This window comes from Limimaricola sp. G21655-S1 (assembly GCF_027213785.1).
In the GTDB taxonomy this organism is placed as follows: domain Bacteria; phylum Pseudomonadota; class Alphaproteobacteria; order Rhodobacterales; family Rhodobacteraceae; genus Limimaricola.
The window spans coordinates 1-57,671 of the sequence record NZ_JAPWGO010000017.1 but is presented as its reverse complement, the minus strand read 5'-3'; the positions used below and the strand labels follow the sequence as shown (position 1 = coordinate 57,671).

Sequence of the window (57,671 nt, the reverse complement as noted above, 5' to 3'; positions counted from 1 at the left end):
GGGGATGCCGGCGAAGAGCAGCGTCGCCAGCACCGAGCCGGTGACGTAGTCGGCATTCGCCAGAAGGCTCGCCGGGATCAGCTGCGGCGCACCCCGCCGCGCCTGCCGCCGCTGCCATGCGACGAAGCCCGCGCCGGTCGGCATGGCGGCGACCATCATCGCGAAAACCCAGACGGGCCAGCCGAGCTGGCGCCCCTCGATCAGCGGAAACAGCAGCAGCATCAGCCCGGTGCCCGCCAGCGCCATGCCGACGAGGTCGAGCCTGAGCGCCGCGTCGCCCGGCACCTTGGGCACGAAGCGCAGCGCCCCGAGCACCGCCACCGCGCCGACCGGGATATTGACGAGAAAGATCGGCCGCCAGTCGAGCCCCATGATATCGGCCCCGATCAGCACCCCGCCCAAGAGCGGGCCGGCGACGCTGGCGAGCCCGGCCGAAAGCCCGAACAGCGCGAAGGCGGCACCGCGTTCGCGCGGCGGGAATAGCGCCGGCACCAGCGCCAGCGTCTGCGGCGTCATCATCGCGCCGCCTAAGCCCTGCAGCACCCGTGCGGCCACGAGGCTGCCGATGCCGGGCGCGAGGCCGCATAGCGCCGAGGCGATGGTGAAGACCGTGACCCCGATCACGAACATCCGCCGCCGCCCGACCACGTCGCCGAGACGACCGGCGGGCAGCAGAAACAGCGCGAAGCTCAGGATATAGGCCGCGACGACCCATTCGATCTGGCTGTCGCTGGCTTGAAAGGCGCCCTGCAGCGAGGGGATGGCGACGTTGACGATGGTGACGTCGATCAGGTTCATGAAACCCGCCACCAACAGCGCCGCCATGGCGATCCAGCGGCCCCTGAGCGGGGTGTCCTCTTCGGTCATGGCGATCCCTGGCGCGCGCCGCCGCTCAGATCGGATGCACCGGCCAATACCCCGCCAGCCGGTCGAGCCCGTGCCGGATCAGCTCCGCCAGCGCGCCGCGATCCACGTCGGCGAGCTTGTTGATGTAAAGGCACGACTTGCCCATCCGGTGCTTGCCCAGCCGGGTAAGGATCGGGTTGGCCTCGTCGTATCCCGGCATGATGTAGAGCACGAGATTGGCCTTTCGAGGCGAAAACCCGGTGGCGAGGAAGCGTCCGGCATGGCCGCTTTCGTAGACGTAGTCGTAGGAGCCATAGCCCACGATCGACGGCCCCCACATCTGCGGCACGAAACCGGTCACTTCCCGGAACAGCGCATCCAGTGCCAGGGCGTCCTCGCGTCGGCGGTCCGGGGTCACGGCCTCGAGGAACGCCTCGACGCTGGCGCCGGTGGGCAGGGTCTTGTTCTCGGACATGGCGCCTCCCGGCGGGGTTGGGGATCGGGCCGAGATTAGTTACCCGGCGGCGTGGCGCAAGCGCGGCGTTGCCGAAGGGCCGCGGGCGTCTAGACTACTGCGCATGAGCCCTGTCCGCCGCATCCGTGTCGCCGCCAATGGCGGCATTCCGAACCACCCGCGCTGGCCGGCGCTGCTCCATGCGCGCGCCTTCGCGCCCGAGGCGGCGGAAGCTTTGCTGCGCCGCCATGGCTGGGGCGGTATCTGGCGCTGGGGCGTCTTCGATTATCACCATTTCCACCCCGACGCGCATGAGGCGCTGCTTTGCGTCGCCGGCAGCGCCCGGCTGCGGATCGGCGGCGAGGCGGGCGAGGATCTCGACGTCGCGCCCGGCGACGCGCTGGTGCTGCCGGCGGGGTTCGGTCACCGCTGCCTCGAGCGCCGGCCGGGTTTCGCGGTACTCGGGGCCTATCCGCCGCGCCAGGAAGCGCCATCGGTCGAGCGTGCGGCCGTGGATGCCAGGCACCGCTTCGGCGCCCAAATCGCCGCCCTGCCCTGCCCGGAGCGCGATCCGGTCACCGGCGGCCCGATGTCGGACACGTGGCCCGATACCGTGGCCGATCCGCCGCGCAAGTGACTGAGGTGCCGGGGCTGTTGTCTTGAGCGGGGGCCGTCGTTACTCTGCACCAAAGCGGAAACTTGGACCGGTCGCACCGGGTCCAGCGATCGGGGGCAATCGGTCATGTCGGCAGGAGCCAAGCGCGCGTTCACACTCGCGGCGGCGATGATGCTCGCGCAGGCGCCCGGCGCGCAGGCGCAGGAAGCCACCATCAAGCAATACGAGGACGGGGGCGTCTACGAGGGCACCTTCCTCAACGGGCGCCAGCACGGGCGCGGCAGTTACCGACTGCCCAATGGCTACGAGTATGTCGGCGAATGGTTCGAGGGCGAGATCCGCGGCGAGGGTCAGGCCACCTTCCCGAACGGTTCGGTCTATGAGGGCCAGTTCGCGCGCGGCAAGCCCGAAGGGGTGGGTCGGATCACCTTCGCCGATGGCGGCAATTACGAGGGCGAGTGGGAAGACGGCAAGATCACCGGCCGCGGCACCGCCGAATACGCCAACGGCACCCGCTACGAAGGCGAATTCCGCAACGCCATGCATCACGGCACCGGCCGGCTGAGCAGCCCCGACGGCTATGTCTATGACGGCCAGTGGGTCAACGGCGTCAAGGAAGGCGAAGGCAAGATCACCTATCCCGACGGCTCGACCTACGAGGGCACGCTCAAGGCCGGCGAGCGCGACGGGCAAGGCACGCTCACCATGCCCGACGGGCTGGTCTATGAAGGTAATTGGGTCGACGGCCAGATCGAAGGCGAGGGCCGGCTCGAACAGCCCAATGGCGACGTCTATATCGGCCAGTTCGCGGCGGGCAAGCGCGAGGGCACGGGCCGGGTCCAATACGCCAATGGCGACGTCTACGAAGGCGCGTTCAAGGATGATCGCCGCCATGGTCAGGGCACCTTCACCGGCACCGACGGCTATCGCTATGTCGGTGAATGGGTCGAGGGGCGGATCGAGGGTCAGGGCGAGGTCACCTATCCCGACGGGTCGGTGTATGTCGGCCAGTTCGAGAACGACCTCGCGCATGGCACCGGCAAGATCACCTATCCCGACGGCTCGACCTATGAGGGCGACTGGAGCGAGGGCGTGATCGAGGGCACCGGCACCGCCACCTACGCCAACGGCCTCGTCTACGAGGGCGAGTTCCTCGACGCGCGCAATCACGGGCGCGGCAAGATGACCTATGCCGACGGCTACAGCTACGAAGGCGATTGGGTCGAGGGCCAGCGCGAGGGCCAGGGCCTGGCGATCTATGCCGACGGCACCCGCTACGAGGGCGGCTTCGAGGACGGCCAGCGCCATGGCCAGGGCCGGATCACCATGCCCGACGGCTTTACCTATGAAGGCCAGTGGGTCGATGGCGAGATCGAGGGCGAAGGCGTCGCGACCTATGCCAATGGCGACATCTATGAGGGCCAGTTCCGCGACGGTCGCCGCCAAGGGCGCGGCGTGATGCGCTATGCCACGGGCGAGACCGAGGAAGGCGGCTGGCGCGACGGCGCCTTTGTCGGCGACGCGCCGGTCGAGCCCCCGGAGGCAGAGGAGGACGCGACCGGCACCGATGCCGATGCCGATGCCGATGCCGTCGAAGAGGACACGGCCGGCACGCCACCGAAAGAGCCTGTCGAGACGGAGGCCCCGGACACGCCCGAAACCCCGGATACCCCTGAAACCTCGGAAGACGGCATCGAGGGAGATGAGCCCGCCCAAGCCCCTGCGGAGGATGATGCCGACGGCGACGGGACCGAGGAGGTCGGGGAGGAGAGCTGAGCGTCTAGACCCGCTCGCCCTGGTTCATCCGATCAAGGAAGCCGCCGCCTCGCGCAACACGGCGCGGCGCTTGTCGGCCCCTTTCCGGTCCCGCCTCCGGTACATCTGCGAACCTGCGCATGGCAGGAAACAGAAAGGCGTCTTCCCGGGGTGATGCGGGACGTCGCCGACCTCGGCCATCACCACCATCTCGCGGCCCTTGTCGGCCTTGCGCAGCGCCGAGAGAGACGGGGTGCGTGACCGCCGAAAGTGAGGACCGGCCTCACCACGGCACCTCCTCTCCGCGCCAGTCGTAAAAGCCCCCCGATTGCGCCGGATCGAGATTGTCCATGACCTGCAACAGGTTCTTCGCCGCCTCCTCGGCCGAAACCATCTTGTGGCGTCCGGCATAGGGGGCGGTGAACTCGGTCTCGACCGTGCCGGGATGCAGGGCCACGAGCACCGCGCCCTTGTCCTGTCGTTTCAACTCCAGCGCCGCGCCATGCAGGATCTGGTTCAGCGCCGCCTTCGAGGCGCGGTAGGAATACCAGCCGCCCATGGCGTTGTCGCCGATGGAGCCGACTCGCGCCGAGAGCACGCCGCAGCGCCCGCCCGGCTCGATCAGCCGGGACAGCTGCCGCAGCACCAGCGCCGGGCCGATGGCGTTGACCGCGATGACCCGGGCCATGTGATCGGCCTCGATCGCGTCGAGCGCCTTTTCCGGCCCCTGCCCTTCGGGCGCGAGAATGCCGATGGCGACGAGGATCAGCGCGAAGGGCCTCTCGACAGCGCCAAGGACCCTTTCGACCGAGGCCGGATCGGTGACGTCGAGCCCGTCATCCCGGCGCGACAGCCGGGTGACGGCCGTGCCGCGCCGCTCCAGTTCGGTGGCGAGCGCCGCGCCGATGCCGCCCGACGCGCCGATCACGAGGGCGGTCGCAGGAACGGTCGCCGGGATGGCGGCGTCAGTCGGCATAGATCATCTTCCGGGTCATGCCCCCGTCGAGCAGGATGCTCTCGCCGGTCATGAACCCCGCCCCGGCGAGCCAGAGCACTGCCTCGGCCACGTCCTCGGGGCGGCCCGCACGGCCCGCCGGATGCTGCGCATGGTCGATCTCGCGCAGCTCGTCCCAGCCGGTCGTCACGATCCAGCCGGGCGCGATGGCGTTCACGCGGATCTCGGGTCCGAGCGAGATGGCGAGCGCGTGGGTCAGCGCCGTCAGCCCGCCCTTGGCGGCAGCGTAGGGTTCGGTCTGCGGCTCGGACTGGTGGGCGCGCGACGAGGTGATGTTGACGATCGCGCCGCGCCGTGCGCGCAACAGCGGCACGCAGTGCTTGGTCATCAGGAAGGCACCGGTGAGATTGGTGCCGATCCATTTCTGCCAATCGGCCAGCGCCAGCTCCTCGATCGGTCCCGCCTCCGGGCTCGCCAGCCCGGCATTGTTGACCAGCAGGTCGAGCCCGTCCCAGCCGGTGGCGGCGATGGCGGCCCGGACCGAGGCCTCGTCCGAGACGTCGCCCTCGATCGCCCGCGCGCCCTCGGGCAGCCCCTGCAACGCCCCGGCGTCGCGGTCCATCGCCGCGACCTCCCAGCCCTCCTGCGCCAGCCGCTCCACGAGGCCGCGCCCGATACCCTTGGCGCCGCCGGTGACGAGCGCCCGCTTCATGTGCTGTGTCATGCGCCGCGAGCTAGAAGGATGCGTTCGCCGGTCAATCCGTGACGGCGCGGCCCCGGCGTGGCATGATGTCCGTCGGAGAGGAGGATCGTCCATGACCCGACCGACCATCTACCATATCCCGGTCTGCCCGTTCTCGCAGCGGGTCGAGATCCTGCTGGCGCTCAAGGGGCTGAGGGATGCGGTCGATTTCCATGTCATAGACATCACCGAACCGCGCCCCGACTGGCTGCTGGAAAAGACCGGCGGCACCACGGCATTGCCGGTACTGGAGACCGAGGACGGCGGCATCCTCAAGGAGAGCCTGGTGATCCTGCGCTATGTCGAGGAACGCTGGGCCGAGCCGCGCATCGCCCGCGCCGACCCGTTCGAGCGCGGCATCGAGCGGCTGTTCATCACCCGCGAGGGGCCGTTCGGCATGTCCGGTTATCTCTACGTGATGAACACCGATCCCGCGAAGCGAGACGACAAGCGCGCGGCGCTGCTCGGGCATTACCGCTGGCTGGGCGAGATGCTGGAGCGGCACAACCCCCAGGGCACATGGCTGTTCGACCGCTACGGGCTGGCCGAGATCGTCTACACGCCGCTGATGATGCGGTTCTGGTTTCTCGAGCATTACGAGGGATTCGATCTGCCCGAGACCCCCGAATTCGATCGCGTGCGTCGCTGGCGCGACGCCTGTCTCGGCTTCGAGGCGGCGCAGCAGGTGCGCTACGAACAGATCGTCAAGCTCTACTACGATTACGCCGTGGGGTCGGGCAACGGCGCGCTGCCAGACGGGCGGCGGCGCTCGAGCTTCGTGTTCGAGCCCGACTGGCGCGACCGGCCGATGCCGCCCCGCGACAAGTACGACCGCGTCGCCTCGGATACCGAGTTGGGACTTCTGTCGGCTTAGGGGTTTTCATCCCGCGAACGGGCGATATAGTCCCGCCCATGAGCCGGAACCTCACCCTCTCGTCCCCCGCGGCCCTGCCCGCGCTTCGGACCCTCCTTCTCCTTACTCGCCTCTGAGCGTGCCCGTCGGCGCGACCGCTCAGAGGGGACAATCGCGCCGGATAACGCACCCGGACCCGAGAGGAATTGAGAGATGACCACCACCCCCGACACCCGCCCCGAAAACCGCGTCCTGATCTTCGACACGACGCTGCGCGACGGCGAGCAATCGCCCGGCGCCACCATGACCCATGCCGAAAAGCTGGAGATCGCCGAGCTGCTCGACGAGATGGGCGTCGACATCATCGAGGCCGGCTTCCCGATCGCCTCGGAGGGCGACTTCAAGGCGGTGAGCGAGATCGCCCGCCAGTCGAAGAACGCCACGATCTGCGGCCTCGCCCGCGCCAACTACAAGGACATCGACCGCTGCTGGGAGGCGGTGAAGCACGCCCGCTCGCCGCGCATCCACACCTTCATCGGCACCTCGCCGCTGCACCGCGCCATTCCGAACCTGACGCAGGACGAGATGGCCCAGCGCATCCACGACACCGTGACCCACGCGCGCAACCTGTGCGACAACGTGCAGTGGTCGCCGATGGATGCGACCCGGACCGAGTGGGACTACCTCGCCCGCGTGGTCGAGATCGCGATCAAGGCGGGCGCGACGACGATCAACATCCCCGACACGGTGGGCTATACCGCGCCGATGGAAAGCGCCGACCTGATCCGCCGGCTGATCGCCGAGGTGCCGGGCGCCGACGAGATCATCTTCGCGACCCATTGCCACAACGATCTGGGCATGGCGACGGCGAACGCGCTGGCCGCGGTCGAGGGCGGCGCGCGGCAGATCGAATGCACGATCAACGGCCTCGGCGAGCGCGCCGGCAACACCGCGCTGGAGGAAGTGGTGATGGCGCTGAAGGTGCGCCACGACATCCTGCCCTGGGACACCGGCATCGACACCCGCAAGATCATGAACATCTCGCGTCGCGTCGCCACCGTCTCGGGCTTCCCGGTGCAGTTCAACAAGGCGATCGTCGGCAAGAACGCCTTCGCGCATGAGAGCGGCATCCACCAGGACGGGATGCTGAAGAACGCCGAGACCTTCGAGATCATGCGCCCCGAGGATGTCGGCCTCAACGCCACCAACATCGTGCTGGGCAAGCATTCCGGCCGCGCCGCGCTGCGCTCCAAGCTGAAGGAGCTGGGCTTCGAGCTGGCCGACAATCAGCTCAACGACGTCTTCGTGCGGTTCAAGGAACTGGCCGACCGCAAGAAGGAGGTCTACGACGACGACCTGATCGCGCTGGTGCGCCAGAACGAGGCGGTCTCGGACCGGCTGCGGCTCAAGTCGCTGAAGGTGGTCTGCGGCACCGAAGGGCCGCAGCACGCCGAGATGACCCTGACCATCGACGACGCGGAGAAGTCGGTCGACGCCACCGGCGACGGCCCCGTGGATGCCACTTTCAACGCGATCAAGGCGCTGTTCCCGCACGAGGCGCGGCTGCAACTCTACCAGGTGGCGGCCGTCACCGAAGGCACCGACGCGCAGGCGACCGTCTCGGTGCGGCTGGAGGAGGACGGGCGCATCGCGACCGGCCAATCCGCCGATACCGACACCGTGGTGGCGAGCGCCAAGGCCTATATCAACGCCGTGAACCGGCTGCTGGTGCGGCGCGAGAAGACCGCCCCGAATGCCGATGTGAAGGGCGTGGGTTATCTCGACGCCGGGGAATGACATCGCGCCGACGCGGCGCCCCGGCGCCGCGTCTTCCATGCAACGGTACGTGAAACGGCGAAAATGCGCTGACCGCAGGGGTTGCAGGCCTTTCCGCGCCGGGCCGTCATGCCTATAAGGCGCGAGGTCCGCAGGCCCTCGGAGTCGCGGAACATCACAGCACTGGGAACGGGATAGATCACGCCATGTTCGGATTGGGCAGCTTGTTTTCGTCTGACATGGCGATCGACCTCGGGACGGCGAACACGCTGGTCTACGTCAAGGGACGTGGCATCGTGCTGTCCGAACCCTCCGTCGTGGCCTACCACGTCAAGGACGGCGTCAAGAAGGTGCTCGCCGTGGGCGAGGACGCCAAGCTGATGCTGGGCCGGACCCCGGGCTCGATCGAGGCGATCCGGCCGATGCGCGAGGGCGTCATCGCCGATTTCGACGTCGCCGAGGAGATGATCAAGTATTTCATCCGCAAGGTGCACAAGCGGACGACCTTCTCGAAGCCCAAAATCATCGTCTGCGTGCCGCATGGCGCCACCCCGGTTGAAAAGCGGGCGATCCGGCAATCGGTCCTTTCGGCCGGCGCGCGGCGCGCAGGCCTGATCGCCGAGCCGATCGCGGCGGCGATCGGATCGGGCATGCCGATCACCGATCCCACCGGCAACATGGTGGTCGATATCGGCGGCGGCACCACCGAGGTGGCGGTGCTGTCGCTCGGCGACATCGTCTATGCCCGCTCGGTCCGCGTCGGCGGCGACCGGATGGACGAGGCGATCGTCAGCTACCTGCGGCGCCAGCACAATCTGCTGGTGGGCGAGGCCACGGCCGAGCGGATCAAGACCCAGATCGGCACCGCCCGGATGCCCGATGACGGCCGCGGCCAGTCGATGCATATCCGGGGCCGCGACCTCCTGAACGGCGTGCCGAAGGAAACCGAGATTTCCCAGGCGCAGATCGCCGAGGCGCTGGCCGAGCCGGTGCAGCAGATCTGCGAGGCGGTGATGACCGCGCTCGAGGCGACACCGCCGGATCTCGCCGCCGACATCGTCGACCGGGGCGTGATGCTCACGGGGGGCGGCGCGCTTCTGGGTCAGCTCGACCTCGCGCTGCGCGAGCAGACCGGGCTCGCCATCTCGGTCGCCGACGAGTCACTCAACTGTGTGGCGCTCGGCACCGGCAAGGCGCTGGAATACGAGAAGCAGCTGCGGCATGTGATAGACTACGACAGCTGAGACGACGCCCCCGCCGGGGACGTCCCGACCCTCCCTCGCGGAGGGTTCCTGCCAGATGACGAGGGGGTGCGCGCTCCTTGGCGAGACCGAGACATAGCGGCGAGGATTACGCCCGCCCGATCCGCAGGCTGCTGGTCGGGCTCTTGCTGCTCGCCCTTCTGGCGCTGTTCGCCCTGTGGCGCATCGACAGCCCCCGCGTGGAGCGGATGCGCGCCGAGGTAGTGGACCGGGTGCTGCCCAGCTTCGACTGGGCGCTGGCGCCCGTCACCGGCCTCGCGACCATGGCCGGCAATTTCCAGAGCTACGCGCATCTGCACGAGCAGAACCAGCAGCTCCGCCGCGAGCTGCAGCAGATGCGCGCGTGGCGCGAGGCGGCGTTGCAGCTCGAGCAGGAGAACGCGAAGCTTCTCGACCTCAACAACGTGCGGCTCGACCCGAGGCTCACCTACATCACCGGCGTGGTGATGGCCGATAGCGGCTCGCCGTTCCGGCAGTCGGTGCTGGTCAATGTCGGCGCCCGCGACGGCGTGCTCGACGGCTGGCCCGCGATGGACGGGATCGGGCTGGTCGGCCGGATCTCTGGCGTGGGGCATGCCTCGAGCCGGGTGCTGCTGCTCACCGATACCTCGTCGCGCATTCCCGTCACGATCCAGCCCTCGGGGCAGCGCGCGATCCTCGCCGGCGACAACACGATCTATCCGCCGATCGACTTCCTCGAGAACCCCGACCTCGTGCGCCCCGGCGACCGGGTCGTTTCCTCGGGCGATGGCGGCATGTTCCCGGCCGACCTGCTGGTGGGACAGGTGACGATGGGCTCGGACGGGCGGCTGCGGATCCGTCTTGCCGCCGACTACGAGCGGCTCGAATTCCTGCGGGTGCTGCGCAGCCATCAAGCCGAGACCGTCGACGAGACGGGCCGGCTGATCGTGCCCGAGCCGCGCGAGGTCTTCGGCCCGCCGGCACCGGCGCCCGAAAGCCTCGGGCTGGCCGAACCAGAACCGGACGAGGCCGCGGAGGCGCCCGATGGCTAGCCCCCGGCAGGCCCGGCTCTGGCTCGGCCGCGCGGGTTTCGCCGCGCTGGCCATGGGGCTGATCTTCCTGCGGCTGCTGCCGCTCGACACGCTGCCGCCGCGCTGGGCCGGGCCGGACCTCCTGCTGGTGGCGGTGCTGTTATGGGTGGTGCGGCGGCCCGGCTTCCTGCCGGTCTGGCTGGTGGCCGCGGTGGTGCTGCTGGCCGATTTCCTGTTCCAGCGGCCGCCGGGGCTGATGGCGGCACTGACGGTGATCGCGACCGAGATGCTCAGGCGACGGCACATGCGGCTGCGCGCCGGCGGCTTCGCCGCCGAATGGGCGGCGACGAGCCTCGCCGTGGCGGGGATCCTCGCGGCGACGCAGCTGGCGCTGCTGATCACCGTGGTGCCCGCACCACCGCTCGGCCTCGTGGCGAGCCAGGCCGTCACCACCGCGCTGGCCTACCCGCTCGCCGCCATCGCCGCGCGCTGGCTGTTCCGCATCGGCCACCGCCCCACCGATAGCCGTCGGAGGATTTCCGTATGAAACGACCGCCGAAGGAAACCGCCGAAAGCGCCCGTCGCATCGGGCGGCGCAGCCTCGTCATCGGTGCCTCGCAGCTTGCCATGATCGGCGTGCTGGGCTGGCGGATGCGGTCGATGCAGGTCGACGAGGGCGAGATCTACCGCTCTCTCGCCGAGGAGAACCGTATCAACATGCGGCTGATCCCGCCGGCGCGCGGGCTGATCTTCGACCGCAACGGCGTGCCGCTCGCGGTCAACGAACAGAACTACCGCGTCGTGATAACCCGCGAGGATGCGGGCGATGTCGACGACACGCTCGACCGGCTGGCGCGGCTGATCGACCTGCCGCCCGAGGCGATCGAAAGCGCCAAGGCCGAGATGGCCCGTCGCCCCGCCTTCGTTCCGGTCACCGTGGCCGAGCGGGTGCCGTGGGACGACGTGGCCAAGGTCACCGTCAACGCCCCTGCCCTGCCCGGCATCACCGCCGAGGTCGGCCTGTCGCGCCATTACCCGCGCGGCTCCGATACCGCGCATGTGGTGGGCTATGTGGGTCCGGTCTCCGATTACGACCTGTCGAAGATGGAGAACCCCGACCCGCTGATGCAGATCCCGCGCTTCCAGATCGGCAAGACCGGGGTCGAGGCCAAGTTCGAGGAAGAGCTGCGCGGCTCCGCCGGCACCAAGCGGATCGAGGTCAACGCCGCGGGCCGGGTGATGCGCGAGATCGACCGCGAGGAGGGCAAGTCCGGCGCCGACATCCAGCTCACCCTCGACAGCAAGCTGCAAAGCTACACCGAGGCGCGGCTCGAGGGCGAGAGCGCCTCGGTGGTGGTGATCGATCTGGAGACCGGCGACCTGCGCGCCGTGGCCTCGGCCCCGACCTTCGACCCGAACCTCTTCGTGCGCGGCATCTCGGGGTCCGACTGGCGCGCCCTGAACGAGAACAAGTACCGCCCGCTCTCGGCCAAGACCGTGCAGGGCGCCTACCCGCCCGGTTCGACCTTCAAGATGGTGGTCGCCATGGCGGCGCTGGAATCGGGGCTCGTCGGCCCCGAGGACACCGAGTACTGCCCCGGCTATTCCGAGGTCGGCGGCACCCGCTTCCATTGCTGGAAGCGCGGCGGCCATGGCAACGTCAACATGCATCGCAGCCTGCAGGAAAGCTGCGACGTCTATTACTACGAGATCAGCCAGAAGATCGGCATCGACCGCATCGCCGAGATGGCGCGCAGGCTCGGCGTCGGCGTGCCGCTCGACGTGCCGATGTCGGCGGTGAGCGAGGGGGTGGCCCCCGACACCCAGTGGAAGCGCGACCGCTACGGTGAGAGCTGGCGCATCGGCGATACCGTCAACGCCTCGATCGGCCAGGGCTACGTGCTGGCGACGCCGCTCCAGCTCGCGGTGATGTCGGCGCGGCTTGCCACCGGGCGCGATGTGCGGCCACGGCTGGTGCATTCGATCGGCGGCGAGATCCAGCCCTCGGGCGCCGGCGAGCCGATGGGTCTCAACGAGAATTACCTGCGCCGGGTGCGCTCCGCGATGAACGATGTCTCGAACGCCCCGCGCGGCACCGGCTACGGCGCGCGGATCGTGGCCGAGGGGATGCAGATGGCAGGCAAGTCCGGCACCAGCCAGGTGCGCCGCATCACCGCCGAGGAGCGGGCCCGCGGCGTTACCTCGAACGCCGACCTGCCGTGGGAACGGCGCGACCACGCGCTCTGGGTCAACTTCGCCCCCTACGATAACCCGCGCTTCGCCGTCTCGGTCGTGGTCGAGCATGGCGGCGGCGGCTCCTCGGTCGCCGCCCCGATCGCGCGCGACGTGACGCTGCAGGCGCTCTATGACGGGCCGCCGCCGCTCGAGGCCTATCCCTCGAACCTGCGCGACGCGATCGCCGAGCAGCAAAAGCGCATCGAGAACCACGTGGCGCGCGGCATGACCGCCTCCGACAGGGCCTGAGATGAGCTACCTCGAGACCAACGCCAAGTTCGTCCCCACGGGCTTTCGCAAGCTGCTTTACCTCAACTGGCCGGTGATCCTGCTGATCACCGCCGTCTGCAGCTTCGGCTTCCTGATGCTCTACTCGGTCGCCGGCGGTTCGCCCCGGCCCTGGATGGAGCCGCAGATGAAGCGTTTCGGCGTCGGCATGGTGGCGATGATCGTCGTCGCCATGGTGCCGATCTGGTTCTGGCGCAACATGGCGCTCGTGGCCTATGGCGGCTCTCTGGCATTGCTCGTGGCGGTGGACATGTTCGGCGAGGTCGGCATGGGCGCCCAGCGCTGGATCGACCTCGGGCCGATCCGGCTGCAGCCCTCGGAGCTGATGAAGGTCAGCCTCGTGATGTTCCTCGCCGCCTATTACGACTGGCTGCCGCTCAGGCGCACCTCGCACATCTTCTGGGTGCTGCTGCCGGTCGTCTTCATCTCGATCCCGACGCTGCTGACGCTGGCCCAGCCCGATCTCGGCACGGCGCTGCTCTTGCTGATCGGCGGCGCAACGGTGATGTTCGCGGCAGGCGTCCACTGGGCCTATTTCGCCACCGTGATCGCGGCAGGGGTCGGCACGGTCTATGCCGTCTTCGTGTCGCGGGGCACGCCATGGCAGCTTCTCAAGGATTACCAGTACCGCCGCATCGACACGTTTCTCGATCCCTCGAACGATCCCTTGGGCGCGGGCTACCACATCACTCAGGCCAAGATCGCACTGGGCTCGGGCGGCTGGACCGGGCGCGGCTTCATGCAGGGCACGCAGTCGCGGCTCAACTTCCTGCCCGAGAAGCACACCGACTTCATCTTCACCACGCTGGCCGAGGAGTTCGGCTTCGTCGGCGCCTCGACGCTGCTGGCGCTCTATGCGCTGATCATCTTCTTCTGCGTGGTGTCGGCGGTGAACAACCGCGACCGCTTCGCCTCGCTGCTCACGATCGGCATCACCATGACGTTCTTCCTGTTCTTCGCGGTGAACATGTCGATGGTGATGGGGCTCGCCCCGGTGGTCGGCGTGCCGCTGCCGCTGGTGAGCTATGGTGGCTCGGCGATGCTGGTGCTGCTGCTGGCTTTCGGGCTGGTGCAGAGCGCGCATGTCCACAAGCCGAGGTGACATGAGAATTCTGTTTTCCGCGCCCGACACGGACTGGGCCGATTATCGCGAATTGCTGCCCCGGGGGCTTACCGAGGCCGGCATCGAGGCGGAGCTGTCGCGGGACGCCGATCCGGAGACGGTCGATTACATCGTCTATGCGCCCAATGACGCGCTGCGCGACTTCACGCCATTCATCCGCGCCCGTGCCGTGCTCAGCCTCTGGGCCGGGGTGGAGCGGATCGTCGGCAACGCGACGTTGACCCAGCCGCTGACCCGGATGGTCGATGCGGGGCTCGAACGGGGCATGGTGGAATACGTGTCCGGTCACGTGCTGCGTCATCACCTCGGCATGGATGCGCATATCCTCAACCCGGAGCGCGCTTGGCATCCGACGCCGCCGCCTCTGGCCGCCGACCGTCCCGTGACCGTGCTGGGTCTTGGCGCGCTGGGGCGGGCCTGCGCCGAGACGCTTGCGGGGCTGGGTTTCCCGGTGACTGGTTGGAGCCGCACGCCGAAAGAGATCGAGGGGCTGCGTTGCCTGTCCGGTGAGGACGGCCTGACGCAGGCGCTGCGCGACGCGCAGATCGTGGTGACGCTGCTGCCGCTGACCCCCGAGACGGAGAACCTGCTTGATGACACGCGCCTTGCCCTGCCCGCGCGCGGCGCGGCGCTCATCAATCCCGGGCGCGGGCCGCTGATCGACGACGCGGCCTTGCTGGCGGCGTTGGACGAGGGGCGGATCGGCCATGCGACGCTCGACGTGTTCCGCATCGAGCCGCTGCCTGCGGACCATCGCTACTGGCGGCATCCGCAGGTCACGGTGACGCCGCATGTCGCCTCGGCCACCCGCCCCGCCACGGCGGCGCGGGTGATCGTCGAGAATATCCGGCGCTCGGAGGCGGGCGAGCCACTCTTGCACCTCGTGGACCGGGGACGCGGCTATTGAGACCGTCCGAACGGGGCTGGCGGCGTGTTTGCGTATTTCTGGAACAAAGTGGCCTGAAGGAGCCTAGTGCAGCCGCGGCGGTTTTTCCGGGTCCATGCCCGGGGCCTTGGGTCCCGGCGCGACATGCGGCTGCGGCAGCTTGAGACGCAGGCCGACGCGGGCGATGCGCCTCGCGGTTTCGCTGCCGCCCTTAAGGAAGGCCACGTCGAGCGCGCCCTCTTCCAGCCCCGAGAAGGTCAGCGCCTCGCCCACGGCAACGGCAAGGCCGCGCTCAGCCACCGGTGCCGGATCGATGAAGGCCAGAAGCGGTGCTTCGCGGCCATCGGCATATTCGACCCGCACCAGCCAAGCCTCTTGCGCCAGACCGCGCGCCGAAGCCAGCTTTTCGTCGAGCGCGGCCAGGAGCTTTTCCGAGAAATCCTTGGGCGGGTTCACCGCCACCGGCCGGTCGGCGGCCTGTTGCGGCGCATGGGTCAGCGTCTCGGCCAGCCAGACCAGCGCCTCCGGCGGCAGCAGCCGTGCCGAGGCCGCCACGCGCGGGTTGAGCGCGAGACCCAGACCCTGCGCACCGAGGATCTGCGCCAGCGCCCGCCCGGGCACCGCGGCGTGGAAGGCGGCCGCGCCCGCATAGTCCGACAGGCGCTCTTCGCGATCGAAGGCCACCGCATAGCTCTGCCCGGCCTCGTCGATGGTCACGGGGGTCACGTTCTCGTCGCCCGCCTCCTCGGCCAGCAGCAGGTACAACTCGGCATCGGCGAGACGCCCGTAATAGCGCAGCCGCGCCGCATCATCCTCGGGCGACGCATCCATCATGGCCGAGGCCACGTCGAGACCGGTTTCCATGTGTCAGTCCTCCATGACCTCTCGCACGCGGGCCTTCAGATCCGGGAGAACCTCCCCGCCGAACCACGGGTTGCGCTTGAGCCATGCGGTATTGCGCCACGACGGATGAGGCAAGGGAAACAGCTCGGGGCCGTATTCGCGCCAGCGTCGCACCCGTTCGGTCACGCCCGGCCCGCGACCCAGATGCCAGTTCATCGCCGCGCCGCCGATCAGCACGGTGAGCCGGATATCGCTCAGCTCGGACAGCACCCGGTCGCGCCAGACCTGCGCGCAGACCGGCGGCGGCGGCAGGTCCGAGCCCTTGGCGTCATATCCGGGAAAGCAGAAGGCCATCGGCACGATGGCCACGCGCGTTCGGTCGTAGAAGGCGTCCTCGTCGAGACCCAGCCAGTCGCGCAGACGGGTGCCGGAGCGATCCCAGAACGGGGTGCCGGCCTCGTGCACGCGAAGCCCCGGCGCCTGGCTCGCGATCAGGAGCCGGGCGCCGGGGCGAAACCAGACCACCGGACGCGGCGTGTGGCGCGTCGCGGTGGCGGCAAAGCGGTCGGCGCAGAGGCGGCAGGCGGAAAGATCGGAACGAAGCTGGTCCATCGCCGATCATCTATGTGCCCAAGGCCCCCGCGCAAGGGCCCGATCAGACCCGGCGGCCGCCGCGCAGGAACTTGCGTGCGAGTTTCCAGATCGCGAAATACTTGACGAACTTGCGCATGACGTCACTCCTTCACTAAGGGGGTTCGGCCACTAAACGCGCGGCCGAAGCCGAAGGTCCATGCGGTGGCGAAGGACGCGCAAGGCCCCGACGGGAAACAGTCCCCCAGTTTGGCGAGGATTTCGGCGCTCTTTCGCCTTAAAGCCCTTCTAGACAGGGCTTCAGGGCATCCGGTACCGGCCCTATGTGGTTGAACGGGGCGACGAGGGCAGAAACGGGGAGCCGATGCTCGAATTCGATGAGGTCAGCAAGTCCTTCTGGACCGGCAAACGCCGCAAGGTGATCCTCGACCGGGCCTCGTTCCGGGTCGAGCTCGGCCGTTCGCTCGGGATTCTGGCGCCGAACGGCACCGGCAAGACGACGCTGATCAACATGATGGCCGGGCTGGAAAAGCCCGATGAGGGGCGGATCATCCGCAGTTCCCGGATTTCCTTTCCGCTCGGCTTCATGGGGGGCGTGGTGCCGCGTCACAGCGCGCGGGAGAACGCGCGTTACATCGCCCGCCTCTACGGGCTCGATCCCGATTACGTCGAGGCCTTCTGCCGCTGGCTCTGCGGCATCGCCGAGTATTTCGATCGTCCCGTCGGCACCTACAGCCAAGGCATGCGCGCGCGTTTCGGCTTTTCGTTGATGCTGGCGCTCGATTTCGACATCTACCTGATCGACGAGGGCATGCCACAGACCACGGATGCCGAGTTCAACCGCAAGGCGGGCGAGATATTGCGCGAGCGGCTGGAAACGACGACGGTCGTGATCGTCTCGCACCAGCCGCAGACGCTGGAACGCTTTGCCCGGCAGGCCGCCGTGCTCCGCCACGGCCAGCTGCACATGTTCGACAGTCTCGAGGAGGCACGGGAGCTCTATGACTACCAAGCCTAGGGTGACCCGCTACCGCCTGCGCGCAGGCGCGCCGCTCGCTCCGCCCGCGCTCGAGGCGGCCCGGGGCGTCGCCGACGCCGACACCGAGGCCAGCACGGCCGAGGCCGAAGCCGGGCATAGGCAGGCCGGGACCGCCGTCGCGATGCGCCCGGTTCAGCAATGGCTGGCCGAGGACGAGGCCGGGCCGGCCAACGCTGCCCGACCCGCGACGCCGGCCTCCGCGTCCGGCGGAAGCTTCGCCAATGTCGAGGACGAGATCGACCGGATCCGCCAGGAGGGGCTGAGTGGCAGGCAGCTGCGCATGGCGCGGCGCGTGGCGCAGAAGCAGGGGCTGGAGGTGAGCTCTGATTACGACGCGGTGCGCCAGCTTCGCGCGCGCGGTGTCGATCCGTTCCAGCGCTCGAACATCATCGAGCTGGTCGTGCCACGGCAGCAGGACGATGAGACCGGGATGTCGCCCCGCGTGCAGCTTCCCTCCACCGTGCCCGATCCCGATCGCAGCCTGCCCTCGACCAAGCGGGCTGACCCCGGCGCCTCGGCCGAGCGCCGCGCCTCCGAGATCGGTCGGATCCAGCGCGACCTCGCGAAGCGCCGCCGCCGCCGCATGGCGCTCCTGTGCCTGCGGCTGGCGCTCTTCGTGCTGCTGCCGACGGTGCTGGCCGGCTACTACTTCTTCGCGGTCGCCACCCCGATGTACGCCACTCGCTCGGAATTCGTGATCCAGCAGGCCGAACCGCAGGCCGGCCCCGGTCTGGGCGGGCTGTTCCAGGGCACCTCCATGGCGACGCAGCAGGACAGCATCACCGTTCAGTCCTACCTGACCTCGCGTGCGGCCATGGTCCGGCTCGACGAGGAGGAGGACTTCAAGGAGGTGTTCTCCGACCCCGCCATCGACCCGTTGCAGCGCCTGCCCCGTCCCGCCACGAACGAGGCCGCCTACGATCTCTACCAGGATCACGTGAGGATTTCCTACGACCCCACCGAGGGCATCGTGAAGATGGAGGTGATCGCCCCCGACCCCGAAACCTCGCAGCGCTTTTCCGAGGCGCTTCTGGGTTATGCCGAGGAACAGGTCGACCAGCTCACCGCTCGGCTGCGCACCGACCAGATGCAGGGCGCGCGAGAGAGTTACGAGACAGCCGAGGCGCGCCGCGCCGAAGCCCTGGCCAACTGGCTCAGGATCCAGCAGGAGGTGCAGCAGATCGACCCGGTGGGCGAGACCGCGGCGCGCACGTCGCAGATCTCGGCGCTCGAGACCCAGCGCCAGCAATTGCAGCTGGAGTTGCAGACCCGTCTCGCGGTGCGCCGCCCGAACGAGGCGCAGGTGAACTCGCTCAGAAGCCAGATCGCGGGCATCGAGGCGCTGATCTCGGACCTGCGCCGCGAGATGACCGAAGCCTCGGAACAGGGCGCTTCGCTCGCCGCGCGCAATACCGAACTGCGGCTGGCCGAAGAGGATTACGGTTTCCAGACGCTTCTGGTGCAGCAGGCGCTGCAGCAGATGGAGGCGGCGCAGATCGAGGCCAACCGGCAGGTGCGCTACCTGTCGCTCGGGGTCGAACCTGTGGCCCCGGACGAGCCGACCTATCCCAAGGCGCTTGAGAACACGGCACTGGCCTTCCTGATCTTCTCGGGCATCTACCTGATGCTCTCGCTCACCGTTTCGATCCTGCGCGAGCAGGTGTCGGGCTGAGCGGCGGGGGGGGGGGGGGGGGGCGCCCCCCCCCCCCCCCGCCGCGCTAGACCGGGCCCCGACAGCATGCGAAAGGCCCCTGCCCCATGATCGACATCCAGATAGGCTCACTCACGGTCGGCAACGACCGCCCCCTCACCCTGATCGCCGGACCCTGCCAGCTCGAATCCTCGGACCACGCGCAGATGATCGCGGGCCAGATGGCCGAGGCCTGCGCCGCCCACGGCGCGCAATTCGTGTTCAAGGGCAGCTACGACAAGGCCAACCGCACCTCGATTTCGGGCAAGCGCGGCCTCGGCATGGAGGCCGGGCTGCGCGTGCTCGACGACGTGAAGCGTGCCATCGGCTGCCCGGTGTTGACCGACATCCATGGCGCCGATCACTGCGCGCCCGTGGCCGAGGTGGCCGACATCCTGCAGATTCCGGCCTTCCTGTGCCGCCAGACCGATCTGCTCCTGGCCGCTGGCGAGACCGGCGCTGCCATCAACGTCAAGAAGGGCCAGTTCCTGGCGCCATGGGACATGGCCAACGTCGCGGAGAAGATCGCCTCGACCGGCAACCGCCGTATCCTCCTGACCGAGCGCGGCGTCTCCTTCGGCTACAACACGCTGGTGGCCGACATGCGGTCGCTGCCCGAGATGATGAAGACCGGCTACCCGGTGGTGATGGACGCGACCCATTCGGTGCAGCAGCCCGGCGGCCTGGGCGGGGCTTCGGGCGGGCAGCGCGAATTCGCGCCGGTGATGGCGCGCGCGGCGGCGAGCCTCGGCATCGCGGCGGTGTTCATCGAGACCCACGAAGCGCCCGACACCGCACCTTCGGACGGGCCGAACATGGTGCCGCTGTCGCAGATGCCGAAGCTGGTCGCCACGCTCATGGGCTTCGACCGTCTCGCCAAGACCGACCCGATCCGCCTTTGATCCCCGCCGCGCGGGCCGCGTCCCGGTCCGCGCCACCCCGCCTTGGCGATGCGGAAAAATGCCCCGGCGGAAGCCGCAAAAATCCCGCATCTGGCTCTTGCAGCCGCCAGCCGACAAGGTTAGACAGCCGCCACACCTGCTGGGGTGTAGCCAAGTGGTAAGGCAGCGGTTTTTGGTACCGTGTACCGTAGGTTCGAATCCTACCACCCCAGCCATGTTTCCCCCAAAACCGCCAAAAGCCCAAGAATATAGGGTCGACAGATCGCTGTCGCAAAACGCCGTGTCACACCCGCCCGAGGGTATGACACAAACTATGACACAGCGCGTGTCACAGGCCCCGAGACTGCGGCGCATGGCTGCCCCCCCGCCGGGGCATAGATCGCCTCGTCCCCGCTCGGCCGGACCCTACCTCCAGCGGCGCGGGCGCATCTACTACTTCCGAAAACGCTTACCCAACGTCATCGCAATTCATGGTGGCAGATCCTTTCTGTGTTTGTCCCTTCGAACCGCTCTACTGTCCGAGGCGATGAGCCGGACGGCTCGTCTCCTCGCAATCGTAGAGCGCGAAGAGACAAGAATAATGACCGACTCCACCTACCAAGACATGCCGGCCGAAGAGATCACGGCGGTTCTGACGGAAGCGCTGCGGCAGGAGCTTGGCCGCATCCTCATCGAGCAAGATCAAGGCCCCCTCCTCGGCGACGAGGAGATCGACGCCCGCATTGAGCTTCTCGAGCAGGAAAACCTTACGCTCAAGCGCCGCGCCCGTCACAACGACTTTGCCCAGGTTGCAGAGCCGCTTCGAGCCGCCGCTCAGGTTCTCGGCATCACGCTGCCGGAGACGATCCCCAGCGACCTTGGCCGCCGCGCCGTCGACCTGTTCCGCGACTTGAAAGATATCGAAGGCAAGGCGCTCGATGGCGTGGATGCACGCACGGAGGCTGCCCCTCTCGTGGCCCGCTTCAGTGCGGCCCCGGTCGACACGTTCGTGTCCTGCGGCCCCGTCCTGCTCTCGGAGTGCTGGGAGCGCGCACTGAAGCTATACCCCACCAAGAGCATGAAGGGGAATATCGACGCGATCGCCAAGGTCGCGATCGAGTTCCTCGGCGACGTTCCGGTGACCATGATCACCAAGCGAAAACAGGAAGAGTTCTTTGCCTGGATGGCACGCCTGCCGAAAAGCCAAGGGCGGAGCCACGGCAAGAACCGGTTCACCGAAAAGGCCCGCAGTGAGGGCCGCCCCGTCAAAGAACGCCGGCAGCTCACGAAGCAGGACGAGATCGACATCGCCGACGCGGCGGACGAGGCCGCAACCGAAGAGATCCGTGCGCAGACGGACATCTGCGACCTCGAGAAGCGCGCGCTCCTCGTCGAAAAGCTGGTGCCTCGGCTGACCATGACTACGCTGCGCCGCAACCGCGACGGGCTCAACCGTCTCTTCAAGGCGGCCTCCGACCTCGGATGCAAGGAGGCACCCAGCGCCCTCTCCTACAAGGAAGTCGAGCGGACAATCCAGGCAGCGGCACCTGACGATCCCCTCTATATCCGCGTCACCAAGCCCAAGCTCCGCATGCCGTGGACCGAAGAGCGGCTTGCACAATTCCTCACTTGCCCAATTTACACGGGCTGCGCCTCGGAGCATCGCCGATGGAAGCCCGGGTCAGTCATCGTGCGCGACGCCTTCTACTGGGTGCCGCTCATTCTTCTCACGGTGGGTACCCGAATCGAGGAAGTCCTCCTGCTCAAGCGCAACAGCCTGCGGCTGCGGAACCAGGTGCACTGTCTTGCCCTTGGGTTCACCAGCGAGGCCCTCGGTAAGACGGAAGACGCCGAGCGGATCATCCCGATTCCGCAGCTTCTACTTGACCTTGGCTTCGTGGACTGGATCAAGTCACTCGATGACGTTCATGGCCCCCTTCTCTTCCCAGAAATCGCGCGCCGTACCGAAACTGGAAAGGTCACCGAGACCTTCGGCAAAGCACTGACGCGGACCCTTGGCCATCTTGAACTCGCGGATTTTGACGAGGACATTTATGCCGCGCGCAAGACGCTGAGCTCCATGCTGCGGAGCGCACATGTGGAAGACGGGCAGCGGCAAGCGCTCGCTGGTCACAAGTCCGGGTCGATCTTGAACCGCCATTATACCGCGCATCACACCAAGGACCTCAAAACCGCGGTCGACAAGGCAGATTTCAAGCTCGAGATCGCTCCCAGCCTGGAGCATGGCCACCCCGTCATCCGGGCTTGCGACCTGGCACCCCTGGAAAGCTTTTCGGTAGAGGTCGTTCTGGGAAAGGACGGCGAAGCGGACGCCATTCGGGTCCACGGCTCCGACAGTAGCGTAAGCCTTTTCAGCTTCGAGCGAGATAAGACGCCAAACGGCGTAGCGTCGAAGCGTGCCAAAGTATTGGCTGCCGCGAAGGAGTTTCGCGAAGTTGTCGGGACCCGCCCCCTCCGTCTGCCGCGCAGCCCGCTGAAGCGGTCCGCCATCGAGCACTTCCATGCATTGGGATGAGTCGACCGGAAAACCTTCTTTCGAGGGAACTTCAGACTTGGAAATCTCGCTGGACGGTCGGGTTTTGCCAGACTGCTGATGACCGGCTTCACCGAGAGACGCACCCTCATTATGCTCAGCCCTCAGGGGAGAAGTCTATTGAAGCCGGATTCGCGACATGTGGAACGGGTGATGGAAACCGCCGGGCACCCTACCGCGGCGGCGCGATCACGGCTTGCAGCATCTTGGCGTCGCTCGCTTGATCATCACGGGCTGGACCCCGGCCAGCGGGATGAAGTGCGGAGGATCACTGAAAGCGAGTTGTTCAGGCGGCGCGAGAAGGCGGAGGACATGCGCCGCATCGCGATGCCCAAGCTCGACAGCCTGTACCAGCTGGTCGGCAGCTCCGGCTGCGGCGTATTGCTGACGGACGCCGACGGCGTTGTGCTGGACCTACGTGCGTCCAAAGGCGACCAATCGGTGTTCGAGTGCTGGGGGCTGACTCCCGGTGCGGACTGGTCGGAAGCGTCGGAGGGCACCAACGGCATCGGGACCTGCATAGCCGAAAGCCGCCGCGTCATCATACACCGGGATGAGCATTTCCATGCACGGAACACGGGCATGAGTTGCATCGACGCACCCGTCTTCGGGCCGGAAGGCGAACTGATCGGAGCGCTCGATGTCTTGTCGGCCCGGGCCGACCAGACCGAGACGATCAACCGGCTGATTGCGGCGCAGGTGGCGCAAACTGCACGCCAGATCGAAATGGACTATTTCCGCGCCACGTTCCCGGATGCACGCATCATCGTCGCGGACGTCGACGATACCAACTCGGTCATGTTGCTGGCGGTAGATGGCGACGACCTTGTTCTCGGCGCCACGCGCGGAGCACGGATTGCATTCGGCCTTGGTGCCACTGGGCCGATCCGGTCGATCCCGGCAGCGGACCTCTTCGGGTGCGGGGACGGCCCAACTGGGTTCGAGAAAGCCGAACGCGCCGCGGTGAAACGAGCTCTGTCACGCGCCAACGGCAACGTGTCCGAGACCGCGCGGGCACTCGGTGTGGGCCGTGCGACGCTTTACCGGCGGATGAAACGACTTGGCTTGGGTGAGAGCCTGACCTGACCTGTCTCAGGGCTGAGACAAGGCCGGGTCAGGATTTGCGGTGCTCGGATGACAGATCACAGAGTAATGCGCAGCCTGCTTCCAGTCCCGGCGGAGGACCGGGATGGATGGAGGAGCTTTCATGAACGAGATGACGCAAGTCTCAGGCGAATACACCTCGCCGTTCAAAACGCGTTACGACAATTTCATCGGCGGCAAGTTCGTCGCACCAGTGAAGGGCCAGTATTTCGACAACATCACGCCGATTACGGGCGAAAAGGTCTGCGAGGTGGCGCGGTCTACGGCCGAAGACGTCGAACTGGCGCTCGATGCGGCCCATGCCGCGAGAGAGGCCTGGGGGAGGACCAGCGCCGCAGAACGTTCGAACATCCTTTTGACAATCGCCGACCGGGTCGAAGAAAACCTCGACCTGATCGCGACGGCCGAAACATGGGACAACGGCAAGCCCATCCGCGAGACGACCGCCGCCGACATTCCCCTGTCCGTCGATCACTTCCGCTACTTCGCCGGGGTGCTGCGCGCGCAAGAAGGGAACATGTCCGAGATCGACCACGACACCGTGGCCTATCACTTCCACGAGCCGCTGGGCGTGGTCGGCCAGATCATCCCGTGGAACTTCTCGGTGCTGATGGCGGCGTGGAAGCTGGCGCCGGCCCTCGCTGCGGGCAACTGCGTGGTGCTGAAACCGGCGGAGCAGACCCCGGCGGGAATAATGGTGTTGGCCGAGATCATCGCGGACCTGCTGCCGGACGGAGTCCTGAACATCGTCAACGGCATGGGACCCGAGGTGGGTGGTCCTTTGGCCGAGAGCCCGCGCATCGCCAAGATTGCCTTCACAGGGTCCACCGAGACGGGCCGCATCATCATGAAGGCCGCGACCAAAAACCTGATCCCCGTCACGCTCGAGCTGGGCGGCAAGTCACCGAACATCTTCTTCTCCGACGTGATGGCGGAGGACGATGCTTTCCTCGACAAGGCGGTCGAAGGCTTCGTGCTTTTCGCCTTCAATCAGGGCGAGGTCTGCACCTGCCCGTCCCGGGCCCTGATACAAGAAGACATCTACGAGGAGTTCATCAAGCGCTGCATCGCTCGCGTCGAGGCGATCAAGCAGGGTGACCCGCGCGAGATGGACACTATGGTCGGCGCCCAAGCCAGCCAGGAGCAGCAGGATAAGATCACGTCCTACCTGACCATCGGCGTCGAGGAAGGGGCCGAGGTTCTCACCGGCGGTGCCGCGGCCAAATTCAACGGCGACCTCGCGAACGGCTTCTACATCCAGCCGACGATCCTAAAGGGCCACAACAAGATGCGGGTCTTCCAGGAGGAGATTTTCGGCCCCGTGGTCTCGGTCACCACCTTCAAGGACGAGGCCGAGGCGCTCGCCATCGCCAATGACACAATGTACGGCCTCGGCGCCGGCGTTTGGACCCGCGACGGCACCCGCGCCTACCGGTTCGGCCGCAGCATCGAGGCCGGCCGTGTTTGGGTGAACAACTACCACGCCTACCCAGCGCACGCGGCATTCGGCGGTTACAAGCAGTCCGGCATCGGGCGCGAGACGCACAAGATGATGCTCGACCACTACCAGCAGACCAAGAACATGCTCGTCAGCTACAACCCTAACAAGCTCGGCTTCTTCTGATCCAACAGTCTCGGAATCTCGTTGTCGGCCGCACTTTGCGACCGACATTTGTCAGGGTGGTGTTCGCCGAGCACTGGACTTCCACTCTTCCGGCAGGCGGGCCTCGAAGGTTCGGCCGTTGAGGGCCCGATTACGGCCCTTTCCTGATATTGGTGGATGTCGCAGCGAATGTCAGCTTTGACTACGTCAATCTGGATCTAATCGGTAGGAGTCTCGGCTACTCCGAAGAAATCGAAGCCGAAATTGGTTGTGGCAGCGCCCACCCCGTGGTTCCCGCCGTAGTACTTCGCGCATTTCGGGCAGGTCGTTTAGATGAAGTAGCCCTTGCCCTCCATGGCGGCGTCCTGCCCTGCCAGCTGCTACATATCGTGATGCCAGTGCCTCGCATCTTGGTAAGGGCCCTCGAAGACCTTCGTGATGAAGTCACCCAAGAGGGTGGTGCCTTCCTCCTCGGGGACCGGATTCGAAAGCTAACACTCCACAGGGGAATGGACTGCAAGTGATCGAACGCGTGATCCGAGCTCAGTATCAGATTGATATCTGCTGGCCAATTTCTATGACCCTGTTTGATGGCAGACGATAAAAGCTTGTCGGACCGGCCGCGCTGCGCACCAGGTTCGCATAGAGCTTTGCCTGCCATAGCGGCATTTCCCGTTTCGAGCCGACTTGAAGGAACCTGCGGTGCAGAAAGAAAGACGTGGACATGATATCAAATCGAATGCCCGCTTGTCGTGCCATCTTGAGTATCTTGGGGACATCCGGCCGCTCGGCGTAACCGAATGTCATCTTGATCCTATAGAAACCGTTCTTCATTTCTTCGATCTGCATTCGATTGGCATCGGAAACATAAGGTCGAGCCTCGACCTGAACCGATATGATGACGTTCTGTTCATGCAAAACCGAGTTATGTTTGATATTGTGCAGCAAGGCGGATGGGGCCATTTCGCTGTCAGCACTCAAGAAAACTGCCGTTCCTGGAACCCGAACCAATCTCCCAGAGCGCCCCAGAGTTTCGATCAATGTTGATAGAGGCACACCAGTAAGCCGGAGCTTCTTCTGAATGATACGGGTACCTCTGACCCAGGTCCACATCATGATTACGATCAAGGCGGCAACGCCAACGGTCAGGTAGCCACCGTCAAGGAACTTGGTCAGGTTCGCCATCAAGAACGACAGCTCCACGACAAGCATTGGCCCTACGATCAAGCCGACAAGAGGCAAAGACCATTTCCAGCCGCGGCGAAACAGAATGATTGCAAGGATCGATGTGATAATCATATCGCCCGTCACGGCGATGCCGTATGCGCTCGCGAGTGCTTCGGAGGATTGGAATACGACGACCAGGGCAACGACACCAATATAGAGTAGCGTGTTTACCCGAGGCATGTAGATTTGGCCGATTTGCGTATCCGACGTATGCACGGAACGGAGCCGAGGCAACAAGCCCAGTTGAACGGCCTGATGCGCCAAGGAATAGGCTCCCGATATGACGGCCTGGCTTGCAATGATCGTGGCCAGTGTGGTCAAGATGACGAGAGGCAGAAGCGCCCAACCAGGCGCCATCAGAAAGAACGGGTCACTCGCCGCCTCTGGGTTAGTCATTACCAGTGCACCTTGGCCCAGATAGGTCAAAGCAAGCGCAGGAAGAATGAGCGTAGCCCACGCAATCCGTATCGGGCCGCGCCCGAAATGCCCCATATCTGCGTATAGAGCCTCGGCACCGGTAACAGCCAGAAAGACAGCAGCCATGACCGGGAGTGCCCCAGCACCTTGTTCGATAATGAATGCAATCCCGTGGGCCGGGTTCAGTGCCGCCAGGACGGCCGGAAAGGCTGCTACCTGAGCAAGACCGAGGCAGCCCAGGGCCAGGAACCAGATCAGCATGATAGGCCCAAAAAGGATCGATACCCGACCGGTGCCGAGTGATTGGGCCCAGAATAAGGCTGTTAGGATGACCAGGGCAATTGGGAGAGTGCTGCCCTCAAGTGATGGCTGGACGAGGATCATACCCTCGACTGCGGCCAATACCGATACCGCAGGGGTGATGATCGCGTCTCCGAAGAACAATGCGGTGCCAACCATGCCGAGCCCCAGAAGGAACATCGAGCGCCGACCGGTCGCCTGTTCGACGAGGGCGAACAACGACATGGTCCCCCCTTCGCCGCGGTTATCTGCCCGAAGGATGAGTACCACATACTTCAAAGTGACAATGAGTATCAGGGTCCATAGGAGCAGGCTGACCAGCCCGATGACGTCTCCTGATGGCCGAGTACCGGTAGCACTCGCTCGCAGCCCCTCGCGCAAGGCGTAGATCGGCGAGGTTCCGATGTCTCCGTAGACCACCCCGACAGAGCCGAGGATAAGTTTCCAGCGTGGTTCAGCATGGCCTTGTTGGAAGGAAGAAGATGATCGCTCTATTTGCGAGGACATTGTTTTTCTGCCATTTCATGACCCGTAACTTTGACGAGTTGCTGCTCAGCTTCTCTGGCGCATCTCACAAAACGAGCGGGCATCAAGATGGCACGTTTTGTCGTTCCGGCGAGCCCCTGAGAACGGTTAATTTAGCAATGCGCCTCTGCTGAGCAAACATAGCTCTTGCGGTGATGGGCCCGCGTACTCGCATCCCCATCACCAGTATGGTGCAAAGCAACAAACGACATGGGGAGATCTCTCAGCACCTGCTGGAGAAGGTGTGGGACATTACCTTGAACGGCTCCGGCCTTCCCGCCCGTTGTAACGTTGCGTCCGAGATCCTGCTCGAGGAAAAGATATCGCGAGCCTGATCTTGCAATGGGAGCGCCGCGCCCCGATCTTCCACTTCGCCCGTCGCAGGAGCGTTGGTGGTTCTCACCGGGCCGCGCCTCCACCCTGCGCTGGACATGAGGTCCTGCCCGGACAGTCGGGCTTTTGCGGAGCACATCTTGAAAATACCGGTCTGGCGCCTTGTGGCCTACGCCCTCGTGGTAGTGGCAGGGCTGTTGCTTGCCGTGCCCTCCTTCCTGTCACCCGCCATGCTCGGCCAAGTGCCGTCCTGGCTTCCTCACCAAGCGGTGGCGCTCGGTCTCGACCTGCGCGGGGGCGCATCGCTGACCCTTCAGGCCGATCAGGCCGCCCTCGAAGAGGCCATGCTCGACGACTACCGCGAACGGCTTGAGGCCGCGGCACAGGAGCGTGATCTTCCAGCGCCCGGGATCGCGCGCGACGGCAACGCGCTGCTGCTTGCGTCGGGTGATCGAGTTGAGAATGTCGACCTGCGCGGCCTCGCAGAGGCGGCGATGCCCCGGTTTCAGCGCAGCGGGCTCGGCCAGACCGAGCCCTCCTTCGACATCGCGGAAGCGCCCGAGGGACAGCTGCGGCTGACCTTGCGCGAAGCCGCGATCGAGGCGGCGCGGAGCGACGCCGTCGGTCGCAGCATCGAGGTCGTCCGCCAGCGGGTGGACGAGGCCGGCATCGCCGAGCCGTCGATCCAGCAGGTCGGTGGCGACCGCATCATGGTGCAGATGCCCGGTGTCAGCGACCCCTCGGCGCTGCGGGTGCTCTTGGGCAGCACGGCCAAGCTCGGTTTCCATCGGGTGCTTCTCGATCAGGGTACGGATCAATCTCTACCCGACGGCTACGAGCGGCTGCCGGCCGCGAATGGCGAGGGCGACTATGTCGTCGAGAGGCGGTCCGCGCTCGATGGCGAGCATCTGAGCGACGCGCAATCCGGCTTTCACCCGCAGACCGGTCAGCCGGTCGTGCAGTTCCGCTTCGACACCGAGGGCGCACTGGCCTTCGGTGAGCTGACCCAGGCCCTGGTTGGCCAGCCCTTCGCCATCGTTCTCGACGGCGAGGTGCTGAGCGCACCGGTGGTTCAGGAGGCGATCCTCGGCGGCTCGGGCGAGATCACGGGCAGTTTCACCGTCGATGAAACAACGACCCTCGCCGCGCTGCTGCGCGCGGGCGCGCTGCCGGTGCCGCTGGAGGTGATCGAGGAGCGCACGGTCGGTGCCGATCTGGGGCAGGACGCCATCAGTATAGGGCTGTGGACCGGCGTAGCCGGCTTCGGTCTCGTGGCCGCCATCATGATCGTCCTCTACGGAGCTTGGGGCGCGGTGGCGACCGGCGCGCTGCTGATCAACCTTGCGCTGACCATCGCCGCACTGACCCTGCTCGGCGGCACGCTCACCCTCCCGGGCATTGCCGGCCTTGTGCTTGGCATGGGCTTCGCAGTCGACGCTAACGTGCTCATCAACGAACGTATCCGGGAGGAGACGCAGCGCGGCAAGCGTGCGGCTTCGGCCGTGCAGGCGGGTTTCGACCGGGCCTATCGCGCCATCCTCGACTCCAACCTGACCACTCTGATCGCGACGACGCTGCTGTTCTGGCTGGGCTCGGGCCCGGTGCGCGGCTTCGCCATTACCATGGGCCTTGGCATCCTGATGTCGCTCTTTACCGCCGTGACGGTGGTGCGGGCGGTGATGGACGTCTACCTGCGCGTCCGAAAGCCGAAGGTCTTCGAGGTGCGTCCCCTGCTGCCGTGGCTGGCACGCGGCGGGGTTCCGGCCTTCCGCTTCATGCGCGCGCGCTATCTCGGCCTCGCGGTCTCCCTGGTGCTGTCCACCGCCTCGATCACTCTCTTCGTCTCACCGGGGCTGAACTACGGTGTCGATTTCCGAGGCGGCACGCTGATCGAGGCACAACTCGGCCAGACGACGACGCTCTCGGATGTCCGCGAACCGCTCGAAGCGCTCGGGCTGGGTGAGGTGACCCTGCAAGAAAGCGGCGATGATCGCGGCCTGCTGATCCGGGTCGAAAGCCAGCCCGGTGGCGAAGCCGCACAGACCCGCGCTGCCGAGACCGTGAAAGCTGCCGTGGCCGAGATCGCACCCGACACCGTGTTCCAGCGGGTTGAGGTGGTCGGACCGAAGGTGAGCGGCGAGCTGGCGCTGGCCGGCATCCTCGCAAGCGTCGCGGCGAGCCTGGCCATGCTGGTCTACATCTGGGCCCGCTTCGATTGGCCCTTCGCGGTCGGCGCGATCGCGACGCTGGTTCTCGACCTGACCAAGACCATCGGCTTCTTCGCGCTGACCGGTCTCGACTTCAACCTCACTGCCATCGCCGCCCTGCTGACGCTGATCGGCTACTCGGTCAACGACAAGGTCGTGGTCTATGACCGGATGCGCGAAAACATGGCCATGCACCCCCTGATGCCGCTGCGGCAGATCATCGACCTGTCGATCAACCAGACGCTGGGCCGATCGCTATACACCTCGATGACAGCGTTGGCGGCCATGCTGCCGATGGCGATCTGGGGTGGCGCCGCCGTGCAGAGCTTCGCCGTGCCGATGGTGTTCGGCATCGTGATCGCCGCGAGTTCCTCCGTGTTCATTGCCGCGCCGATCCTGCTGTTCCTCGGGGACTGGCGGACCCGCCGGGGGGCTGTGCCGGTGCCGCCGGAAGGCGTTCAACATGGGTGACGCCTTCTGGCAGATCGTCGTGGTGGGCTTCGCGGCCCAGATGGTCGATGGTGCGCTCGGCATGGCCTACGGACTGACCTCGACTTCGCTGCTGCTGACGCTGGGCTTCACCCCGGCGGCGGCGAGCGCGGCGGTGCATCTTGCCGAAACCGCCACCACCGGTGTCAGCGCGACCTCGCATCATCTGGCGCGCAACGTCGACTGGAAGCTGGTCTGGCCCCTGGCGATCTCGGGTGCGCTTGGGGGTATCGCCGGCGCCAGTCTGCTGGCCACGGGGCTGGGTGACATGCTCGCGCCGCTGGTCTCTGGCTATCTCGTGCTGATGGGCGGCGTGGTGCTTTGGAAGGCTTTCCTTGCCGTTCCCGGCATCCATCCGCCCCGGGGCGTGCGCCGGCTCGGTCTTGCGGGCGGCTTCGTCGACGCCGTGGGCGGCGGCGGCTGGGGCCCGGTGGTGTCGAGCACGCTGCTCGCCTCGGGTGGCTCGGCCCGACACATGATCGGCTCGTCAAACGCGGCAGAGTTCTTCGTCACCGCGGCGATCACCGTCACCTTTGCCGGTCATCTCGGCCTGTCCGAGTTCGGCATGACAGCGCTGGCGCTGGTGCTGGGCGGGCTGCCGGCCGCGCCCTTCGCCGCCATCGCCGTGCGCTACGCACCGCGGCGGCCGCTGATGATGATCGTCGGCCTGCTGATCATCGCGCTTGGCGTTCGGGGCGTGCTTCGGGCCTTCTCGGGCTGAACGGCCTCGACCCCCGGCAGGTCCTGCGGCAGGATCTGCCGGCATGGCCGCAGACCACGGCCCGGTCCTGCGTGCCGCTGTCCAGTCCGCGGAGCCGCCTGTTCCCGAAGCAGGCGGCTCCGCATCCTTTATGAGGTTCCCCATGCTGCTCGAAGCCGCGGTCATCCTGGCCCTGATCGTCCTGAACGGCGTCTTGGCGATGTCCGAGCTGGCCGTCGTCTCCTCGCGGCCCGCCCGGCTCCAGGCCCGCGCCAATCGCGGCGACCGAGGGGCCCGGGCGGCGCTCGCGTTGGCCGAAACGCCTGGCCGGTTCCTCTCCACGGTCCAGATCGGCATCACCCTCGTCGGCATCCTTTCCGGCGCGCTCTCCGGCGCGACGCTCGGCCTGCGCCTCGCCGCTGTCCTGCCGCAGATCGGCGTGCCGAAGCGGCTGGCCGAGGAGGTGGGCGTCGGCCTCGTGGTCATCGTGATCACCTACCTGTCGCTGATCATTGGCGAACTGGTCCCGAAGCGGATCGCGCTGTCAAACCCCGAGGCCATTGCCGCGCGCGTTGCACCTGCCATGGCCCTGCTGGCCCGCGGTGCGTTGCCGCTGGTCTGGCTGCTCGACCGCTCCGGCGGCCTCATTCTCGCGCTGCTCGGCCAGTCCGGCCGGCGCGAGGCGACGGTCAGCGACGAGGAGATCCGGATGCTGATTTCGGAGGCGGAGGGCGCGGGCGTCATCGAGAAGGCCGAGACCGAGATGATCGCCGGGGTCATGCGCGTCGCCGACCGGACGGCGCGCGGCCTGATGACGCCGCGCCAAGATGTCGAGATCGCGCTGACCGAGGAAAGCCGGGAGGAGATCCTCGCGCGCTTCGCGACTTCTGGACGCTCGCGCCTGCCGCTGCGCCAAGGCGGTCCCGATGAGATCATTGGTGTGCTGCACAGCCGCGATCTGCTCGCGGCGCCCGACGGCGCCTTCGAGCCAGCCGCCTTGGCGCAGCCGGCGCCCGTGATCCACGAGGCGCTTCCGGCCACGCAGGTGATCGAACGGCTGAAGGGCGCTCCGGCGCACATGCTGCTGGTCTACGACGAGTATGGCCATTTCGAGGGTATCATCACGCCGATGGACATCCTGGGCGCCATAGCCGGCGGCTTCGACGAGACCGAGCGGGACGAACCCAGGGTGGTGGAGCGCAAGGATGGCTCGCTGCTCGTCGCGGGCTGGATGCCGGTGGACGAGTTCGCGGCAAGGATCGACATCGAGCTCGAAGACAACCCTTCTTACGAGACGGTGAGCGGACTCGTCCTCGACCGCGCGGGAGAACTCCTTCAGGTGGGGCAACACGTCATCATTGACGACTGGCGCATCGAGGTCGTGGATCTGGATGGCCGACGGATCGACAAGCTGCTCGTTTCTAAACCCAAGGGTTCGTCTGTGCCGGGAAGCTGAAATAGCGCTTGTACCGACTCTGGGGAATGGCTCCGCCAAGTCGGCTCCCGGCCCCTAACGGACCTTCGGCGACCACGCGGCAAACGGCAGTCGCAAGCCCTTCGCGAACTCCTTCCTTCAAGCGTAAATAGAATACAGGCTGACCGCGAGCCGTTGCGACACCTTCCCTGCCCGGGTGACCCCGCTTGGCGATCTGCGCGACTGCATCGCGCATGATCTCGTCGCTAAACCTGTTGCCGCTCCTCGTGGTTAAATCGCCTCAAAATTTGCAAAGAAAGCGTCGTTCAAGACGCGGGGCTATTTGAGCGGATATCGCCGTCGGGGCTGACAGAGGAAGCGTACGGGCCCGGCATCACCATGCCGAGCCCTCCCTGCCACGTGGTCTGCGGACGGCGGCCAGTCAGCTCTCGGGTGTGACCGGTATCGCGACCGCCGGAGCCGTCGGTTTTTCCGCATGGACCGGCCGCTGCCGCCCGGTCTTCCACAGCGAGAACGCCATGCCAGCACCGAGGATCGCGAAGGTGATGCCGAGCGACCATGCCGGCGGGAACTTCTCCCAGCCCAGGGCCTCGGCCACGAAGACCTTGGAGCCGATGAACACCAGCAGCAGTGACAGCGCGTATTTCAGGTAAGCGAAGCGGTGCAGCAGCGCCGCCAGCGCGAAGTAGAGCGCCCGCAGGCCGAGGATCGCGAAGATGTTTGAAGTATAGACGATGTAGGGGTCGGTGGTGATCGTGAACACCGCCGGCACCGAGTCCACCGCGAAGACCAGATCGGCCACTTCGATCAGCATCAAGGCCAGCAGCAGCGGCGTAACGTAGCGCCTCATCTTGCCCGTCGCCGGGTCGGCGCGCTTCACGGTGAAGGCATGGCCGTGCAGTTCGTCAGTCACTGGCAGGCGGCGCTTGAGGAACTTCAGCAGCCTGTTGTCCGAAATGTCATGATCACCCTCCGTGACGAACAGCATCTTGATGCCGGTGACGATCAGGAAGGCGGCGAAGATGTAGAGCACCCAGTGATACTCTGCGACGATGGTGGCGCCGAGGCCGATCATCAGGCCGCGCAGCGCGATCACGCCGAGGATGCCCCAGAACAGCACCCGGTGCTGATACTGCCGCGGGATCGCGAAGAAGCCGAAGATCAGCGCGATGACGAAGATGTTGTCCATCGCCAGCGTTTTCTCGACGACGAAGGCGGTGAGATATTGCGCCGTCGCCTCGCCACCTATCTGCCACCAGATGAAGCCCGCGAAGGAGAGGCCAAACGTGATATACACGGCCGAGAGCTTCAGGCTTTCGGCGACGCCGATCTCGTGATCGTCGCTGTGCAGCACGCCCAGATCGAAGATCAGCAGAGCGGCGACCAGCGCCATGAAGACCAGCCACATCCAGAGCGGCTGGCTGAGAAACAGAAGAAACAGGATGTCCACGATGACCTCTTGTGCATGACCGCACCCGAGGTCGGGGGTGTTTGGACCCTAATACCATCGGGCACACCCGATGCGGTCCGACATCACGTGGAAGATCCAACGTCAGAGGGGCCCGGCCCGCACGATGATAGATCCCCCTCTCAAGAGGCGATTACAAGAGGCGGTAAGAAATATTCCAGCACGCCCCGTGGTTGCACTCGCCATGTGCCGCTCCCCGCCACCGTGACGCTGCGTCGTGTGGCGGGATCTGCAACTGCGCATTCCAATTGTGTCCCTTGTAAGCGTCGGAATTTGGTCGGAATGTAGCTCGCGTCTTAAATGCCGATACCGGCTGCTTCTCCGGTTTGCATCTGGCAAAGGCATTCGGGAAAGGGTGAGGCCTGTGGTCGCGAATGACGATTTTCAGGTCGTCGCAGCAGCGGGGAACGGCCCGACAAATTCGACGTCATAGTCCCGGCATGCCGCCATGATCACCGCCTGGTCCATCGGTTCATCAGGATCTTCAGCTTCATTGGGGACTCTGGAGATGGCCCGGTAGAACTCCCCATGGTGGGGCGTAGTCAAGAGCAAGAAACGTGCCGTCTCGCTTTCCACCCTGAAGCCATGAATTGCACCGAGCGCGAAATGCGCAAAGGCCCCCGCGGTGTCCGACCGGCAGGGAAGGCACTCGAGAAAGATAGAGAGCTCCCCCTCGATGACATAGAGGGATTCGATGTCGGCGGCATGCCGGTGCAGCGGCACCGTCTCGCCTCGACGCGCGGTTTCATCAATCAGGGCGAAAGCACCGCCCGTCGTGCCACCGGAAGCGAGAAAGTGAGTGCGCGTTTTTCCTGAGTGCCGCAGTTCGCCCATGCCGGACTTGAGAAAGTAGGCATCGAGAATTTGGTCTTGGTCCATCAACATGGCCATGGAATCCGCTCCCCAAACGACCCGTTGGGATCACAGTCGGTGCCCCTGCATCGGGTCTCGGTCAGGGGGTAATTATAGCATGACCTGGATAACAGCGGCGCACTTATCGGAGATGGTACACTTCTCGGCCATGAGCGTCTCACCAGCACCCTGAGCCATTCATTACCCGGGACAGACCTCGCCAAGTTTGAGGGCATAATTTTACCATTGAAGCCTCTCTTCCATCGCTTTTCCCAATGAAGCAGCGAAGCCTGCCATTCGACTTACTTCAGTGACCAGTCAACGCGTCGATCCCGAAGGCCGCCATCGCCGCGAGCCAGCCTGCGTGCAGAGCCACGATCAGCGGGTAGTACCCCGCGCCGTGCTCATCCGCGCCGCGCGCCATCAGCCGCGTGGTGTTGCGCCGGGGGATGACCAGCGCGGCCAGTCGCTGTAGCCCGAGGAAGCTGAGAAACAGCAGCGCGCCTGCGCTCATGCGGCCACGTCCAGCACGACGAAGGCGGCGGTGAAGCCCGGACCCAGCGCGCAGGCCAGCATCCGCCCCGTGGTGCCGGAGGCCAGCACACGATCAAGCACGAAGAGCACGCTTGGTGCACTCATGTTGCCGAAATCGCGCAGCACCTCACGCTCGGCGTCGAGCGTGCCCTCGCCGAGCTCCAGCGCCGATTCGATTGCCATGACCACCTTGGCGCCGCCGGGATGGCAGACGTAGCGGTCGATATCGGCGCGCCGCAGCCCCGCCGCGGCCAGCGCGCCGTCGACGGCTCCGGCGAAATGCTCAGTGGCGAAGCCCGGGATGGCTCGGTCGAACACCACACCCAGCCCCTCATCGTCGACCTCCCAGCCCATGATCCGCAGCGTATCGGGCCACATGTGCTGATGCGCCGGCCCGATCGCCACCGGGCCGGTGCCGCCCCCGGCGTCGCAGCTCAGGCAGGCCGCCGCCGCGCCGTCGCCGAACAGCACCGTGGCGATGATGTCGGCCTTCTGCAATCGGTCCGAGCGAAAGGAGGGGGTGCAGGCCTCGATCACCACTAAGAGCACCTTCGTCCCGGGGCGGGCGCGGGCGAGGTCGGCGGCGATGCCGAGACCCGCCGTGCCACCGGCGCAGCCCAGGCCGAAGACCGGCACCCGCGTGACATCGCCCCGAAATCCCATTGCCGCCGCCGCGCGCGCCTCGAAACTCGGTGTGGCGATGCCAGTGGTGGAGACGGTGACGATGGTGTCGACCTCATCGGCGCGCCAGCCGGCGCGCTCGAGCGCGCCCGTGGCGGCGTCGCGGAACATCTTCTCGCCGCCCTTGAGATAGACGGCGTTGCGGTCGGCCCAACCATGCGGTTCCTCGAACCACTCTATCGGAGTGACCGACCAGCGGCGCTCGATGCCGGATTGGGCGAAACTCGCAGCGAGGCGTTCGAATTGCGGGAAGCGCGGTCCAAAAATTCGTTCGGCGCTATGCCGGACGAGATCTTGCGATAACTCGTACACGGGGTGGGCTGTCGCCAATCCGTGTAGCACGACACCCATTTAGCGCTTCCTCTCTGAAGGCAGGCAGTGCCGTCATGTGGGCCGGGGCGCCCGCTCGGAAGTCGTACTGCAAATGCCGAGCAATCGCCTCCGTAGGGGTATTGGTTCCTATCGGCACTACGAGTCGAAACACCTCTGCGCCACGAATAGATCTTAATCTTCAAGAGCTCACGCGGCAAGGTGCTTGAAAACGCCCATGGCATGTTTGCCAAGGCAAGAGGGGACAAACTTTCGTGTGCAGTCTGTTACCCGATCGCTCAACTTTCATTGCGTGAGATGGAAATTTGAAGAAAACGACGAGGAGTTGAAATAGCGCTACTTTAGAAAATATTTAACAACCCCAAGGCAGCACATCTAATAATTCGGCCAAAGAATAGAACGTAAAAAAGGTGCACCAATTTTGGAAGCACCGGCGCTCGCTCTCCTAATTTTGCATTCAGGTTCGCCGCGAACAGCAGAATGCTGCTCTGAAACGTCGAAGCCATCCTCAAAAGGCGATCAATCCCTCATTGACTGCTCTATTCTTAGTAGCTGTCGGCTGAAGGAAGCGTCCCACCCATACGCCTTTTTCCTTTGTCCTTTGGCTTCGAGGGCGCAGTGTGGATGCAGGCCGATGAGGAACTGGAGATGGGCCTGTTTTCTTGCGAAATTCCGGGCTTGTCGGCCTTGCTTGCTGCCTGTGCCCTGCCGCCGCCGTTTGCGACCGGATATGTGGAGGGCGACTTTATCCTCGTTGCACCAGTTTCCATAGCACAGATCGCCGATATCTCGGTCACGCGAGGGGATAGGGTCGAGACCGGTGAACAGATCGTGCGCATGGAACAGCATGATGCCGAGATTGCGCTTGCCGATGCGGAAGCTTCCCTGGCGCAGGCTCGCAGTCATCTTGCAGACTTGATGGAAGGCCGTCGCCCGGAGGAACTCAAGGTCATAGAGGCGGATTTGGCGTCGGCGCGCGCCCAAGCTGCCGAAGCGAAGCGCACGATGAACAGGCTGGCGGATCTGGCCGCGCGGGGAGCGGCCACACGCACACAGCGCGACGATGCCGCCACCGCCTTGGAGATCGCCGAGGCGCACGTCGCCGAGATCGAGGCTGATCTCATCGTGGCCCGGATGCCGGCCCGCACGCACGAGATCGCAGCCGCCGAAGCCTTGGTGGCCAAAGCTGAAGCTGCGCTGGAAATGGCAAAGTGGCTGCTTGACCAGCGTGTGCTGCACGCACCGGCCACCGGAACGATACATGATGTGATCCGGACCTCCGGCGAGATCGCCGGCCCGGCTGCTCCGATCCTGTCCCTCCTTGCGGATGATGCGATCAAGCTGCGACTTTATATCCCGGAAACATCGTTCCATCTGGTCGAGGTCGGGACAGAACTTGTCGTTCATTGCGATGGGTGCTCCGCAGATGCCACGGCACGGGTGGTCTTTGTCTCCGACAGGGCTGAGTTCACGCCCCCGGTGATCTACTCGCTCGAAAGCCGCCAAAAGCTTGTCTATCTCGTCGAGGCCGTTCCATCGCAGGCGGATGAGTTCAAACCTGGCCAAATCGTCGATGTCGCGCTCCCGGATGGTCGCAGATGATTGAACCCGCCATCTCGGTGACCGGCCTCACCAAGCGCTTCGACGGCAGGACGGTGGTCGACAACCTCTCTCTCGAGGTGGGTACGGGTGAAATACGCGGGTTTCTCGGGCCCAACGGGTCGGGCAAGACCACCACCCTGCGGATGATCTGCGGGTTGCTGACCCTCGACGGCGGCGCAGGCCGTGTGCTCGGTCACGACATCCGCACCGCTCCCGGCGCGATCAAGCGCCAGATCGGCTACATGACCCAGCGGTTTTCCTCTTATGACGACCTGAACATCGAGGAGAACCTGCGCTTCGTGGCGGGACTGTATGGCTTGCGGCCTGCCCGTCAGATCGTACGGGACACGCTCGAAGATTTCGGTCTCGCCTCGCGCAAACATCAGTTGGCGGGCACACTTTCGGGCGGATGGAAGCAAAGACTGGCGCTGGCGGCGTGCGTCATGCACCGCCCGCACCTGTTGCTGCTGGACGAACCGACCGCTGGAGTTGACCCGAAGGCCCGGCGGGAGTTCTGGAACGAGATCCACCAGTTGGCTGCGCAAGCGATCACTGTTCTGGTGTCGACCCACTACATGGATGAGGCCGAACGTTGCCACAAGATCAGCTACATCGCCAACGGCCGGATGATCGCTCAAGGCACCGTGGATGAGGTCGCGCTGGTATCGGCGCTGAAGACCTACTTGTTCAGGGGGCCACGCATGGCTGAGGCGGCACAGATCCTTGCTGCCAACCGGCATGTCGAACAGGTCGCTTCCTTCGCCAGCACGCTGCATGTCGTTGGGAGAGATAGTGACCAGTTCCGCCACGCCGTGGCGGCGGCCGCCGCCGCGACAGGGGCCAGTATAGAGGTGATTGACACCAGTCTGGAGGACATCTTCATCCACCTCATGCGCGAGGCCGGTACGAGATGACCTGGTTCTTCTCTTTCCGGCGTCTGGGGGCCATCTTGGCGAAGGAAACGATCCAGATGCGTCGAGATCGCCTGACCTTTGCCATGATGCTTGGTATTCCAATATTACAGCTTCTGCTGTTCGGCTTCGCGATCAACACCGACCCCAAGCATCTTCCCGCCGCTCTCGTTGCGCCTACGCAGGACCGGTTCACCCGGGCAATGGTGACGGCGCTCGAGCTCACCGGCTATTACAACTTCGTCGCGCCTCACGCTTCTGCGGCCGAGGCCGACGCGATGATGGAACGTGGCGAGGTTGTCTTCGTCGTCACAGTGCCATCCGATTTCGGACGGCGGGTCGAGAGGGGCGACCGCCCAACGCTCCTGATCGAGGCCGATGCTACCGACCCACCCGTGGCCTCCGGTGCGATCTCCACGCTGGGCACAGTGGCGGCCGAGGCGCTGCTGCGCGAAATCGGGAACGAGGCCGTCCAACGCCAAAGCGCCTCCGATCAGCTCTCCATCATCGTTCACCGCAGATTCAATCCGGAGGGCGTTACCCAGTACAACATCGTTCCGGGTCTGCTTGGCGTGATTTTGCAGCTTACCATGGTCATGATGACCGCCATGGCACTTACACGCGAGATCGAGAGGGGAACGATGGAGAATCTGCTCTCGATGCCCGCGACGCCTTTCGAGATCATGCTGGGCAAGATCATGCCCTATCTGGGGGTCGGTGCAGTTCAGGTCGTGGTGGTTCTGAGCGCGGCACGTGCCATTTTTGGCGTTCCCTTCATAGGCGACCTGTCACTGATCCTCGCGGGCGTACTGATCTTCGTCTTGGCGCTGGTGCTTCTCGGCTACCTGATCTCGACCGTGGCCCGAACGCAAATGCAGGCGATGCAACTGACGTTTTTCTTCTTCCTGCCATCCCTGATGCTGTCTGGGTTCATGTTTCCCTTCAGGGGTATGCCGACTTGGGCCCAGATCATGGGAGAAGTGTTTCCGCTCACCCATTTCTTGCGCCTGATCCGTGCGGTCATGCTGAAGGGAGCCGGCGCAGCCGCGGTGTCCAACTCCCTGGCGGCATTGATCGGCTTCGCCGTTCTGTTATCGGTCGTCGCACTGATCCGGTTTCGACGGACATTGGATTGAGGAGCATGGAACGAACCGGAGGCGGCTCCTCCGAGCAACCTGCAACCGAGCCCAAGCGTGCCAAGAATTCGGGTGTCTTCCGGACATGCGGGTCGATACGCCGAGACCAATGGATTCGGCTTCAGCTCTCCGTTGTCCGGGGCTGGATCGAAACGCGGTGGTCGCGGCCCTCCCAGCCGTCCTGACGTCGCCGTGTGAAGACCAGTTCTCTCGCACCTTCGGAGACCTCAACCGTCGCGCCGAACAACCCTCTGAACGGAAGAGCTTCTGCCTCGAGATCAGATGTGGTCCGCCAGTCATCCTCACTGGCGTGCAAGGTGAACGGACCACGATCCATGACGCAAAGGCGTGTCCCCTGAAGGATCTGGCGCAGTGGAGTCGGGTCCCTCCAGTACCGGGTTTTTGGATTCGGGCGCAGTGTCCCGTACCGTGCCGCGACGCAGTCCAGCAATTCGATCGGTTTGCCGGTACAGGCCGCTGCGGCAAGCCGTAGGTATTCCGAATGCGCCCAAACCAACGGCATCGCGGCGCCGGTCGGCTGCCCCGGCCTCAAACCCCGATCGGGCAGATCCGGAGCCTCCCATACCTGTTCCGGGATCAGGCCCCCGGGGCCGGTCATACCCGCCATTGCGGACAACCAAGGATTAGGGTCTTCGCCTATTTGCATCGCGAAATGGCCCCTCTCACCGGTCAATAGAGGCCAAGCGCGTCCGATCCCCTGCCCATCGAATGGCGCCCCGTTGGCATGCTCGCCATAGCCGTCACCGTTGTAGCGGTAGAAAGAGCGGCCCCTCGGCGTATCGACACCCAACAGAGCATCACAAACCTTCACCGTGTCGCAGAGCCCTCGGTCGTCGGACGGGCGCAATCCGAAGCGTGCCAAGGATAGGAAATCCAGTGCCACCAAGTCTTCGACGTTGGTGATCAGCCCTCCGCGGTTGCGTACCTCCACCTGCTGCCCGGCAGGAGGGCGCCTGCCGTCCGGCACGATGCGGACATAATGCCCCGCAATGTCATGCGCGTGGTCCAGACCTGTGCCGCTTACGAAGGTCCAGTTCTCGATGCGCGCATTCCAGTCATCTGCCATCGCCAGAGCCAGATCCCGCGGCGCACCGCTCAACCACTGGCCCGCTGCGACGAGCGCCGTCACCTGCACCGACAGGCTGTAACAATTCAGGCCCGCATTCTCTTCCCAACGGTCCTGTTCAGTGAGCGGCCCGTTGCGCAGGATGTAGCCAGTAGCACGTTCGACCATGCGCCAGACGTGGTCGTACATCGGGCCGTCCGGCAGAATGAGACCAGTCTCCAGCAGCTTCGTGGCAAGGATCACTGGAAGGCCAACCTCGTCCATCTGAATGCCTCGCCAGTAGGGGCGGCCGTCGGGATAGAAGTTCTGTCCCCAATGCCCATCGGGCTGTTGCATGGCGACCAGGTAGGACAGCATACGGCGCGCATCCTCAGTCTGGCCAGTTACCAACAGGCCGAGACCAGAGTTCACCGCGTCGCGGGCCCAGACGAGGTGGTAGCCGCCCAGATCGTCGTGGGCGTTGCCCCATGGAATGCTGAGCGAGGCCACGATGGCTCCAGGATAAGTGCGGTCCTCATGCGTTTTCAGAACCGCCGCCGAGCGGTGCGCCTGCGCCGCGAGATCGGCGGGCACAGCGTCCGATGGCAACCGCAGCTGCGCGGCCCAGTCGGTCCAGCCCGACAAGGCCGCCGCCCGCACCTCCGGCAGACCCACGACGAGGGCCGATCGTGCCAACGTCGCCGCGCCCTCCCTCGTGGTGGCAAAGGCCAATGCCAGAGTGCCGGTCGTGGTGCTCAGTTCACCCATCAGTGCCACGTTTCCCGGTCCGGCCAGATCGTGGTCCCATGTCATTGCGCCATGGCGATCGAAATCCTGCCAGCCATCGGACGTCCCGACGAAGCCGGCCGAGCTGCGGGTGAAGCCCGGCTCTGCTTCCAAGTGCAGCCAGTCGCCGCCACCCTCGGCACTCAGAGCCGCGCCTGCATACGCCGTGTTGTCTCCGTTGGTGAGCCCCAATCGAGGCGCCAACAGTGGATAAAGGCGGCACCCGTCACCTCTGAGATCAAAGCCGATCAAGAGAACATCCCGGTCCGGATCGGGGACGAACTCGAGCAACAGCCTGTAGCCTGGTCCTTCATGCGTGATGGTAGGAAGCGGTATATCGGGCTGCGGTGTCGCAATTTCATAGCTGTTGACGCGCTTGACCTCGAACCATCCTGCCGGTCCAGCGACGATGAAGCCGAGATCGCGGGTCTGCGGGCTTCCTGTCGAGGGCCAATAGACCTCGTTGAGGATGCCGTAGCCGAGCGTGGCCCAGACGCGGCTTCCCCCGAGCGACGTAAAAACGAGGTCCTTCGCCGACGAACTCCATGTCGGAGCGAGATCCGATGCGCTGCTCGGCGCGATGCTTTCACCTATTAGCCCTGACATGACGCGAAGACCCGAGCACGGCGAATGAGGATGCCCGTTCAGAGCATGGATCATAGACATGCCGGCGGCAATCTATCGATAGGCGGGGATGATGGAGCAGAGGTACGCGGGACCGGCCGCGAGGCTGATAATCCGGCCCTTGGTCGAAAGGCAGGGAAGAGGCATGGTCCCAGGTGCGCGTCGCCATCGGAAGGCGGCTGGAACGTGTTGCGAGCGCTGCTCGAAACGGTGGGAGGGTCGTCATGCCGAAGCCACAGGATGGACCATCAGACTTCGATCGATGCGTTGTTTGTGGGCGCAGTCTCCCGATGAGCGAACTGCGCCCGTACGCTGCCGTCCGGCCTGGAATATCGGAAATGCTTGCCAGAGACGTATCAGGTTGGGCCCAGGGTGCGTTCATCTGCGGCCTCGATCTTGCGCGTTATCGCGCGCGGCGTGTCGAGGCACTGTTGCTGGACGAGCGCGGGGCTCTGCACGATCTCGATCGCCAAGTCATCGACAGCTTTGTTTCAGGCGGCCTCGTCGTGCGCCTTCCGGATATAGCCGAGGAACAGGCTGCTCGCAGGGGCGATCGTATCGCCGATGCCGTGGCCCGTATCGGCGGCAGCTGGGGCTTTATCGTCGGCTTCGCGATCGTCCTGGTCGCTTGGGTCACCCTCAACCTGTCAAGCTGGCTCGCCAAGCCTTTCGACCCTTACCCTTTTATCCTTCTGAACCTCGTACTCTCGACCGTCGCGGCGCTTCAAGCTCCGGTCATCATGATGAGCCAGCGCCGGCAGGAGGCGAAAGACCGCGCCCGAGCCGAGAACGACTATCGCATCAATCTGAAGGCCGAGCTGGAGGTGCGACAGTTGCACGAAAAGATTGACCATCAAATTACAGCGCAATGGCATCGGCTCGCAGAGTTGCAGCAGATCCAGATCGAACTTCTGGAGGAGCGACTTGGTGAACGCAAATAACGAAGCATTCCGTAATCCCTCACTGCATGTTGGTTTTTGCCCGTTACAAGTGAAGCGGCTGTTCAGCACCTTTCGTGACTTATTTGAAAGGGCCGAGAGCTTCGACCTGAAGCTCCATTCAGGTCTTCGATTTAAGACTCAAACTTGGACCACGGGCGGCCAGCGGAATCCGCACCCTGCTGGTTCGAGTCCAGCATAGGATTGCACGATGCCAATTGGCAATGCGGACCTGCCAAATCCTGCTTCTCGGTCTATCGGTGCGATCTGACGGATTTGAGCCTCCATGGCGTTGATCGGTGACGGGGCACGTTCATCCCGGCCTAATATGCCTCCGCAGCAGCCGCCATTCGTGCCAGATTAGGATGACGACAACCAAGTCGAAGATCGTCAGCACGAGCAGCCCTGAAGCATAAGTGTAGCTGTAACGATAGATTTGGTAGATCATGAAGCCCCCAAGCGCCACGAGCGACAGCGGGTAAGCGACCAGCTTCTCGCGCAGAAGCCCCGCCACAAGGACAATTTTAATTAAGCCATGGCTGAGGAGGTAGAAAGAATAGAAGGCCTATGCTTCTATGGAGAGTTGCTGTGCTGCGATAAGTAGATGCGTGGCCAAGAAGTCGCGCGGATCTTCGATCAGCTCATCTTGCATCACCAAGTTGGCCCAGTGCAAGATCTTTGGTACAGGGACGAAATGGAATACAAGCCCGCCAGCGATTTCCATCAGCGCATGTAGCCCCTTGAGAGTGACGCCAATTTGAAAGACTCTATGCCAACGGAGCTTGGGAAGTGCCATATATGGGTCTCTTCGATAATTGAAGAAGGCAGGGCGATGACATCTCTCTCTATATGGGTTTCTGCGCGTTAGTAGCTTCCTTCCTTTCCGATCTAATAGCGTTTCTATCAGACAGGTCAGTACACCCGTTAGCCGCTTTTCAAAGGTCGCGATGGAGTTTGCTGACTTCGTTCACGTCCCCACGAACTACTCGATGGCCAAGTTCAGCATGTCCCTCACCGAGCTGCTTGGGAAGCATGACGAAGGTAATTTCCTTTGCTTATCGCCGAAGCAGCCCATCGTCTTATCAGAAAACTGAGGTCGAAGTCGGGCTTGACCACGGCCACCTTGAGCAGATCGAGCCCACCAATGATACCGCAAAGGTTTTCGTGACCGGGTATGCGGCAGACGCCTCGCCACGCTGGGCCTTCGCGTGCCAAGTCAAAGCAGGGCGGCCACCCCACCAGAGCTCTTTAAGGCCGGGCCGCCCTCAGTCGGCAGCCCACATCCGGTAGAGGTTGCTCTTGGCCTTGAGCAGACGGTCGAAGGCCGGCGACTTGCCCTGGCTGTCGAAGACCGCGCGCGCGGCAACGTCGAGATCGTGCAGGACCTCGCGCTGCTCTGCCGACCGCACCCAGCTGGTAACCCAGCCGACCACGGCCACGCGCGTGCCCTGTGCAACCGGCTCCACCCGGTGCAGGGCGCTGGTCGGGTAAAGCACGAGATCGCCGGGCTCCAGCCGGATCACGCGCTCCTCGATCGCGTCTTCCATGACGAGACCGCCGCCCTCATAGCTGTCGGTCTCGCTTAGGAAGAGAGTGAAGGACATGTCGGTCCGGCTGCCCTTCATGATCGGGTCGTCGACATGGGTGCCGTATGCCATGCCGGGTCCATAGCGCGAGACCAGCATGCGCGCGAACTTGCGGGGCCGGGCCACGCTGGTGAACACCTCGTTCGCACTGAGCGCCTTGCGCACCTTGGCGAAGATCGCCTCGCGGGCCGGTGTGTCCGCCGCCTGCTCGTTGCTCTTCACGCCCTTCGCATAGCGCCCGGCGGTGCGCCGACCGTCTTCGAACTCAAGTGCCTCGATCGCCTCGCGCAACGCGGCGACCTCGTGAGGATCGAGGACGCCTCCGATCACATGGACCATGGGATCAGCGCAGCTTCAGAGCGGAGAGCTCGACCCGCGCAGCGGCGGCATGAAGCAGGCTGGCTTCCGGCGTGGCGATGTCTTCGCCGGCCGATCCACCGAACGCGGCACCGGCCTCCTCGATCTGGGCGCGCACTTCCGCGCCGACCTCGGCGACCGCGGCCTCATCCGATGCCGCCAGTGCATCGGCCTCCGCCTTCACCGCCTCATAGATCCCGAAGGCTTCAAGGTATTCCGTCCGATCGCTCACGGCGCCGTCCGTGACCGCCTCGGCGTAGTGCTCGCCGGCCGCGCGCAGCCCCAAGGAGATCGCTTCCAGCCGATCCGCGGCCGTGGCCTCGGCCCGGGCGGCAGCCAGACGCTCGTGTAGTTCGGCAAAGCCTTGGTCGTCCGCGGCCGCTTCGAGTTCTTCGATGCGTTCATAAAGCTCGCCCGCGAGCGCCCCTTCGAGCCCGTGCTCGGCCAGTTCGGCGGCCTCCTCGATCAGCTCGGCCGCGTCCTCGCCGCTCCCGCGCTGCGCCTCGGCGGCGCGCAGCAGCCCGTCGATTACCAGCAGGCTGCGCGCGTGGGCCAGAGCCGGCTCGAGCGCCGAGCTGCCGCCCTCAGACTCGCCTTCGCCGGCAGCATCAGCTTCGCCCTCGGCTTCCATGGCACCTTCGGCCTCCACGGCGCCCTCACCTTCGCCCTCGGCCTCCACGGCGCCTTCACCCTCGCCATCGGCCTCAACTGCGCCCTCGCCATCGCCTTCAGCTTCCACCGAGCCTTCGCCCTCGACCTCTACAGCGCCCTCACCTTCGCCTTCGGCCCCCGCAGCGCCTTCACCCTCGCCTTCGACCTCGATTGCGCCCCTTTCGCCTTCAGCTTCCGCGGCACCTTCGCCCTCGGTTTCGATCTCGACAGCGCCCTCACCTTCAGCCTCGATCTGGTGGACGAGGCCCTGCGGGTCCGACAGGTCGGTGGCGACGGAGGCGGCCCCGGCAGTGGAGCCGATCATGGCGGCCGAAGCGCCGAGAGCGAGGACGCGGCGGGCGGTGACGACACGGCGGGGTTTGCGGGTGATCGTGCTCATGATCGAGCCCCTAAATCCTACTGTTTGCGTCAGAGATACAGGTCGCGACTGGGAGGTCAAGGAAGGCGGGTGCTTGGCGATGTAACTTGCGGGCTGCCTTGCGGTTCGCCTCAAATGGTGTTTGAGATCCCGGCAGCGCTGGCCCTCTCCGTCGCACAACCTGGGCCGACTCCTCCGGACAGGAGAACTCCCTTGCATTTTGTTCTTCTGATCAATGGCATCGCCTGCCTGTTCATGGGCGTGCTGCTGGCGCTCGACGCACTGTTCTTCCCGGCGACCTGGCGGGTCTTTCTCACCGCGGGAGGTCTGACCTGTTTCGTCGGGACCGCCCTGACGTTGGTGGCGTGGGATGCAAAGGGGCGGCTGAAGCGCAACCACACTTTTCTGCTGACGGCGACGATGTGGCTGACCGGCGCCGGCATCGGCGCCTTGCCGCTCTGGCTCTGGGCCATGACCCCGACGGACGCCTTCTTCGAAGCCATGTCCGGCATCACCACCACCGGCTCCACGGTGCTGACAGGGCTCGATGAGAAACCGCATGGCATTCTGTGGTGGCGCGCGATCCTGCAATGGATCGGTGGCGTCGGCTTCATCGTCACCGGCATGGCGCTGCTGCCGATTTTGCGCACGGGGGGCATGCAGCTTTTCCGCACCGAAAGCTCCGAGCGCGGGGAAAAGGAACTTCATAGCGCGACTTCGGTCGCCGCGGCGACCCTGTGGGTCTATGTCGGGCTGACCACCCTGTGCCTGCTGGTCTATCTGGTGGGCGGCATGTCGCCCTTCGACGCAGTCACCCATGCGATGACGACACTCTCGACCGGGGGCTATTCCACGCACGACGCATCGTTCGGGCATTTCGACAGCGCCTTCCTCCAATGGGCCGGCACGTTCTTCATGTTCTGCGGGGCGCTGCCCTTCGTCTGGTATATCCGCGCAGCAAACCGCGGCATCTTCCGCAGCGAGCAGGTCCGGGCCTTCGCCATCGGGCTGACCATCGTCATCCTGCTGCTGACCTTCTGGCGGATGGTGGACCACGACGCGATGCCGCTCCCGGCGCTGCGCGAGGTCGCCTTCAATGTGGTCTCCGTGGTGACAACCACCGGCTTCGCCACGGTGGACTACACGCTCTGGGGACCCGCGGCGCAGGTGGCATTCTTTTTCCTGACGGCCATCGGCGGCTGCACCGGTTCGACGGCAGGCGGCGTGAAGATCATGCGCTGGATCATCCTGTCGCGCAGCATTGGGAGCTGTGCGCGGCAACTGTTGCACCCAAGCGGGATCTTTCCCATCCGTTACGAGGGACGGTCTGTCAAGGACGACGTCATCAGCGGCGTCGCGGCCTTCTTCACCTTCTTCGCGCTCACGGTTTTCGGACTTGCCGTCGCGCTCGCGCTCATCGGACTCGATCCGGTGACGGCCATCACCGGGGCGCTCACGGCGGTCACCAATGTCGGCCCCGGGCTCGGACCGATCATCGGCCCGGCAGGCAACTTCGCGCCCCTGCCGGACCTGGCCAAATGGCTTCTGAGCTTCGGAATGTATGCCGGGCGGCTCGAGATGCTGACCGTCTTCGTGTTGCTGACCCGGCTATTCTGGGAATGACCGGGGCGGCCAGTATTTCGGTGAGGTGGTCCCCATTTCCCGGACAAGTTCGCGGCGCTGCTAAGCTTGCCTGTTAATCATGCCGCCGCTTTCAGGCCGGGGCCCGCATGGGCCTCGACCGGTGTTCGCCCACCGAGCGCCGTGTGAGGCCGCGCAGTGTTGTAGAAATCGATCCACCTTCCGATACCCGCCCGGGCCGCCGAGCCGGTCTCGAACGCGTTCAGATAGACGCACTCGTATTTCAGGGACCGCCATAGGCGCTCGATCATGACGTTATCCATCCAGCGTCCACGGCCGTCCATCGAGATCTTCACCGTTGCATCCAGCAAAAGCTGGGTGAAGCGCGGGCTGGTGAATTGGCTGCCTTGATCTGAGTTGAAGATCTTCGGCAGCCCGTGACGCTGTATCGCGTCCTCCAACGCCTCGATGCAGAACTCGACATCCATCGTGTTTGACAGCCGCCAGGAGAGAACGCGGCGCGTTGCCCAATCCATGATCGCGACGAGATAGAGGAACCCCCTCTGCATCGGAATGTAGGTAATATCCGCGCACCAGACTTGGTTCGGTCGGTCGATCACCATACCGCGCAGCAGGTAGGGCCGTTTGCGGTGCTCCGGGTGGGGCGCGGTGGTGCGTGGCCTCTGGTAGACCGCGCGCAGGCCCATCTTCGCCATTAGCCGCCGGACGCGCTTACGTCCCACGCTGTAGCCTTGGTTGCGCAGGTGTCGCGCCATTTGCCGGCTGCCATAGAACGGCGTTTCCAGAAACTGCGCGTCGATCAGTTTCATCAGCGCGAGGTTCAGCGAGCTCTCCTCCTTTCTCAGCCCATACCAGGCCGAGCGGCTGATGCCGATCAACGCGCATTGGCGACTGACAGACAACGCGGGGTGCTGAGGTTCGATCATCTCTCGCCTCCGGGCCACGCTCACCGGCCGGAGGCTTTGGCTAAAAAATCGCGCTCAACCACGAGCTGCCCGATCTTCGTGTGAAGTTTCTCGATCTGACTGTCCTTCTCGGCCGCGTTCGCTTCGGCCTTGCCAGAGAATATCCCGGCCATGCCCTCAAGCGCTTGGCGCTTCCAAGTATTGATTACCATCTGATGCACGCCGTGCTTCGCCACCAGTTCGGCGACCGTCGCCTCACCCCGTATGGCCTCGAGGGCCACCTTCGCCTTGAACTCGGCGCTGTAGTTCTTCCGTTTGCCAGCCACGCTGTTCGTCCTCGCCATCGTTGGCGGCAAGCTTAGCAGGGGGTCCGGATTTCGGGGACCACCTCAGTCTTTGGCATGGCAAGTTTGCCTTTCGGTTTGTCGAACCAGGTTAGACAAACCCAGCTCGGCAGTTGCGTATGAAGGGAAGATTGGTTCGTTTCAAAATCACGGAAGAAATATTTGTCTCAAGGTGGGAAGCTGGGCTCCAGATCTGGCCACAGCGCCTTTGCCGTTGAGAGCGGATCACCAGGACAGTCGAGGATGATAGCTGGAACAGCTTTGCCGCCCGTGGTCCGCCGCAACTCAAGCGGAACGATCTGCCACCCGTTGGTCGCGGCGATACGCTCACAAAGCGCTATCATGTGTTCCCGATCCCGTCCCCGCCGAAAGGCATGTGCGACGGCTTCAGTCCTGAAGCTATGGGGAAGGTCAGCTGCAAGCCCAACTTCCGACAGCCGTGTGCCCCTCATCGGCTGCCCCAAAGTCATGGCCAGAGCCTTTTCCAGACGCTCAAAGCCTTCCACGTCCGGTTCTTTCTCGAGATCCAGCTCAAGTGCGCGAAATGTCGTCAGATGCGTTACTGGGAAATCATGCAATGGCAGATTGCTCAGGATTACTACCCGCTTGGAACGGCTCGGCGAAACGAGCCGTAGCCGCGCGATCGCTTGGAGCGTACCACATTCACGAGTTTGAGCGAGGATCGCCTGTGCGCGCGGGTCGGGATGAGCACGCAGTCTGAGCTCTCGGCTCGATCCGTCTGCCAGAAGCTGCTGTGCGGCAGCAGCTGGAAGTGGTCCTGAAGAATGCAATGCGATTGGCCGTTCATCCTTTGCGAATACCGCGCGCGCAGATGCCTCGATGGAGGCGGTGTCAGGCTGAAGTCGACCGATGACGATGATGGTTGCGTAGTTCTCGAAATCGTTCACCCCTTGGGTACTGGGGCCGAACCATCGTGGGTCGGCCCCAAGGAGGGGCTGTCGAAGAGCCTCACGCTCACTGCCTTCGACTGAATTACCGACATCTGCATGTAGCGCTTGAAGGACTGCTTTTGTTGCCACCACCAAAACGCCGTCGTTCGCTGCTCTACCGACTTCCCGCTTGAGAATTGTCAACACAGCACCACGCCTTTGCCTCCCATGCCGGGCGTCAAGCAACCAGCTATTCGAAGCGGTCACGTCGGAGATCTGAACAATATCGGCAGTCGGCTTAGATAGAATGGACTCGAACCTGGCACCGGGAAAAACGTGCTCTGTAATATTCGGATCGGCGTCCGCATCGAGAAGGAGCAGCGGAGCGTCACGAGGTACGTCAGCGAGGCCAGGAACCTCGATAACCTGTTGTGCCCCATCCTCCGTCTTTTTCGCGTATAGCCGCATAGAGCCATTTCCGCCGGTGGCGTCATCCGCGAGTCGTGCAAAGATCTGCTGCCTCTTCCGGGAGGCCGTGAACGATCTCTTGTCGAACTTCTCTTCCCGTTCCTGCATTCGCCGGGGGGGATGCCATGGGCCAATATTCAAATATTCGCGTGACTCAGCCTCAGCTTTCTCCAACCAATTCAATTTGTCTGCGGTAACATTCACTCCGAGGAGATGATCACGCAGCGGAGCGTTGGACTGGAGCCCCTCCAATATCGCGGCCCTCGCCCGCAGAAGTGTGGGACGAAGGGTCGGCAGATAAGTGGCCGGCGGTGCTCCCATGAAGTCCTCAACGGACAGATGCATGGTGCGTATCAGAGAGGGCCAGACCTTTTCATCGATGACCCGTAATGCGACGGGGACGTCGCTATCGACAGGAGGATGTACGGTCAGATAAGCATGAGATAGGAAAACGACATGAGGACCTGATGTGTCCTTCTGGCCGAGATATGGACAACCCTCAGCACAAGCGGACGCCACGAAATAGCCGTTCGAGTCGTACGAGCGGCACAGAGCTTTTGTGACCGATGGAACAAAACTCGCGATTGATTTCGCCAGTTCAGCACGCTCACACATCTGCCGATTTCGATCGTCGGGGTGCGCTGCCTCGCGTCCCCGGATAACGCGGGAGGGGCAGCTCGGGGCAAGGGCTTGGAATTCTTCGTGCGCTCGTTCAGCCAGTTCGAGCGTCGGGACGAAGATCATCACGTGGCCGCGCGCCAGTAGGGCTTCGCCATGGCGCGCGATCATGCGTAGCATGGTTGCCGTCTTGCCAAGTCCGGCCGTCACTTTCAGGGCGAGGGCAGCGTTGGGCTCTACCTTCTTTTCGGCGGCACCCTGCACAAATTCTTCGATCTTCTGTCTAAGCTGGTCTCGTGCGTCAGACGGCTCCGACCAGAACGGGACCCGGATCGTTGGTTCAAATTGTTGCTCGTGCTTCATCTGCATCCTCCGTTTCGGAGGAACTGGGCACAAAAGTTGTCATAGAAAAACGCATCTGATCACGACAGCGTGATCGCAGTCGTGGGAGCAAAGGTGCTGACCGCCAATAAATATTCCTAATTAGGGCATGACACCTTTGGTCACGGCGCTCGCCATTTCAGCGGCGCGCACTCGGGGACTAATTCCTTGTCAGGATCAACCTGATGAGGAAAAAATGCTATCTATAGAAGAAGTTGCCCGCCACTTTCGCCTGCGGCCTGACACGGTTCGGCGCAAAATCCGAGCGCGTGAAATTGACGCTGTACGTATCGGCAGAGTCTACCGTTTGGCTTGGCCGGACGTCTGGGCCTGCGAAGACGGTCCAATGCCGAAACGAGCGCTTACCGCCCGCTACCAAGATGATCTGCTAACAAAGAAAGACATTGCCGCAGCACTCAGTGTCAGCGTGCGCACCGTCGAGCGTTGGATCGAGGACGGCATGCCGACGCGGAATGTGTTCCGCGTTGTCCGCTGCAATCCGCATGATGTTTCCGACTGGCTCAAGCGTCGGGGCATCGACCTTCCGGCGGAGTGGTGGCGGTGAAGCCGCCTGCCCATCGCACAGGAGCAATAGGCATTCTCGCGACACGGGCAGGTTTGCTCCGCCCGTCGCACAGCGGTCCCCAAACATTTATTGGCGTTATGCTTGGGGACGACCCTGCGAACCGCGGAAAAATCACGACAGACTGTGCGAAGCGTCCCTTCGGGCGCGATCTCCTGGAAGGACCGGATGAGGTCCATGGCCCGGACCACGCGAGCCGCCTTTGTGCCTGAAGGCGGCCCGCGAGGCCCCTACCCTGGAGATCGAATAAATGAAGCACGACCGAATACTGACCAGCGCCGATGGCCCAATGGTGCCGGACTTTCTGAAATGGGCGAAAGAAACCGGCGAGAGCCGCGATACGATTTGCGAGATCGAGAAGATTGCCGCGCGTCTTAATCTGACCAAGGAGGAATTGGACCTCCTTCCGGCTGATCTCGCCTATTTCGAAAAGGTGATCGCGGTATCCCCTTACGGCACGGTCTCGCGGTCGAAAGACCTTGAGAAGGCCCGCAAGCGTGGCAACTCCCGCATCCGCAGCGCCTTGGGGCGGTTTCTCGCGGCGCGCGGATACGAGACCTCGGACGCCACCGTCCGGGCCAGCTACGACAGGGCGATCGCGTTCATCTCGGACCACGAGGGCTTTCTCGATCGCGGGGCTCTCTTCACCAGGAACACGCACCGACCGTTTCTGCTGGTTCGGGCACGGGCTCAGGTCGGCCTGCCTGACCTCGACCAAGCCGAGTTCGACCGACTGTGGCACGACGCGACGCCCGATGGGCGCAAATCGATGCGGAAATTCGCGCGGCGCATTGCCGAACTTTGGCGCGGCCACAACCGCTGGCCGGAGCTTGCGGACTTGCTTCCGCGTCAGGATTTTGTCGTTCCGATCGCGTCAGACCGGGCCCGTCGCATCGTGTGGCAATCGCTGCCAGCGCCCTTTCGTGCGGATGCCCAGGAGGTATTTCGTCAGACCCTGCGTCAGCCTACCGATCTGAGAATTTGGGCGAAAGAGCAGCTGCGTCTCGGCCGGCCTGCGGTTGAGGTTGATGCCGAGGTCGTGGCGCGGCGCGGCAAGAAGAACAAGCCACCGAAGAATCTGAAGTCCGCGCTTGCCGGCTACCGGCAGGCGACGACATGGCTGATCCGCGAGAGTCATGCACCCGAGACCGGGTTCGCGGGGCTCGAGACGCTACGGGATCTCATCTCGACTGACGCGCTGGAGGCAGCCTGTGACGCCCAGATCGCGCGGAGTGCGGCATCCATGACGCTGAAGGATGCCGACAAAAGCTCCGTTCTGTGGTCGCGCTTCACCAATCTTACGACCATCGCGCGCCACGGCCTGCGCGATCCAGAGGTCCTTGCGCGGATCGGTCTCGTGCGCATGTTCTACGCAGATTACGTGCTTTCACCGGTCGAGATGACCGCCGACGCAGAGGCAATCTGCGACCGGCTGCGCAAGTCACCGCATCTCGCGGCTGCGTTCGTAAACGCACCGTTCCGCCTTAGCACCATCTCGACAGAGGCACTGGAGACAGCAACGACCGACTTTGCAACGGAGCGTGGGCTGCGACTTTCCGCATGCGCGGCTGCCTATGCGGTGCAGGTCAGTCGGGCGCTGCGGCCGGCCAACCTGTTCATGATCCGCCGCAAGGCGACGGCCGGCTGCCCACGGAACCTGACGTGGGTCGTGGACAAGGAGCATGCAGAGATTCGCTTCTCCGGTGGAGAGGTCAAGAACGGCCAGACTATTGTCGTCGACGTTCACGGCCAAGATGCGCGTATCTTGTGGGAGTGGGACCAAGTCCATCGCCCGGCTCTTCTAAAGCTTCGTGGTATCGAAGCTTCGCCCTACCTTTTCCCGGGAACTGCCGCCCCGAGGCTTCGCAAGCCGGCGCTGAACCTGCCGTCCGGATGCATGTCCGTCGCTTCGATCATGGAACTCTGGGATCTCGGGGATAGGCACCTCGGGCTCGGGCTAACCCCTCATCAATGCCGCCATGCGCTCGCGACGCTAATGCTCGCTGTCCGGCCCGGCGATTTCGCCAAGGTGGCGTCGGTCTTGGCAAACACCGAAAAAGTCGCGCGACGCCATTACGGCAAGGACAGCGGCGAGGCTGCGGCAGTGGCCGTGCGCGAGTCCTTGCTCGCTCGCCATCCCGACATCTTCGCCCGCATGAAACGGAGGACGTAACATGAGAGGCGATCTCACCGAGATCCTGAAGGACGCGCCGGCTGCTGTTCGTCGCGCCATGGTCGCAGATGCGCCAAACCTCGCGCCGGGTGCCGCCCATGCCATGGGCCGCTTCTGGTCCGCCGTTCGAGGGCGGAAGAGCAATCCATTGATGCCGGCAGCGGAGGCCTATCGCGCCGCCGCCGCTTCGGAGTCGACGTTTCGGTGTCTGCTGCGCGCCCTCTCGGTATACGCGCCCCACGTGTGCACCGCGCCAGCCAAGCTGGTGAGCGAGGAATGGTATGCGCTTCGACCCAAAGCAGCTTCGTGGGTCGCCCACCCGGTAGAACAGACCGTCGGAGCAAACTGGCCCAAAGCTTGGCGAGAAATGAAATCGGGACTCGATGCAGCACGGATCACAAGCAGCACTCGGAAGCGCTACTTCGCCAGCATCGACCGCTGCGCCACCGTCGTCGCTGAGGGTCTCGCTTCTGACACGCTTGGGTTCGTCGCAGCGTGTGAATTGTCTGAGGCATTCCTGTTTCATCCCGACAAAGAGCGACGCGTGAAGCCTGTGACGGCCGCCAACTACATCGAGGGGTTGATCGCCCTGGGGGCAAGGGGTGGCGTCGCGGAGGACAGCCTGGCCGCTATGCGGGTAGTCTTGTGCGATCTCCGTGACCAGGCCGCATTGGCGGAGAAGAGCAAGCAGGAGCGCCTGTCCGGCCTGATGGAACGGGGAGGCTACGCCTACGTCGCCGACAGGATCGGAGAGCTGAGGTCGCGCGCCCAAGACCTGCCTGCGCACAGTGCCGCCCGTCGCCGCTGCATGCAGCAAGCCGTCGTCTGCGCCGTTATCCTCAACAAGCCACCACGCAAGGGCGACCTTGTGTCATGGCGGTTCGGCGACCAGATCGTCCGTGACATCGACGGCGCCTGGCATGCCGAGTGGGAGCAAGAGAAGACGGGAGGCAAGACAGAGACGGGCACGATCTGGCCCGAGATCGGCGACATCCTCGATGAGTGGGTTCTGGACGGTCGCCCCGATCGATTGGTCCATGTTCGCTACCAAGAACTTGTCGGGCGGAACTGGCTGACGCTTTCTGACAGCGAGCCCTATCGCAACCTACCCACAGAGCTCACGAGGGCTGCGATCGGCGTGCCGTCCCACGACCTGAGAACCCTCGCCGCAGACTACATGCGACGTCACGACCCAGCGCACGCTGCGGATATCATCGCCACGCACCTCGGTCACGGCACCCGCGAGGCCGGCGTGGCCTATCGTGCCGAGTGTGAAGGAGCAGCGTCACAGGTAATTTGGCAAAAGGCGAGGACGACCATTGCAGCGCAGTCCTTGGCCCGATCAGCAAACAATCGTATGAAGCGGAGTCGCGGCAGAAAGGCATAGCGTTGCATGCGAATGCCAAAAAAAAAGCCGCCGAACCCGAGAGCTTCATCGACAGACCGGGCCATAATCGTGAATCTCGCACGGCAATGCAGACCAATTCCATCTACCTTCGCCGACGCGGACCGCCGCAGATTCAGCATCAAGTTGAAAACGGGGTGTCGCCACCCGCACGGAATGGAATGCGCCCGTTCTCAACTTTTTCCGGCGGTCGCCGCAACTTCGACAGGCCGCTGGGCTGTTGCGAGCCGCCATCAACCTCTCATCGGAACGATAGCTTTCGAGATCCGAATGCAAGCCAGAGGGGACGTTGTGGGCCGGTTCGGTCCGCGCCCTTTCGACGAGGGCGCGGCCGACCAGGCCGCATACACGAGAGAGAAAGGAAGGAGGTAGGTCAGGCAAACATGAGGACCGGGAGCGCGGTCCAACTTGACGGATCAATCATGGTCCGGGTTCTCAAGGAGACCGAATATGAACTACGACACCAAGAACATGCGTGCCGCGCTCCGGGCCGCAAATCTCCGCCAGGACTTCACCGATTGGCTTCGCACCGATGCGGACCGGCTCATTTCCGCAGCCGTACTTCTCGGCGGCGAGCTTTGGGAGGAGCGTGCTGCTGCCGTGGTCGACGCCATCGCCTTCGGAGCAGAACCCGAAGAGGTCGTCCAGGACCTGGACGATCTGCACCGGCTTCTGACGCTGGAATATACCGACGACATCGACAGTCCCGAAGCGCTTTGCTTTCAGAGCGTGCATCCCGATGATCCTCGTGCCGACGATGCGCGGCTCTGTGCCGAGGCCCTCGAACGCGGCCTCGAGGCAATACGAAAATACGCCGCTACTACGGTGAAGGAGGTGGCATGATGGACAAGATCTCGAAACTCGTCGCCGATGCACTCGGCCAAGCACGCGCTGTGCGCAAACGCCTCGAGACAAAGGTCATTCCGCTCCTCGAACCTCGCCAACGTACTACCGCGGTCGCCATCAGCCGCCAGATTGAGGCGAAGACCATCATGGAAGAAGCACTTCTGCGTGACATCAAAGCCTTCATCATGCTGATCGGGGAGGAGGTCGAAGATGGGTCAACGCTGGCTTGGCACGGCCGCGAACACGACCCCGAGAGCGGGTACTACGTATTACTCCGCACCGAACGGGCTCGGGCACTTCTCATCACACAGGATGAACTTGCTAAACTTGCTACGGCCATTGAAGCGGCTCTCGATGGCGCGGAAGCCTACACCATCGCTAACGCGCTCCTCGTAACCTAAAAGGATCGGCGCACTCTCAAGTGCGCCGCCTTGAAAGCGGCGGTATCCCGTGTCCCGAGGGGATCTGTGAATAGCTCCGCGTTTCTTAGCAGGCCGCTGAAGAAGTCGCTGGGGCAGAACGGTTTCCCTTTGACTGGTCCGGCTGCCTCGAGTTCCCGATATGTCGTCGCGAGCGGTATGCGCTGCTGATGCTACCTTTCGGCGTCATGCATCCAGCAATCGAGGCAACCTTGCGAGGTTGCTGGCTGCCATCGTCAGAACGAAGCGGGAGCGCACTCGCTCGACGCCGCGATAGACCGTCTGGGTCATCCCGCCGACGGTCTTGGCCCAACCGAATGCCTCTTCGATCCGCTTTCTGTAGACCGTCAACCTCTTTGGCCGGCACCGACAACCAAGATGGCCGGTTCTGACCGCTACGAACGGAACTGTTAGC

Annotated in this window: 46 protein-coding genes, 1 tRNA gene and 2 pseudogenes (1 of these 49 running past the window's edge); 30 read left to right on the top strand and 19 right to left on the bottom strand. The window is 64.5% G+C overall.

The window, feature by feature from the left end; genetic code table 11:
- Both O4G76_RS15605 and O4G76_RS15600 read right to left on the bottom strand, forming a co-directional pair.
- Positions 1–867, bottom strand: the 5' portion of a protein-coding gene (locus O4G76_RS15605) for an MFS transporter (RefSeq protein WP_269398181.1). The gene continues 585 nt to the left of window position 1, outside the view; the window shows 867 of its 1,452 coding nt (coding positions 1–867); its start codon is at positions 865–867; its stop codon lies off the left edge, out of view.
- Between the two features lie 25 nt (positions 868–892).
- The gene (locus tag O4G76_RS15600; protein ID WP_269398180.1) at positions 893–1,321 is read right to left on the bottom strand and encodes a DUF1801 domain-containing protein; all 429 of its coding nucleotides are present in this window, start codon (positions 1,319–1,321) and stop codon (positions 893–895) included.
- A gap of 103 nt (positions 1,322–1,424) precedes the next feature.
- On the opposite strand from O4G76_RS15600, the gene O4G76_RS15595 reads away from it, so the two are divergent.
- Positions 1,425–1,937, top strand: a complete 513-nt coding sequence (locus tag O4G76_RS15595; protein WP_269398179.1) for a cupin domain-containing protein — start codon at positions 1,425–1,427, stop codon at positions 1,935–1,937.
- 105 nt (positions 1,938–2,042) lie between these two features.
- The gene (locus O4G76_RS15590; protein ID WP_373568044.1) at positions 2,043–3,692 is read left to right on the top strand and encodes a 2-isopropylmalate synthase; all 1,650 of its coding nucleotides are present in this window, start codon (positions 2,043–2,045) and stop codon (positions 3,690–3,692) included.
- Between the two features lie 262 nt (positions 3,693–3,954).
- Here the strand turns inward: O4G76_RS15590 and O4G76_RS15585 are convergent, their stop codons facing one another.
- Positions 3,955–4,647: an SDR family NAD(P)-dependent oxidoreductase gene (locus tag O4G76_RS15585; protein WP_269398178.1), complete on the bottom strand. Its 693-nt coding sequence runs from the start codon at positions 4,645–4,647 to the stop codon at positions 3,955–3,957.
- Complete coding sequence (locus O4G76_RS15580; RefSeq protein ID WP_269398177.1) at positions 4,637–5,350, bottom strand: SDR family oxidoreductase; 714 nt, start codon at positions 5,348–5,350, stop codon at positions 4,637–4,639. The genes O4G76_RS15585 and O4G76_RS15580 overlap by 11 nt, the downstream gene beginning before the upstream one ends.
- Positions 5,351–5,441: 91 nt before the next feature.
- Here O4G76_RS15580 and O4G76_RS15575 point away from each other — a divergent pair, with 91 nt between their 5' ends.
- From O4G76_RS15575 to O4G76_RS15540, 8 genes are all read left to right on the top strand, one after another.
- Positions 5,442–6,242: a glutathione S-transferase family protein gene (locus O4G76_RS15575; protein ID WP_269398176.1), complete on the top strand. Its 801-nt coding sequence runs from the start codon at positions 5,442–5,444 to the stop codon at positions 6,240–6,242.
- Between the two features lie 192 nt (positions 6,243–6,434).
- Complete coding sequence (locus tag O4G76_RS15570; protein ID WP_269398175.1) at positions 6,435–8,018, top strand: 2-isopropylmalate synthase; 1,584 nt, start codon at positions 6,435–6,437, stop codon at positions 8,016–8,018.
- 185 nt (positions 8,019–8,203) lie between these two features.
- Positions 8,204–9,241, top strand: a complete 1,038-nt coding sequence (locus O4G76_RS15565; protein ID WP_085895516.1) for a rod shape-determining protein — start codon at positions 8,204–8,206, stop codon at positions 9,239–9,241.
- Between the two features lie 77 nt (positions 9,242–9,318).
- Positions 9,319–10,272 (top strand): rod shape-determining protein MreC, encoded by a 954-nt coding sequence (gene mreC, locus O4G76_RS15560; RefSeq protein WP_269398174.1) that lies wholly within the window; start codon positions 9,319–9,321, stop codon positions 10,270–10,272.
- Positions 10,265–10,798: a rod shape-determining protein MreD gene (locus O4G76_RS15555; protein WP_269398173.1), complete on the top strand. Its 534-nt coding sequence runs from the start codon at positions 10,265–10,267 to the stop codon at positions 10,796–10,798. Before mreC ends, O4G76_RS15555 begins: the two co-directional genes overlap by 8 nt.
- Positions 10,795–12,735 (top strand): penicillin-binding protein 2, encoded by a 1,941-nt coding sequence (mrdA, locus tag O4G76_RS15550; RefSeq protein ID WP_269398172.1) that lies wholly within the window; start codon positions 10,795–10,797, stop codon positions 12,733–12,735. The genes O4G76_RS15555 and mrdA overlap by 4 nt, the downstream gene beginning before the upstream one ends.
- 1 nt (position 12,736) lies before the next feature.
- On the top strand, positions 12,737–13,876 hold the full coding sequence (gene rodA, locus O4G76_RS15545; protein ID WP_269398171.1) for a rod shape-determining protein RodA: 1,140 nt from the start codon (positions 12,737–12,739) through the stop codon (positions 13,874–13,876).
- A 1-nt stretch (position 13,877) separates the two neighbouring features.
- Complete coding sequence (locus tag O4G76_RS15540) at positions 13,878–14,804, top strand: glyoxylate/hydroxypyruvate reductase A (RefSeq protein ID WP_269398170.1); 927 nt, start codon at positions 13,878–13,880, stop codon at positions 14,802–14,804.
- A gap of 63 nt (positions 14,805–14,867) precedes the next feature.
- On the opposite strand, the gene O4G76_RS15535 is transcribed toward O4G76_RS15540, so the two are convergent.
- Both O4G76_RS15535 and O4G76_RS15530 read right to left on the bottom strand, forming a co-directional pair.
- Positions 14,868–15,647, bottom strand: a complete 780-nt coding sequence (locus tag O4G76_RS15535) for an SseB family protein (RefSeq protein ID WP_269398169.1) — start codon at positions 15,645–15,647, stop codon at positions 14,868–14,870.
- 3 nt (positions 15,648–15,650) lie between these two features.
- Positions 15,651–16,238: a uracil-DNA glycosylase family protein gene (locus O4G76_RS15530; protein ID WP_269398168.1), complete on the bottom strand. Its 588-nt coding sequence runs from the start codon at positions 16,236–16,238 to the stop codon at positions 15,651–15,653.
- Positions 16,239–16,581: 343 nt separating this feature from the next.
- Between O4G76_RS15530 and O4G76_RS15525 the strand changes: the two genes are divergently transcribed.
- From O4G76_RS15525 to adh, 7 genes are all read left to right on the top strand, one after another.
- The gene (locus O4G76_RS15525; RefSeq protein ID WP_269398167.1) at positions 16,582–17,235 is read left to right on the top strand and encodes an ABC transporter ATP-binding protein; all 654 of its coding nucleotides are present in this window, start codon (positions 16,582–16,584) and stop codon (positions 17,233–17,235) included.
- Positions 17,219–18,928 (top strand): capsule biosynthesis protein, encoded by a 1,710-nt coding sequence (locus O4G76_RS15520; protein ID WP_269398166.1) that lies wholly within the window; start codon positions 17,219–17,221, stop codon positions 18,926–18,928. Before O4G76_RS15525 ends, O4G76_RS15520 begins: the two co-directional genes overlap by 17 nt.
- An 86-nt stretch (positions 18,929–19,014) precedes the next feature.
- Positions 19,015–19,848 carry a 3-deoxy-8-phosphooctulonate synthase gene (gene kdsA, locus O4G76_RS15515; RefSeq protein ID WP_269398165.1) on the top strand — a complete coding sequence of 278 codons (834 nt, stop codon included), beginning with the start codon at positions 19,015–19,017 and terminating at the stop codon, positions 19,846–19,848.
- 140 nt (positions 19,849–19,988) lie between these two features.
- A tRNA-Gln gene (locus O4G76_RS15510) sits at positions 19,989–20,063 on the top strand.
- Complete coding sequence (locus O4G76_RS15505) at positions 20,063–22,363, top strand: DUF6538 domain-containing protein (RefSeq protein WP_373568043.1); 2,301 nt, start codon at positions 20,063–20,065, stop codon at positions 22,361–22,363. Before O4G76_RS15510 ends, O4G76_RS15505 begins: the two co-directional genes overlap by 1 nt.
- A 111-nt stretch (positions 22,364–22,474) precedes the next feature.
- Positions 22,475–23,467 carry a GAF domain-containing protein gene (locus tag O4G76_RS15500; protein WP_373568045.1) on the top strand — a complete coding sequence of 331 codons (993 nt, stop codon included), beginning with the start codon at positions 22,475–22,477 and terminating at the stop codon, positions 23,465–23,467.
- Positions 23,468–23,588: 121 nt separating this feature from the next.
- Positions 23,589–25,109: an aldehyde dehydrogenase gene (adh, locus tag O4G76_RS15495; RefSeq protein WP_269398163.1), complete on the top strand. Its 1,521-nt coding sequence runs from the start codon at positions 23,589–23,591 to the stop codon at positions 25,107–25,109.
- A gap of 359 nt (positions 25,110–25,468) precedes the next feature.
- On the opposite strand, the pseudogene O4G76_RS22070 reads toward adh, so the two are convergent.
- Positions 25,469–25,564, bottom strand: a pseudogene (locus tag O4G76_RS22070) (hydrolase); the annotation flags it as partial.
- A gap of 73 nt (positions 25,565–25,637) precedes the next feature.
- Complete coding sequence (locus O4G76_RS15490; RefSeq protein ID WP_269398206.1) at positions 25,638–27,527, bottom strand: potassium transporter Kup; 1,890 nt, start codon at positions 27,525–27,527, stop codon at positions 25,638–25,640.
- 503 nt (positions 27,528–28,030) lie between these two features.
- Between O4G76_RS15490 and secD the strand changes: the two genes are divergently transcribed.
- The 3 genes from secD (at position 28,031) to O4G76_RS15475 (ending at position 32,742) form a co-directional block, all read left to right on the top strand.
- Positions 28,031–30,568 carry a protein translocase subunit SecD gene (secD, locus tag O4G76_RS15485; RefSeq protein ID WP_269398162.1) on the top strand — a complete coding sequence of 846 codons (2,538 nt, stop codon included), beginning with the start codon at positions 28,031–28,033 and terminating at the stop codon, positions 30,566–30,568.
- Positions 30,561–31,307, top strand: coding sequence for a sulfite exporter TauE/SafE family protein (locus tag O4G76_RS15480; RefSeq protein ID WP_269398161.1), 747 nt, complete (start codon positions 30,561–30,563; stop codon positions 31,305–31,307). Before secD ends, O4G76_RS15480 begins: the two co-directional genes overlap by 8 nt.
- 142 nt (positions 31,308–31,449) lie before the next feature.
- Positions 31,450–32,742, top strand: a complete 1,293-nt coding sequence (locus O4G76_RS15475; RefSeq protein WP_269398205.1) for a hemolysin family protein — start codon at positions 31,450–31,452, stop codon at positions 32,740–32,742.
- A 400-nt stretch (positions 32,743–33,142) separates the two neighbouring features.
- Here O4G76_RS15475 and O4G76_RS15470 read toward each other — a convergent pair whose 3' ends face one another.
- The 4 genes from O4G76_RS15470 to O4G76_RS15455 all read right to left on the bottom strand — a co-directional run bounded on the left by O4G76_RS15470 (position 33,143) and on the right by O4G76_RS15455 (position 36,568).
- Positions 33,143–34,171: a TerC family protein gene (locus O4G76_RS15470; RefSeq protein WP_269398160.1), complete on the bottom strand. Its 1,029-nt coding sequence runs from the start codon at positions 34,169–34,171 to the stop codon at positions 33,143–33,145.
- Positions 34,172–34,573: 402 nt separating this feature from the next.
- Positions 34,574–35,080, bottom strand: a complete 507-nt coding sequence (locus O4G76_RS15465; protein ID WP_269398159.1) for a hypothetical protein — start codon at positions 35,078–35,080, stop codon at positions 34,574–34,576.
- A 268-nt stretch (positions 35,081–35,348) separates the two neighbouring features.
- Positions 35,349–35,555, bottom strand: a complete 207-nt coding sequence (locus O4G76_RS15460) for a hypothetical protein (RefSeq protein ID WP_269398158.1) — start codon at positions 35,553–35,555, stop codon at positions 35,349–35,351.
- Entirely contained in the window at positions 35,552–36,568 is a 1,017-nt protein-coding gene (locus O4G76_RS15455) for a 3-oxoacyl-[acyl-carrier-protein] synthase III C-terminal domain-containing protein (protein ID WP_269398157.1), read from the bottom strand. Before O4G76_RS15455 ends, O4G76_RS15460 begins: the two co-directional genes overlap by 4 nt.
- Before the next feature lie 642 nt (positions 36,569–37,210).
- Here O4G76_RS15455 and O4G76_RS15450 point away from each other — a divergent pair.
- Genes O4G76_RS15450 through O4G76_RS15440 form a run of 3 tightly spaced genes read left to right on the top strand, consistent with a single transcriptional unit; the run spans position 37,211 to position 40,235 of the window.
- Complete coding sequence (locus tag O4G76_RS15450; protein WP_269398156.1) at positions 37,211–38,188, top strand: HlyD family secretion protein; 978 nt, start codon at positions 37,211–37,213, stop codon at positions 38,186–38,188.
- The gene (locus tag O4G76_RS15445) at positions 38,185–39,102 is read left to right on the top strand and encodes an ABC transporter ATP-binding protein (RefSeq protein WP_269398155.1); all 918 of its coding nucleotides are present in this window, start codon (positions 38,185–38,187) and stop codon (positions 39,100–39,102) included. Before O4G76_RS15450 ends, O4G76_RS15445 begins: the two co-directional genes overlap by 4 nt.
- Entirely contained in the window at positions 39,099–40,235 is a 1,137-nt protein-coding gene (locus tag O4G76_RS15440; protein ID WP_269398154.1) for an ABC transporter permease, read from the top strand. The genes O4G76_RS15445 and O4G76_RS15440 overlap by 4 nt, the downstream gene beginning before the upstream one ends.
- Before the next feature lie 121 nt (positions 40,236–40,356).
- Here the strand turns inward: O4G76_RS15440 and O4G76_RS15435 are convergent, their stop codons facing one another.
- Entirely contained in the window at positions 40,357–42,747 is a 2,391-nt protein-coding gene (locus tag O4G76_RS15435; protein ID WP_269398153.1) for a glycoside hydrolase family 15 protein, read from the bottom strand.
- A 254-nt stretch (positions 42,748–43,001) separates the two neighbouring features.
- Here O4G76_RS15435 and O4G76_RS15430 point away from each other — a divergent pair, with 254 nt between their 5' ends.
- The gene (locus O4G76_RS15430) at positions 43,002–43,652 is read left to right on the top strand and encodes a DUF1003 domain-containing protein (RefSeq protein ID WP_269398152.1); all 651 of its coding nucleotides are present in this window, start codon (positions 43,002–43,004) and stop codon (positions 43,650–43,652) included.
- A gap of 310 nt (positions 43,653–43,962) precedes the next feature.
- Here O4G76_RS15430 and O4G76_RS22065 read toward each other — a convergent pair.
- From O4G76_RS22065 to O4G76_RS15410, 3 genes and pseudogenes are all read right to left on the bottom strand, one after another.
- Positions 43,963–44,445: pseudogene (locus O4G76_RS22065) on the bottom strand (DUF2127 domain-containing protein).
- Between the two features lie 469 nt (positions 44,446–44,914).
- On the bottom strand, positions 44,915–45,574 hold the full coding sequence (locus O4G76_RS15415; RefSeq protein WP_269398150.1) for a Fe2+-dependent dioxygenase: 660 nt from the start codon (positions 45,572–45,574) through the stop codon (positions 44,915–44,917).
- 4 nt (positions 45,575–45,578) lie between these two features.
- Positions 45,579–46,643 (bottom strand): hypothetical protein, encoded by a 1,065-nt coding sequence (locus tag O4G76_RS15410; protein WP_269398149.1) that lies wholly within the window; start codon positions 46,641–46,643, stop codon positions 45,579–45,581.
- A gap of 114 nt (positions 46,644–46,757) precedes the next feature.
- Between O4G76_RS15410 and O4G76_RS15405 the strand changes: the two genes are divergently transcribed.
- Entirely contained in the window at positions 46,758–48,245 is a 1,488-nt protein-coding gene (locus O4G76_RS15405; protein WP_269398148.1) for a TrkH family potassium uptake protein, read from the top strand.
- A gap of 77 nt (positions 48,246–48,322) precedes the next feature.
- Here O4G76_RS15405 and O4G76_RS15400 read toward each other — a convergent pair.
- A protein-coding gene (locus O4G76_RS15400; protein WP_269398204.1) for an IS3 family transposase occupies positions 48,323–49,455 on the bottom strand; the annotation gives its coding sequence in 2 pieces (ribosomal slippage) (positions 48,323–49,200 and positions 49,200–49,455; 1,134 coding nt in all).
- A 185-nt stretch (positions 49,456–49,640) separates the two neighbouring features.
- A complete protein-coding gene (locus O4G76_RS15395; RefSeq protein ID WP_269398147.1) occupies positions 49,641–51,812 on the bottom strand; it encodes a DEAD/DEAH box helicase family protein in 2,172 nt (723 codons plus the stop codon).
- A gap of 127 nt (positions 51,813–51,939) precedes the next feature.
- Here O4G76_RS15395 and O4G76_RS15390 point away from each other — a divergent pair, with 127 nt between their 5' ends.
- The 5 genes from O4G76_RS15390 (at position 51,940) to O4G76_RS15370 (ending at position 57,238) form a co-directional block, all read left to right on the top strand.
- Positions 51,940–52,395 (top strand): helix-turn-helix domain-containing protein, encoded by a 456-nt coding sequence (locus tag O4G76_RS15390; protein WP_269398146.1) that lies wholly within the window; start codon positions 51,940–51,942, stop codon positions 52,393–52,395.
- A 268-nt stretch (positions 52,396–52,663) separates the two neighbouring features.
- Complete coding sequence (locus O4G76_RS15385; RefSeq protein WP_269398145.1) at positions 52,664–54,586, top strand: site-specific integrase; 1,923 nt, start codon at positions 52,664–52,666, stop codon at positions 54,584–54,586.
- 1 nt (position 54,587) lies between these two features.
- Entirely contained in the window at positions 54,588–55,973 is a 1,386-nt protein-coding gene (locus O4G76_RS15380; protein WP_269398144.1) for a hypothetical protein, read from the top strand.
- 468 nt (positions 55,974–56,441) lie between these two features.
- Positions 56,442–56,834, top strand: a complete 393-nt coding sequence (locus O4G76_RS15375) for a hypothetical protein (RefSeq protein WP_269398143.1) — start codon at positions 56,442–56,444, stop codon at positions 56,832–56,834.
- Entirely contained in the window at positions 56,831–57,238 is a 408-nt protein-coding gene (locus tag O4G76_RS15370; protein WP_269398142.1) for a hypothetical protein, read from the top strand. Before O4G76_RS15375 ends, O4G76_RS15370 begins: the two co-directional genes overlap by 4 nt.
- 204 nt (positions 57,239–57,442) lie before the next feature.
- Here O4G76_RS15370 and O4G76_RS15365 read toward each other — a convergent pair.
- On the bottom strand, positions 57,443–57,671 hold a 229-nt coding region (locus O4G76_RS15365), incomplete at its 5' end, for a transposase (RefSeq protein WP_269398141.1).

Bases quoted from the DNA above. Each gene is read 5' to 3' on its own strand.
- O4G76_RS15600 (WP_269398180.1), bottom strand. From the start codon at position 1,321: ATGTCCGAGAACAAGACCCTGCCCACCGGCGCCAGCGTCGAGGCGTTC.
- O4G76_RS15595 (WP_269398179.1), top strand. From the start codon at position 1,425: ATGAGCCCTGTCCGCCGCATCCGTGTCGCCGCCAATGGCGGCATTCCG.
- O4G76_RS15590 (WP_373568044.1), top strand. From the start codon at position 2,043: ATGTCGGCAGGAGCCAAGCGCGCGTTCACACTCGCGGCGGCGATGATG.
- O4G76_RS15585 (WP_269398178.1), bottom strand. From the start codon at position 4,647: ATGCCGACTGACGCCGCCATCCCGGCGACCGTTCCTGCGACCGCCCTC.
- O4G76_RS15580 (WP_269398177.1), bottom strand. From the start codon at position 5,350: ATGACACAGCACATGAAGCGGGCGCTCGTCACCGGCGGCGCCAAGGGT.
- O4G76_RS15575 (WP_269398176.1), top strand. From the start codon at position 5,442: ATGACCCGACCGACCATCTACCATATCCCGGTCTGCCCGTTCTCGCAG.
- O4G76_RS15570 (WP_269398175.1), top strand. From the start codon at position 6,435: ATGACCACCACCCCCGACACCCGCCCCGAAAACCGCGTCCTGATCTTC.
- O4G76_RS15565 (WP_085895516.1), top strand. From the start codon at position 8,204: ATGTTCGGATTGGGCAGCTTGTTTTCGTCTGACATGGCGATCGACCTC.
- O4G76_RS15555 (WP_269398173.1), top strand. From the start codon at position 10,265: ATGGCTAGCCCCCGGCAGGCCCGGCTCTGGCTCGGCCGCGCGGGTTTC.
- mrdA (WP_269398172.1), top strand. From the start codon at position 10,795: ATGAAACGACCGCCGAAGGAAACCGCCGAAAGCGCCCGTCGCATCGGG.
- rodA (WP_269398171.1), top strand. From the start codon at position 12,737: ATGAGCTACCTCGAGACCAACGCCAAGTTCGTCCCCACGGGCTTTCGC.
- O4G76_RS15540 (WP_269398170.1), top strand. From the start codon at position 13,878: ATGAGAATTCTGTTTTCCGCGCCCGACACGGACTGGGCCGATTATCGC.
- O4G76_RS15535 (WP_269398169.1), bottom strand. From the start codon at position 15,647: ATGGAAACCGGTCTCGACGTGGCCTCGGCCATGATGGATGCGTCGCCC.
- O4G76_RS15530 (WP_269398168.1), bottom strand. From the start codon at position 16,238: ATGGACCAGCTTCGTTCCGATCTTTCCGCCTGCCGCCTCTGCGCCGAC.
- O4G76_RS15525 (WP_269398167.1), top strand. From the start codon at position 16,582: ATGCTCGAATTCGATGAGGTCAGCAAGTCCTTCTGGACCGGCAAACGC.
- O4G76_RS15520 (WP_269398166.1), top strand. From the start codon at position 17,219: ATGACTACCAAGCCTAGGGTGACCCGCTACCGCCTGCGCGCAGGCGCG.
- kdsA (WP_269398165.1), top strand. From the start codon at position 19,015: ATGATCGACATCCAGATAGGCTCACTCACGGTCGGCAACGACCGCCCC.
- O4G76_RS15505 (WP_373568043.1), top strand. From the start codon at position 20,063: ATGTTTCCCCCAAAACCGCCAAAAGCCCAAGAATATAGGGTCGACAGA.
- O4G76_RS15500 (WP_373568045.1), top strand. From the start codon at position 22,475: ATGCTCAGCCCTCAGGGGAGAAGTCTATTGAAGCCGGATTCGCGACAT.
- adh (WP_269398163.1), top strand. From the start codon at position 23,589: ATGAACGAGATGACGCAAGTCTCAGGCGAATACACCTCGCCGTTCAAA.
- O4G76_RS15480 (WP_269398161.1), top strand. From the start codon at position 30,561: ATGGGTGACGCCTTCTGGCAGATCGTCGTGGTGGGCTTCGCGGCCCAG.
- O4G76_RS15475 (WP_269398205.1), top strand. From the start codon at position 31,450: ATGCTGCTCGAAGCCGCGGTCATCCTGGCCCTGATCGTCCTGAACGGC.
- O4G76_RS15465 (WP_269398159.1), bottom strand. From the start codon at position 35,080: ATGGCCATGTTGATGGACCAAGACCAAATTCTCGATGCCTACTTTCTC.
- O4G76_RS15460 (WP_269398158.1), bottom strand. From the start codon at position 35,555: ATGAGCGCAGGCGCGCTGCTGTTTCTCAGCTTCCTCGGGCTACAGCGA.
- O4G76_RS15450 (WP_269398156.1), top strand. From the start codon at position 37,211: ATGCAGGCCGATGAGGAACTGGAGATGGGCCTGTTTTCTTGCGAAATT.
- O4G76_RS15445 (WP_269398155.1), top strand. From the start codon at position 38,185: ATGATTGAACCCGCCATCTCGGTGACCGGCCTCACCAAGCGCTTCGAC.
- O4G76_RS15440 (WP_269398154.1), top strand. From the start codon at position 39,099: ATGACCTGGTTCTTCTCTTTCCGGCGTCTGGGGGCCATCTTGGCGAAG.
- O4G76_RS15435 (WP_269398153.1), bottom strand. From the start codon at position 42,747: ATGATCCATGCTCTGAACGGGCATCCTCATTCGCCGTGCTCGGGTCTT.
- O4G76_RS15430 (WP_269398152.1), top strand. From the start codon at position 43,002: ATGAGCGAACTGCGCCCGTACGCTGCCGTCCGGCCTGGAATATCGGAA.
- O4G76_RS15415 (WP_269398150.1), bottom strand. From the start codon at position 45,574: ATGGTCCATGTGATCGGAGGCGTCCTCGATCCTCACGAGGTCGCCGCG.
- O4G76_RS15410 (WP_269398149.1), bottom strand. From the start codon at position 46,643: ATGAGCACGATCACCCGCAAACCCCGCCGTGTCGTCACCGCCCGCCGC.
- O4G76_RS15405 (WP_269398148.1), top strand. From the start codon at position 46,758: ATGGTGTTTGAGATCCCGGCAGCGCTGGCCCTCTCCGTCGCACAACCT.
- O4G76_RS15395 (WP_269398147.1), bottom strand. From the start codon at position 51,812: ATGAAGCACGAGCAACAATTTGAACCAACGATCCGGGTCCCGTTCTGG.
- O4G76_RS15390 (WP_269398146.1), top strand. From the start codon at position 51,940: ATGACACCTTTGGTCACGGCGCTCGCCATTTCAGCGGCGCGCACTCGG.
- O4G76_RS15385 (WP_269398145.1), top strand. From the start codon at position 52,664: ATGAAGCACGACCGAATACTGACCAGCGCCGATGGCCCAATGGTGCCG.
- O4G76_RS15380 (WP_269398144.1), top strand. From the start codon at position 54,588: ATGAGAGGCGATCTCACCGAGATCCTGAAGGACGCGCCGGCTGCTGTT.
- O4G76_RS15375 (WP_269398143.1), top strand. From the start codon at position 56,442: ATGAACTACGACACCAAGAACATGCGTGCCGCGCTCCGGGCCGCAAAT.
- O4G76_RS15370 (WP_269398142.1), top strand. From the start codon at position 56,831: ATGATGGACAAGATCTCGAAACTCGTCGCCGATGCACTCGGCCAAGCA.